We start from the raw sequence: 56,252 nt of genomic DNA, 5'->3' as shown, positions 1-56,252 counted from the left end.
CAAAAATCCATCTCCATTCACAGTACCGTACGGTACGGTTCGCCGCTTATGCCGCAAAGCCTAAGCGCGGTCAAGGCTCTTCGCGAAGGAAATAGAGCGCCACTTTGTTGCAAGGCAGGGCACCGTGACGCCGCCCGCCCAAGCGCCAAGCATATTGAAGACAACCAGGACAAACCCCAAAAATGGATAGCCGGCACCCGTCCATCCCGGTTCCGTTTCAAGACCGCCTCAGCTACTGTGCGGCTGCCCACGCGCCCTCTCACTCCCCGGAGTTTTCGTGCCTTACCTGAATACAGCCGCCACGCTCCTCTCCGCCGCCCTGATGCTGATGCCCTTGTCGGCCGCCGCTCAATCCGATGAAGAGGTCTTTAACCGGATCGAAGCGCTGCATGGCAACGCCGGAGATCTCGCCGAGCCGCTGTTGAGCCTGGTGGAAGCCATGGGCAACGGAGATGCGGCAACGATCGCCGGTCTCGCCGAATACCCGTTGCGGGTCGCTGCCAATGGCGAAAGCTATGACATTCAGAGCGCCAACGATTTCATCGAAAATTTTGACGCTCTCGTCACGCCGGAAACACGCGAGGTCGTCGCGAACCAGAAATATGACCAGCTCTTCGTCAACAGCGACGGCGTCATGCTGGCGGACGGCGCGGTCTGGATGAGCGGCATCTGCGACAACGACGATTGCAGCTCGTCCCACTGGGCTGTAACCAGCATCAACAACTGAGAGGGGCCAGGTGGAAACAATGCGTCCTGAATTCATCGCGGTCGCGGCCGCTATTGTGCTTGCGACCGCGACGACAGGCTTTGCTGGCGACAATGCGCCCTATGCAGGCATTTGGGATTGCGAGGTCTCAACCTTTACCTTCACGAAGGACACCTACGATTCAGGCGAAGGACCGATGCCGCAGAAGGTGGAAAAGGAAGAGGGAAACTACATCCTGTCTTTTTCCGACGGATACCAGATCGGCCTGTCGAGCGTGACCGATACGACGATGCAGTGGTTCTCGATGCAGACCGGCGATCAGTTCGAGTGCAAGCGCGTCAAATAGGCTCTATTGCTCGCCGTGCTCGTCAGCGCATCTATCGCGCATGGTCTCCTTCTGGGTAATCAGCCGCGCGCTGTGCTGGCCGCTGAGGTAGCTCCACAGCCAACTCCAGGCAACGGCGAAGCGGCTTCGCGTGCCGATGAGGTAAATATGGGCGATCCCCCATACCCACCAGGCGAGCGCCCCTTTCATTTTGAAGCGTCCGAAATCGATGATCGCCGAGCGCTTGCCGATCGTCGCCAGGCTGCCCTGGTGGCGATAGCGAAAACCGGCGGGCTCCGACTGGCCGTTCAACCTGGCTCGGATGACCTTTGCCACGAAAGCGCCCTGCTGCTTTGCCGCCGGCGCGATACCCGGTACCGGGGTGCCGTCCTCCCGGAGGACCGAAGCCGTATCGCCGATGACGAAGACATCCGCATGGCCGGGTGCGCTGAGGTTCTTCTCGACGATGGCGCGGCCGGCGCGATCCGCCGCGATGCCGAGCCATCGGGCGGCGGGCGAGGCCTGAACGCCCGCGGCCCACACCATCGTGCGACACGCAACGAAAGTGTCGTCGATCGTAACACCCGCTTGCGTGCAGGACGTAACCCTCTGGCCGGTCCGAACTTCGACGCCGCGTCCTTCCAGCGCCCGATGGGCATAGGCCGATAGATCTTCGGAAAATCCCGACAGAACACGCGGCCCGGCCTCCACGAGGATGACCCGCGCTGTCCGAGTGTCGATGCGGCGAAACTCCTTCGGCAGGGTCGACTTCGCGAGTTCGCTGATGATCCCCGCCAGTTCAACGCCGGTCGGCCCCGCGCCGATGATGGTAAACGTCAGAAGCGCTTGACGCACCGCCGGGTCGGTCTCGATTTCCGCCCGTTCAAAGGCGAGCAGCACGCGCCTGCGAATGGTCGTTGCATCCTCCAGCGTTTTCAGCCCCGGAGCGACCGCTTCCCACTCGTCTTTGCCGAAATAGGCATGGGTGGCGCCGGTCGCCACCACCAGGGTGTCGTAGCGGATGGTCTTGCCATATGTCAGCCGGATGGCTTTCGCCACCACATCGACGCCCTCGACCTCGGCCAGCAGCGTCGTCACCTCCGGCCGATCGCGATACAGCCGGCGGATCGGCCATGCGATCTCAGAGGTGGCAAGCAGCGTCGTCGCCACCTGATAGAGAAGCGGCTGGAAGAGATGATGGTTCCGCTTGTCGACGAGCGTGATGTCGAGGGCCGCGCCCTTCAGGTCATTGACCAATTGAAGGCCGCCGAAGCCACCTCCGACGACAACCAGATGATGGCGGCTCGATGCTGGCATGCACAATCTCCGTTTTGCACGGCAGTGTCCACGCTCCGTTGGCCTGACACAACTGCTCTGTCGGAATGGCTGCCCTGTTGAAAGACCTCAGCCGATCCGGCAGCGGGCGGAGAGGAAGTCGAGAAACACCCGCACCCGGGCCGGGATATGGCCGCCCTGGCCGAGAAACACCGCATGCACCTCTTCGCTGTCCGTCGCGGTGAAGGCCTCGAGCACAGGCGTCAATGCTCCGCGGGCGAAATCCTCCCGCACCTGGAAGTCGGCAAGACGTGCCAGCCCTGCCCCGGCAAGCGCAAGCTCACGCAAGGCTTCGCCGTCGCTCGCCCGGATGTTGCCCGCCGGCCTGATCGTCATGTAGACGCCGCCCGCAACAAAAGGCCATCCGCCGGCTGTGCGGACGTAACTAGGCCCGAGAAGATTGTGTTTCTGCAGGTCGTCGGGATGGTGCGGGGCACCCCTGCGCTCGATATAGCCGGGTGCCGCGGCGATGTGCATTTTCACCGTTCCGAGCTTGCGCGCCATCAACGCCGAACTTTTCAGGGGGCCCGCCCGAACGGCCACATCTGCGCGGTCTTCCAGGAGATCGACGACACTATCAGTCAACGACAGGTCCAGTGACACATCTGGATAAAGCGCCATGAAGTCCGCAAGCACCGGCAACAGGATATGCCGCCCGAAGGGAATGTTGCAGCTGACACGAACCAGCCCGCTCGGATTGTTGGCCAGGGCCGCGGCGCCTTCGGCCTCGTCGAGATTGGCCAAGACCCGCACGCCATGCTCATAGTAACGGCAGCCTTCCGGCGTCAGTTGCAGCTTGCGGGTCGAACGGTTGACAAGCCGCGCGTTCAGTCGCGCCTCCAGCCGCGAGACCAGTTTGCTGACCGCCGACGGCGTCATGGTGAAGTGGCGAGCGGCGGCAGAAAAGCCGCCGAGATCGACGACTCGCACGAACACTTCCATCTCACCCGATCGATTGACGTCCAGCCGCGCCATTGTGACTTCACCTCACAAGTCCTGTGCTTATCCGCTGTCTAGTTCCGAAACCGCGCCGCGTCCATATCTCCTCCATCAGGACACAGGAGATCGTCATGCGTGACCAGCACAAAACCGCACTCATCGTCGGCGCCCAGGGCGTCATCGGAGGCAACCTCGCCCGCCATATCGAAACGCTCGACGACTGGTCGATCATCGGTCTCTCGCGACGTGGCGGCACTGCTACGCCGAAAATCCGGCACATCGCGGTTGATCTGCTCGACCCTGCCGATTGCACGAGGAAACTTGGCGATCTCACTGAAGTGACTCACATTTTCTACGCCGCTTATCAGGACCGCCCCACCTGGGCCGAATTGGTCGAGCCCAATTTGGCCATGCTGGTGAATGTCGTCACTGCCATTGAGCGTGTGGCACCGAACCTTGAGCATGTCAGCCTGATGCAAGGCTACAAGGTCTACGGGGCGCATCTCGGGCCGTTCAAGACACCGGCCCGCGAAAACGAAGACAACCATATGCCGCCCGAATTCAATATGGACCAGCAGGCGTTCCTGCAGCACAGGCAACAGGGCAAATCATGGACCTGGTCGGCCCTGCGTCCTTCCGTCGTCATCGGCGTCGCCACCGGCAATCCGATGAACCTTGCCATGGTGATTGGCCTTTATGCTGCGATGTCGAAGGAACTCGGCCTGCCCCTGCGCTTTCCCGGCAAACCGGGCGCCTACGACGCGCTGCTCGAAATGACCGATGCCGGCCTTCTGGCCAGGGCCACCGTCTGGGCCGCCACCAATTCGCAATGCGCTAATCAGGCCTTCAATATCACCAACGGGGATCTCTTTCGGTGGAACGAGATGTGGCCGAAGATCGCCCGCTTCTTCGAGGTGGAAACCGCCGCTCCTCTCCCGATGTCGCTCAACGTCGTGATGGCGGACAAGGCCCGGCTCTGGAAGGAGATGAAGGAAAAGTACAACCTCGCCGACCATTCTTATGAAGCCGTTTCCTCCTGGAGTTTCGGCGACGCGGTGTTCGGCTGGGATTACGACTTCTTCGCCGACGGTACCAAGGCGCGCAGACTGGGATTCCATGACTATTTGCGGACCGACGAGATGTTCCTGTCGGTCTTCAGCGAGATGCGGGAACAGCGCATCATTCCTTGAGGCCGAAGCGGCACTCGCCCTACCGCGCATAATCCACCGGCACCGCCATTCCGCTCTTCAGCACCTCCATCGAGATCGAGGCGGACACGTCGAACAGTTCCACCTTGCGGACGATCTGCTTGTAGATCACGTCATAGTGCTCGACCCGCGGCAGCACGACCTTCAAAATGTAGTCGTAATTGCCGGTCAGCCGGTGCGCCTCGACGATCTCGGGAATATCCGCGATCACCTTGCGGAAGATGTCTATCCAGTCGTCGGAATGGTGGGCGGTCTTGATGAGGGCGAAGACGGTTGTCGGAACACCCATTAGGTCGCGACTGAGCACCGCGATCCGGCGGGCGACATAGCCGGCCTCCTCCAGCCGCTGAATGCGCCGCGAGCAGGCGGAAAGCGACAGGCTTACCCTTTCGGCGAGGTCGCCGACGGACAGGCGCGCATCCTCCTGCAGCAATGACAGGATCTTCCGGTCTCTTTCGTCCAGCACGCCGCGCTCTCCCGACTCATCCGACGCACGCAACATTAATTTGCGCGATATCGGAAAACTACGCGAAAAATACGCGCAAATGGTCGCGATGTCACGCAATAAAGCGAACACTTTCCGCACGCTCTCGGCGACAATTCCTTCATCGGAAAACAAGGCAGGACAGGAACAGCCTCATGCACAAGATCGGCCTCATCGGTGGAATGAGCTTTGAAAGCTCGGCAGTCTATTACCGCATGATCAACGAAGCCGTGCGCGAACGCCTCGGCGGGCTGCATTCTGCCGAAGTCATGCTGCATTCGGTCGATTTCCAGAGCATCGTCGACCTGCAGAAGGCCGGCCGCTGGGATGATGCCGCCAAGCGCCTCTGCGAGGTCGCACAGCGCCTCGAGGCCGCTGGCGCCTCCTGCGTGCTGATCTGCACCAACACGATGCACCTGATTGCCGATGCGGTTCAGTCGTCGATCTCGGTTCCGTTGATCAACATCATCGACGAAACCGCTGCATCGATGAAAGCCGCAGGCATCAAGCGCCCGCTGCTGCTTGCCACGCGCTACACGATGGAGCACGGCTTCTATACCGGCCGCATGGCAACCCACGACCTCGACGTCATGGTTCCGAATGCCGAGGACCGCACCCTCGTTCACGACATCATCTTCAACGAACTCTGCGCCGGCGCCGTGCTCGACGCCTCGCGTCAGGCGCTGATGACGGTCATCGAGCGCGCCAAGAGTGAGGGAGCCGACGCGATCATCCTCGGCTGTACCGAGATCTGCCTGATCCTCGACCCGCACAGCCTGCCCCTGCCCGGCTTTGATTCCACCGCGATCCATGCCGAAGCAGCCGTCGCGTTTGCGCTGAAGGGTCTGTCGCAACTCGGCCAACAGGCGGCCTGACCTCCCGCGCGCAATTTATTTGACTCAGTCAACTAAATAATGGCAGTCTCCAGCAGGGAGATTGCCATGAATACACTCGCAACCGTGCATGAACCGCAGCCGGCCGACCGTATCGAGACCTTGCGGGCCTTCAACCGCTTCTACACCAATCAGCTCGGCCTGCTCGGGCGCGCCTTCCTCGACAGCCGGTTTACGCTGACCGAAGCGCGCATCATCTACGAACTGGCAGCCCGCCCCGGTCTGCCGGCAAAAAAGTTGATCGAGGAGCTGCATCTCGACCCCGCTTATCTCAGCCGCATCCTGAAAAAATTTCGCGGTGACGGGCTCCTGACCACGCGCCCGGACCCGCAGGACCAGCGCAGCCAGTTGCTTGAGCTGACTGCCGAGGGTGTGTCGCAGGCGCGCGCCCTTGCCGTCCGCTCCCGCGAGGAGATCGCGGCCATGCTCTCGCCGCTCAATGCCGCACAGCAGGAGATGATCGCCACGGCCATGGGGCGGATCGAGACGCTGCTTTCGGCCCCCTCCGCCAGCAACTTCACGCTTCGGGCGCACCAGCCCGGCGACATCAGTTGGGTTCTCGGCCGCCAGACGAAACTCTATGCCGAGGAATATGGCTGGAACGGCGAATATGAAGGGCTAATCCTGCAGATCGCCGGCGATTTCATCAATCATTTCAAAGCCGGCCGCGAGTTCTGCTGGATCGCGGAAGCAGGTGGCGAGATCGCCGGCTCCGTGTTCCTGGTCGACGCAGGCGGCGGCACGGCCAAGCTGCGGCTGCTCTATGTCGAGCCGTTTGCCCGCGGCCTTGGCATTGGCCTGGCGCTGGTTCGCCAGTGCATCGCCTTTGCCCGCGAGGCCGGCTACAAAACACTGACGTTGTGGACCAACGACATTCTCGTCAGCGCCCGCAGGATCTACCAGGCGGAAGGCTTCGTCCTTGTCTCCGAGGAACGCCATCACAGCTTCGGAAAGGATCTGAACGGCCAGACGTGGCAGCTCAGTCTCTGACCGCCGCGGTGATCCTACGCCATGCCGCGGAGCAGGCTGAGGTCCTCTTGCCACTTGCATTCGGTCAGGCCGGCAGGCTCGAAGGGATCGAGCACCGTGCCGGCCACGATCGACGCGAGCAGCCCGGGCATCGGCGGGATTTTGGCGACGGTGGAAACCAGCCGGTCGCGCACCCAGGCAATGGCGGTCGAGTCCGACTGGTAGAAGGGTGTGAAAGCGAGCGACAGCAACTGGAACAACCGCACGTGATTGCGGCGCGCCCGGGCATAGGCCGCAAGCGCCGATGGTATATCGGCACAGCGCGCCAGCGCATGGCTGAGCGCTGCGGCATCGAGCAGCGCCATATTTGCCCCCTGCCCCAATTGCGGGCTGGTCGAATGGGCGCTGTCGCCAATGAAAACCAGCCGGTCCGAAAAGGGCGGCAACGCGGTCCGGTGCGCGTAGCGCGCCAGCGTCAGTTGATCCCAATCCTCGATCTGGTCGAGAAACGGCACGCAGTCCCGCCAATAGTTGCTGATGATCGCCTTCCACCGGTCGAGCCCGGCTGCCTTGACGGCTTCGACATCGGCAACCTTCAGGCTCCAGAAGAAAGCCACCCGCTCCGGCTCACCCCTCCGTATCCGCCCGGTCGGCAGCACGCCGATCATCACCTTGGCCTTGTCGTAACGCTGCGACTGCGCGCTTTTGTCGTAGGCCGCGCCGTGGTCGTCGAGCGTTGCCCAGAATGCGCCATAGGTCAGGTCGCGAATGGAAGGCGCGGCAGCGGCCTTGGCAGCCAGCATGGACCGGGCGCCGCTGGCGTCGATCACCAGATCGTAGTCGCCAACCACACCTTCGGCATCACTCAGCACGGCGCGATCACCGCGCATTCCGGTTGAGGCAAGATCGATGCCGGTGCGTATTCGGATGCCGTCGGCAACGGCTGCATCAAGCAACGTGTTGAAAAGCGCAGCCCGCTGCACCGCAAGGCCGTACCGCCCGCCCGGGGCTGCGTCATAGCGCACGTCGAGTACGGTCCGCCCGCTGGCATCGGCGCCGTGCAGCCGGTCGATCCGGCTGCCGATCGCATGGATGGTATCGAACAGCCCAAGCGCGTTGAGAACCGTCAGCCCCGTCGGTTGCATCAACAGCCCGGACCCGACAGGCGCCGGCGTCTCGAACCGTTCGAGAATTTCAACCCGGTGACCGGCGCGCGACAGGAAAAGGGCCGCCGCAAGACCTGCCGTTCCCGCTCCCGCCACGCCGATATCGAGCTGTTTCATCAATGCCTATCCAGATGTCGTCCCTGTCGGCATCTGTAACAGTCCGGGCCGCGAACCGTCCAGCCGCATCCGCGCGGTCAGATCGTCACGCAGCCGCCGCGTCATATTCCGCCCGCGCCGCCCGGATCGCATCGTGGTGCTCCTTCGACCAGTCGACCAGCCCTTTGACAAGCACGAGGAAGGACTGCCCCAGCGGCGTCAGCCGGTATTCGACGCTCGGCGGCTGGGTCGGAAAGACCTCGCGGCCGATATAGCCGTCGCGTTGCAAGTCGCGCAGCGTCTGGGTCAGCATGCGCTGGGAAATATCGGGGATCAGCCGGCGCAGCGCCGAAAACCGCATCGGGCCGTCGGCCAGCGCCAGGATCATCAGCGTGTTCCATTTGCCGCCAATATTATCGATGACGTCGCGCACCGGGCAATCCTCGCGGGAAAAAGCCATGCCCATGACGACGATCACCCGTTCGCCCACCGTCTTGCCTGCCATTTTGTTCATGGGCCGGTTCCCTTCACGTAACCACCAAATAAAAAACTGCCTCCTTTACATCCGTCCAGCGATAACGAATTAAGAGAAGGTCTCATTTGGGAACCATATCTCAAACCGGACGCTTCAGCAACGCGCTGCAGCGCCGTTTGACAACAAAGGAAGCACCATGTCCGAAACCCTTCTCGTCACCGGCGCCACCGGCCAGCTCGGCCGCCTCGTGCTTGATGAACTCCTCGCCTCCGGCAAGGTCTCGCCGGCCAATATCATTGCCACCAGCCGCGATGCCGCCAAGCTCGCCGACTACGCGGCCAAGGGCGTCCAGACCCGTTCGGCAAGTTTCGACGATGCCGCCTCACTGGAAGCAGCCTTCAAGGGCGCCGACCGCATCCTCATCATCTCCACCGACGCGCTGGACGAACCCGGCAAGCGCCTGCGCCAGCACCAGACAGCGGTGGCAGCCGCGCAGAAGGCCGGTGCCAAGCACATTCTCTACACCTCGATGCCGAACCCCGAAACCTCGGTCATTCCCTTCGCCCCCGACCATCTCGGCACGGAAAACGCGATCAAGGCGACCGGCATCCCCTACACGATCCTGCGCAATGGCTGGTACATGGAAAACCTGTTCATGGCGCTGCCGCACGCGCTCGCCGAGGGCAAGTGGTACAGTGCATCCGGCGAGGGCCAGCTCGCCCATATCGCACGCAAGGACATCGCCAAGGCAACGGCCGCGGCGCTTGCCTCCGGCGCGAGCGAAAGCGCGACCTACACGCTGACCGGCGAGACCAAGTACACCGTCAACGAAATCGCTGCCACCGTGTCGAAGGTCACCGGCAAGCCGCTTGACGTCGTGCATGTCACCGACGAGCAGCTCGCAGGCGGGCTCAAGGCTTCAGGCCTCCCCGATTTCCTCATCCCGGTCGTCGTCTCCTTCGATGCCAACACACGCGAGGGCCACATCGAGTTGGTCACCGATGATGCCCGCACGCTTTCCGGCGACAAGCTGGCGACGCTCGAAAGCTTCCTTGAAGCCAGCAAACCAGCCCTTCTCGGTTAAAGAAAGATGGGGGGGCTGGGTTCACGCCCAGCTCCTCGGCACTGACGATCGTGTCGCGCGGTTTAGGCAGACCGGCTTGTCGGTGAGATAGTGTCGAAGCCAAGTCCTGCCTCGCTCCTACGCTTTAATCAGTCCCCCGAAATAATCGAGTGCGTAGGCGGTCTTGCCGTCGACCACAATAATCTCACGCCCATGAAAGTGGGCGGCGTCCCCGACGCTGTTGTCGATATATTTGCCATGGTCGCCGGACCACTCGAAGCCTCCGAGGAAGCGCCCTTGCGCGTACATCGATGACAACGCCGCTTTGATCGTCGCCCCCGCGTGTTGGGCGTCTAACAGTTCCGGAAGCCGGATATATCCATAGTAGTTCATCGCCCATACAGGCTCGCCTCGAAGCCAGACGGTTTCCTGGCCGATGAAATCGGTTCCTCCGAAATAGCTGTCGAGGTAGCTCCAGTCGCCTTCAGACCACATCAAGTCACGCGATCCGGCCCTGCTCGATTTCGCAGGAGCTCCACCCCCACCATACGTTGAAGCCTTCGCCTTTACGATGATGTCGTTTAGCTGCTCGATCTGCATCTCTATTCCCTCAATTGGAACATACAGAGAACAAAATGCAACGGCTCTGGTCAAGCCCTTACATGTCGCCAACGCGACCAACGCAATGCGATTACCGCGGGAGCGTCTCAAACATCCTGGCCGCAGGCGCGGCAGAAGCGGCGGACGGTTTCCGCCATGCCGTATTGCAGCGCATCCGCGGTCAGGCCGTGGCCGATCGAAACTTCGGCGAGGTTGGAGATGCGCGCCGCCAGCGGCGGCAGGTTGGCGACCGTCAGATCGTGCCCGGCATTGACGTCGAGACCAAGCCCGATTGCAAGGTCGGCGGTGCGACCCAGTTCCTCCAGCAGCACGGCAGCCCGCTCGGGTTCGTCGTAGCAGCCGCCATAGGGGCCGGTGTAAAGCTCGATCCGGTCGGCGCCGGTCTCCTTGGCGATCGTCAGCGCCTCGATGTCCGGGTCGCCGTCGGCAAACAACGACACCCGAAAACCCTTCTTCTTCAGGCGTCCGACGACATTGCCGAGCAGGTTGTGGCTCTTGCGGAAGTCCCAGCCGTGGTCCGAGGTCGCCTGTGCCGGATCGTCGGGGACCAGCGTCACCTGCTCGGGTTGATGCTCTTCGACCAGTTCGAGAAACTGCTCGTTCGGAAAACCTTCCATGTTGAACTCGGCCGCCGGATAAAGATCGTCGATCAAGGCGCGGATCGGGGCGAGGTCGGAGAAACGGATATGCCGCTGGTCCGGTCGCGGGTGCACCGTCAGGCCGCTGGCGCCGGCCTCGAGCGCTATCTGGCCCAGCCCCGTCACCGATGGCCAGGGAAGATCGCGCCGGTTGCGAAGCATGGCGATCGCATTCAGGTTTACCGAGAGTTTCGCAGGCATTTCAGCGCTTTCGATGGGAGATGGCGTTGTGGCGGGTCTTTTCTAGCGGTTCCTTGTGCGGCCCGCAACAAAGCGGCGATCCGGAAAATGTACCCGTCACAATAAACCGGGCACCGTCCGGCCGGACATTTTATATGAAACGCAAGTTTAATGATTCGAGCACCTGACAAACCCGGAAAAGTCCGGTTTAATGCAGACTCAAGTACAAGCGATACGCTCGCGGATGGCGAGCGGCGGTGCTTAAATCCCACGGAAAGACCCAAACCGAACCAATGAACCTTCGTTTTTGCCGCGACTTCACCGAATCGACTGTCATTCCGGACAATGGAGCACGGACGCGGGCGCGTGTTTCAAAGAGAACGCGCTGATGGACGCGCGCGAAAGGCCAAACGACCGTGCCATCCTCGATGCGCTGGACAGCGTTCTGTCGAGTGCTGCGTTTTCGCGCTCCGAGCGGCTGCGCGCCTTCCTGAAATATGTCGTCGAGCGGGAAATCGAAGGCAACGGCCACCAGTTGAAGGGCTATGCGATCGGCATCGATGTCTTCGACCGGCCGCAGGCCTTCAATGCCGATAGCGACCCACTGGTGCGCGTCCATGCGGGCAAGCTGAGGAAATTGCTCGCGGCCTATTATGCCGGCGAAGGCGCCGGCGACGCGTGGCGTATCGATATTCCCAAGGGCACCTATGTGCCTGAATATCTGCGCCAGAGTGCAACCCCGCTTGTGCAGACGCAACCGGAAGGCCCGTCGGTTCCGCCGCGCCCGGCCGCGTCCCGCCGGCTTCCCTGGCTGCCGGCACCGCTCTCCTCGCCGCTCGCCGTGCTTTCCGCCCTGCCGCTCTTGATCTTCGTGCCCCTCTCCTCGCCCGCCATGAGCGTCAACATCCCGGAACAGTCCCGTCTGCACGGTGCGGTCCTGGAGCGCAAATTCGCCGACGATCTTCCAAAGATAACGGTGCAGACGCAATGGCCGCGCACCAGCAAGGCGGGGCGCTTTGCCGATGCGTTTCGCACCGCCGCGTCGCACTACCGGACGATCGCCGCCGTGCCCGGCACGGTGCTCTGGCCGCCGCCGCAATCGCCGGCAACCGACCCGCTGGCGTTCACGATCTCCATCACCCAGCAGAAGTCGCCAGCCGGTCTGCGGGTTCTGGTCACTCATGACGCGACCTCCGAAACGCTTCACGAAGGCTTTCTCGACCAGGCGCATGTGGCCGGCGAGGCGGACATTCTCTACGAAAGCCTTGCCCTGGCGGCAAAGACCTTGGCTGCTGACGGCTACATATTCCGCTATGCGAGCAGTGCCGCAATCGACAGCCCGCTGATGAAATGCATGGCGCTGACCGACACCTACCGGCATCTGCAGACGCGCGCGTCCTTTCGCGAGGCCAAGGCCTGCCAGGAGAAGCTGTCGGCCGAACATCGCCGGAAGCTGAGTTTCGTCATCAGCGCAGGTGCCCTGCCCTCGACGCTCATTCGCTGAGGCACATTGCCCAAGAATGGGCTGTGATCTGAATAACGCGGCAGCCTGAAGTCATCGGCAAGCAGCGTGTCTGCCGCTGGAAACGCGCGAATTCTCTCAGGAATCCGTATTTTATCCCTAATCTTGCTAGCTATCGCTCTTCCCGCACTGCGTGTACTCTGCTCGGGCATACGGGGATAAAGGCCTGGTCGCTCATCAGGCAAGCACAATGTCGCGAGTATCCATCCAAGGGACGGGTGGTGTGCATGACATGGAGGGCACAGAGAAGGCAACTGCCGCGTCGTTTCGATGCGTAACCGGCAGATTGCCGCTTCCAGGATTTTCTCCCGCGCATGATCAGCGAGGGGCGATTTCATACGATGCCAGGACAGTCGAAGACCATCCATCCCGTAACCGGCAGCCGAACGGTTTCCGGCTTCCTGCCGCACCTGCCCCTGCCGGGAACCATTCCCGACAGCCACGTCGCCATCGCCGACATGGCGGACGCCTTCGGCGTCACCCACCGCACCTTGCATTTCTACGAGGAGAAAGGACTGCTCGCCGCCGACAGAATGGGGCCGATGCGGGTCTACGGCCTCGAGGACATCCGGCGAATGACCATCATCAACGCCTGTCGCGAGATCGACATGCCGATCGCCGAAATTCAGGACCTCATGCGGGCGCTGACAGCATGCCAAAGCCAGGGTGACGCCGCGCAGATATTCGAAAACGCGCTGCATGCCCGCAAGCGGGAACTGGCAGCCCAGCAATCGATCCTGCGGCGCCAGATGCAGCGGGTCAGCGAGCTTCTGGAATCGGCGGCGGATGGCGATGGTGGCGAACAGGCCGCCGTGACACCGATCCATCTGTCGCCGATCGAAGCGAAGTGCCTCGCCTTCATGGCCGAAGGCTATCCGGCAAACCGGATCGCCAACCTGATGGACATGGACCTGACCGCCCTGCTGACGCTTGAATCCGACATCATCCGCAAATTCAACGTCAACCACCGCTTCCAGGCGGTCGCCAAGGCGGTGCTGATGGGGCTGGTTTCCGCCGAGTGAACCGTCAGCGCACGATCGTCAAGGTTTCGGCAGCCCGCGTGATCGCCGTATAGAGCCAGCGCTCGCGTGTGTCGCGGAAGGCCCAGCTTTCGTCGAACAGCACGACGTCGTTCCATTGCGACCCTTGAGCCTTGTGCACTGTCAGTGCATAGCCATAGTCGAATTCGTCGTAGCGCTTGCGCGTCGACCACGGAATTTCGCCCTCGACATCCTCGAACGCGGTTTTCAGGAGCTTGATCTTGGCCGCACCGCGATCCATGTCGTCGTCTTCAGGGCGGATCATCAGGTTGATGCCGGGCTTCACCGTCTCCTTGGACGAGGTCATCACCTGCCAGAGAGAGCCGTTGAGCAGCCCCTTGGCCGGGTCGTTGCGCAGGCAGACGAGCTTGTCGCCGGACTGCGGATAGTCGGTCGTGAACCCCTTCAACTCCCGCAGGCGCATATTGTAGCGCCGCCGCGTCTTGTTGGTCCCGACCAGCACCTGGTCGGCGTCGAGCACCAGGCTCTGCGTCACCTCGTTCTTCGAAATCACCCTGGCCGTCGTGCCGTAGTCGCCATGCATGATCTCCTTGCCCTCGCGCACATGCATGGCAAGCTGGATGATCGGATTGTCGCGCGCTTGGCGGTGAATGTCCGTCAGCAGGTAATCCGGCTCCTCGTTGGTGAAATAGCCGCCGCCGGAGACGGGCGGAAGCTGGCCAGGATCTCCAAGCACCAGGATCGGCGTGCCGAAACTCATCAGATCCTTGCCGAGCGCCTCGTCGACCATCGAACACTCGTCGACGATGATCAGCGCCGCCTTGGCGACCGGCGACTGCCGGTTGATGGCAAACATCGGCGCGATTGAGGTCTTGCCGGTCTCCTCGTCGGAGACCTCCTCCTCGCCGCGTGGCCGGTAGATCAGCGAATGGATCGTCCTGGCGTTGGTCGCGCCCTTGGAGCGCAGCACCTGAGCGGCCTTGCCGGTAAAGGCGGCAAACAGCACATCGCCGTCGACATGCTCGGCGAAATGGCGCGCAAGCGTGGTCTTGCCCGTTCCGGCGTAGCCGAACAGCCGGAAGAGCGGCGAGCGCCCTTCCTTCAGCCAGCGCGAAACGGCCTTGAGGGCCTCATCCTGTTGAGGTGCGAATTCCATCGTTGATCTATTGCCCGATTCGCGCGGGCCTGTCGCCCGGCTTACACCTGAAGCCTCGGCCGGCACGCCGCCCGCGCAGCCAAAAGATTCGGGCGTGATAGCGCAACACCGCAAGAAACTGCCACATGCCGCGCATATCGCAAGCACACCGCCCATGATAATAGTCCCATCGAAGCCGCCTCCCAAGCGCTGCCTGTTCTGAATACCGAAAGTGCCGATGTGAGACCCGATCCTGCTGAAGACCCGTCCGCACCCGCAACGTCGGGTATCGGCCGCTGCAATGCCGCGGTGCAATGGTGTCTGCTGCTGCTTCTCTCCGCGATCCTTGCCGGCTGCCTCGAACTCACCGGCATTCCCGCAGCCCTGCTGATGGGCCCCATGGTGGCCGGCGCGATTGTCGGCATGAACGGCGGCACCATCCGTCTGCCGCGGCCGGCGCTTCTTTGCGGCCAGGCCCTGATCGGCACGATGATCGCCGAGACGATAAGCCCCGGCATTCTGGTGACCTTCTTCGCCAACTGGCCGCTATTCCTCGCCATCGTCGCCGCCGTCATCGCGATGAGCACGCTGAGCGGCTTCGTGATGAGCCGGCTGAAGATCCTGCCGGGAACGACGGCGATCTGGGGCTCCTCGGCGGGTGCGGCGACATCGATGCTGGTCATGGCCGATGCCTACGGCGCCGACATCCGCCTCGTCGCCTTCATGCAATATCTGCGCGTCGTCTTCGTCGCCGCCGCTGCCTCGCTGGTCGCGCGCTACTGGGCGCAGGTCGACGCGGCGGGACAGGAGATCATCCGGTTCGGGCCGATCCATCTGGTACCTTTCCTTGAGACCGCCGCGGTTGCCATTGTCGGCGGTTTTCTCGGCAAATGGCTGCGCGTGCCGGCCGGCGTCTTCCTCCTGCCTTTCCTGCTTGGTTCGGTGCTCAGCGTCTCGGGCGTGCTGACGATCGAAATTCCCGAATGGCTGCTCGCGATCAGCTATGCCATGCTGGGCTGGAACATCGGCCTCGGCTTTACCCGGCCGATCCTCGCCCATGCCCGCCGCGCGGCTCTGCCGACGATCATCTCCATCCTCGTGCTGATGAGCTTTTCGGGCCTGCTCGCCTTCGTCCTTGTCAAGGCGGTCGGCATCGACCCGCTGACTGCCTATCTCGCCACCAGCCCCGGCGGCATGGATTCGATCGCCATCATCGCCGCTTCCAGCAAGGTCGACGTGCCCTTCGTCATGGCGCTGCAGACGGCGCGACTGCTGCTCGTCATGGCCGTCGGTCCGTCGCTCGCACGGTTTGTCGCTTCAAGGGCCACGCCGCGGCGATAAGTTTTTCCGCAATGCCGGGAATAAGATGCGGCCCGGATGTGTCTTACGTTCGAACCGGCTCAAAAGGCGGTTCGTTCGGAACGATTTCAAAAGAGGACACATCCAATGAGATTTCTGCCGCTCGCTACTGCCTTTTCAATCGTGGCGGCCGCTTCCGCCTTTGCCGCTCCCCCGGTCCAGACGGTCGATACCGACAAGGGCAAGGTCATCGCCGGGGAAAACGGCATGACGCTCTACACCTACAAGAAGGATGAAAAGGGCGAATCCTATTGCTATGATAAATGCGCCACCAACTGGCCGCCCTATCTCGCCGATGCATCGGCCAACGCCGAAGGCGAGTACACGCTCGTTGAACGCAAGGATGGCAAGAAGCAATGGGCGCTCAAGGGCATGCCGCTCTACTTCTGGATCAAGGACGCGAAAAAGGGCGACGCCACCGGTGACGGCGTAGGAAAGGTCTGGGATGCCGCACGCCCCTGATGAGGGTTCTCGCGCGAAGGGGGCAAGCCCCCCTTCCGCGGAGACGTTTGAAAATCAGGTCCTGTCGCTGGTGCCGTCGCTGCGCCGCTATTCCCGCAGCCTCGCCAAGTCCGACAGCGACGGCGAAGACCTCTTGCAGGATTGCGTCGAGAAGGTTCTCGTCCGCCGCAGCCAGTGGCGCGGCATCAACCTGCGTGCCTGGGCTTTCACGATCATGACCAATCTCTATCGCGACCGCCACCGCCGCTCCAGCCAGCATCCATCCGTCGAATTCGACGAAACGCTGGGCTTGACGGCGGAGGATGTTTCCGGCGACCCGCTGGAAAAGACCCGGCTGCAGCAGGCACTGAACGCACTGACGCCGGAATTCCGCTCGGTGCTCATGCTCGTGGTCGTCGAGGGTTATGCCTATCAGGATGTCGCCGATCTGCTGTCCATCCCGATCGGCACCGTCATGTCGCGGCTGTCGCGAGCACGCCGGCAGATGGCCAAGCACCTTGCCGAGGACAATATTGTTACGCTGCGGAGACCGAAATGACAGACGAACACACCCCGGTCACCGAATCCGACCTGCATGCCTTCGTCGATGGACTTCTCGACGATGACCGAAGGCGTCACGTCGAACTCTTCCTGAAAGACCATCCGGAAGAAGCCGCCGAGGTTCGGCAATGGCAGGCGCAGGCCAAGGACCTGAAAGCCGCCTTCTCCGGCTATGCCCGTTTCGGCGAGAACGACCGCGCTCTCCTGAATTCCAGGACGCAATCCGGGGCGCCGGCATCCGTCTGGCGCAAGGCTGGTCTGCTTGCTGCATCGCTGCTGCTGTTCCTGTCCGGTGCAGCTGCGGGCGTCTATGCCGACAGGCTCTACGCCGGCAACCCGCCCGCCGAGACCGCCTCGGCGCTGGAAAGCCTGCCGCGCCAGTCGAAGACGGCCTTTCTCGTCTATGCCAGCGAAAAGCGTCATCCGGTCGAGGTTGGTGCGGACGACGAGGCGCATCTGATCACCTGGCTCGGCAAACGTCTCGACTACAAACTCGTCGCGCCCGATCTGCGCTCAGAGGGTTTCTCGCTCGTCGGCGGCAGGCTCCTGCCCGTCAATGGCAGGGCCGGCGCGATGCTGATGTACCAGGATGCGGGCGGGCAGCGGCTGACAGTTCTCCTCGGCAAGAACGCCAAAAGCGCTGAAACCAGCTTCCGGTTCGAAACCTCGGGGTCGATTGAGACCTTCTACTGGATCGACGGCGAGATCGGCTATGCGGTCACAGGCGAAGTCACCCGCGCCAAACTGCAGACGATCGCCGAGGAATGCTACCGGCAGTTCGAAAGCTGATCTTTTTCGAAGTTCTGCGTTTCAGCGGAAGAGTTTTAGGATTTGTGCAGCCCGGGCATTCTCCTGAGGCAAACTTGCCACGCGGGCGACTTCCGCCTCGAGGACCTTCTGATCGCTGATATCGCTGATCACGCCGTACCATCGTTCCAATTGGCCTCTTGAATTGAAAAAGGGCTTTGCCCGGCTCGACACCCACCGCCATTCGCCATCATTCCATTTGATGCGGAACTCGGTTGAAAACGGCTGTTGAGACGGCAGCCACGCAAGCCATTCCTGTCTTACCCTTACCCTGTCCTGTTCGTGCATTCGCGCATACCAGTCGGCAATTCTGTCGGCCATCGCACTTGCTTCACCGACCCCGAGCGCCGGACTCATATAATCCACCTCGCCCGAGGGCTTGGCCGCCCATGCGACATTCGGACTAAGCTCAACGGCACGACGGAAGTGTTCCTCATCTGCCTTCAGCGCAACTTGTGCCGCCTTGCGCTGGGTAATGTCGATGGCGGTGATCGACAATCCGATGACATCACCCACGTCATCGCAAACACACTGGCATGAGATGTGGTAGGAACGGCCCGTTGTCCCGTTGCTGTATTCGCGGGACTTGATCGACCGTTTTTCGATGATCCGCTGTATGAGGCGAGTGATCGCCAGCTCGTGACGCGCGGCCAATTGCTCGGTCAGGGAACGGCCGACGAGATCGGCTGCGGGCCGACCAAGAATTTGCGCCAGCCGATCGTTGACGCTGACATATCGCAGATCGAGATCGGCGAATCCAAGCGCGATCGGCGCGTCTTTATAGAGCGCTTCCAGTTGATGGAACCGTTGCAGCGGAGAAACGCACGTCGATTTCCTCGGCATGGCTCCAGCGCGGGGCACAAGCGACCTTGCGATTTCCGACGCAGGCGCCGGTTTGCCGAATAGCCAGCCTTGGGCGATGTCGCATCCAAGGCGTCGCAGGATCGTCGCCTGTTGCTCGGTTTCTACCCCCTCCGCAACAACCGTCATTCCTAAACTTTGGCCAAGGCCGATGACGGAGGCGACGATCTTGCGGCTGCCTGGGTCGGTTTCCATCGTCTGGACGAAGCTGGCATCGATCTTGATCGTCTCGAACGGAAACGCATGCAGCCTGGTAAGACTGGCAAAACCAGTTCCGAAATCGTCGAGTGCGACACCAATGCCGACGGATTTGAATCGCTCGACGGTTGCGAGCGCAACGCCGTCGTCGCCGATCAAGGCACTTTCGGTCATCTCGATATGGACGCGCTGCAGCGGAAAGCCGGTCGGTTCGATGACCGCCATGACGAAATCAAAGAGATCGGGATCGCGAAATTGAAGCGGTGAGAGATTGAAGGCAAGGATCGGTTCACCGGGAAATTGAAGGGCCTGGGTGCATCCCTTGCGAAGAATTTGCCGTGTCAGCGGGCCGATCAGACCGTACCGCTCGGCAGCCGGAATAAAATCGACAGGTCCAATGGCCGGCATAGCGGGATCCACCCATCGCGCCAGAACCTCGAAGCCCACAACCGAGCCATTCGCCAGATCCACGAGAGGTTGGAATGCGGGTTCGAACCGGCTGTGACGAAGAGCATCCTTGAGTTTGGCTAGGGGAACAACTTGTGTCAGGGCAGGTTCTCTCGGAGTGGACTTTGACGCGGCAGCAAAACAGATCACGCTACATTAGCTGACAATGTCTTCATTTTCATTTAAGTCCAGCAGCTGTTGGCCAGCGATCAGCGCAAAACCGGCCCCGAGGTAGGGACCGGAACTGTTCCAGTGCTTCCTGGCCTGACGCCCCGCGATACTCTCGCCAATGCAACAATGCCTTCGCCTCGCGCGCGCCGGCATGAGCCGGGACAATTCACCTCAGAGGGCCGGATCGTTTTCCAGAAGGATCGGCTGTCCGTGCGGCGTTGCTTCCGCCGCCCTTTGCCAGCTTCGGGTGAGATGATCGAGCTGCGCTTCGGAGGTGATCGACAGCTCCGTCACCAGACGCGACAGAGCTGCGACCCAGCAATCGAAATAGTCGCTGCCGTCGGCGCAGCGGCCTGGTTGATAAAGCTCCCGCGACAGAGCCTCGGCCCACTCGCTCCAGGAAAACACGCCCTTCTCGTGCAGGCGCACCGTCATGGCGAAGGCTTCGGCCTGCCATGGCTCGGCAAAGACCGGGTCGCCCTCCAGGGACTTCGGCAGTTCCGGCGACCCCGTCAGGAGGTTTGAAGGTTCATGCGCGTTCAAGATAGCTCTCCCAGGCGTCGATCGAAACTGTCAGCGACGGATCGGCGCCGTCTCCCCAGATTTCCTGCGCCTCAAAAACGACTGTGTAGACCCATTGCGGGTTCTCGCCCTTGCCGTGCGCATTGTCGTCGGGAAAAACGAACGAGCCCTGCACCGCCTCGACGATGCCGGTCTTGGCGCGCGCATAACGCGGCAGGCGCGTATGGGTTTCCGGATTGAAATTGCGGGTCCGCACCCGCTGCCCCACGGCAAACACCGGAGCCTCGGCCACCGGCCGGTCGCAGGGACCGCCCTTTGCCAGCACGCCGGCCACCATGTCCGCCGTCAGGATTCGCTTCGGCTGCGCACCCTTTTCCAGCATCCGGCCCTCGGCCAGCTCCGCGGACGAGACGAACCGGTGCCGCGTAAGCAGCTTTTCCAGCGCGCGTATCCAGATTTCATAGTAGCTGGCGGCGAGATAGGTTGCGGGTGGCAGGCTTTCGCGGGCATGCCGGCTTTCATCGATCGTCCAGGCGCCGAAAGCGCCGCAGGAGAGCGTCAGCCCAAGCGCGCGCTTTTCCCATTCCGCATGGAAATAGGGCTCGTCCTTTTCGGGCGCGACCGGGCCCATCCCATGCTGGCCGCCAAGATCCTGCGCGCCATTCATCGTCCTGCTCCCACCGGTTTGGCCAGCCCCGTGCCGATCATCGAATCGCGCGGCACCAGGTCGGTAAGCGCATCCTGATCGAGCCCTTCCGTTCCCTCCGGCCGTTCCGGAATGACGATATAGCGCAGTTCCGCCGTCGAATCCCAGACGCGGATTTTCTTGGTGTGCGGCAGGGTTAGCCCGAATTCCTCAAGTACGCCGCGTGGATCGATCACCGCGCGTGAACGGTAGGGCGGCGCCTTGTACCAGACCGGCGGCAGCCCCAGCACCGCCCAGGGGTAACAGGAGCACAGCGTGCAGACGACGAGATTGTGCGTCTCGGGCGTATTGAACACCGCCCGCATGTGCTCCCCCTGCCGCCCGCTATAACCGAGGCTGGCGATCGCCGCCGTCGCGTCGCGGCTGAGCCAATCGGCAAAATCGGGTTCGCTCCAGGCCTTGGCAACGACACGGGCACCGTTGCGCGGGCCGATCTTCGTTTCGTAAGTCTCGACGATCGCGTCGATCGCCGCAGGGTCGATCAGCCCCTTCTGCGTCAGCACCGTCTCCAGCGCCTTCACCCGCGCCTGCATATCGGGAAAATGGTTGTCGTGATGGTCGTGGTCGTCGTGATCGTGCATGGCGTCCTCGCATGTCATTGGCTGGTTTCTGTGCTTGGTGCAACGGGCGGCAGTCTCTTGCCCATGTCTCCAAGCAGTAGATTTTCGAAAGCGATAGGCTCCAGCTTGCCCGGCGGCTGGAACGGATTGGAAAAGGCGAAAATGAAAAAGAGCACGACACCGGAATAAGCGCCGAAAATCGACAGGAGAAACATGTGGGTACGGGTCGGGCGATAGACATAGAACGGTATCGAGAGCAGGCACAGCCCGATCAGCGCCGGCGCCCAGAACATTCCTCCAAACCCACCCGCCGCAGTTTCTTCCCGGATCTGGCGGAACTGCGCAATGGAGGCCGCCCGATCACGCATCCTGTTGCTCAGATAGCGTTGCCGGTCCGTCTGCGGCTCAAGCTCGAGCAGGCGATCAAAAGCGTCGTTCCACTGTATCCAAGCTTTGGGAGACAGGCCCTGACGGGCCCCCAGCATGTCCCACTCCTCGCCCACCACGGTCGCCACGTAATTGGCCAGGTCATGCTGGACCGGCGCCACCTCCGTCCCGCCATATCGCCCGATATCGTTGTAGACATCGGATATCGCCACCGCCTCCTCCATCAGGTTGTTGCGAATCCCCTTGTAGTCGTCGAGTTCCTGGGCATAGACCAGAGCAAGGATCAGGCCGTGCAAGGCGGCGATACGCACGGCAACCGTTGCCGCCGCATCATGGGTTCGATCGCCTTCCAGGGCAGGATTGAGCAATGTGCGCGCCACGAAATAGCAGCAAAAGACGATCGCCAGCGCCCCGGAAACGAAAGCGAAGCCCACGACGATCGAGGTAACAAGGCCCCCCGGCATGCTCACCCCCATCTGCCCTGAATTCGGCGGCGTTGGTCGATTCGACCTGAAATCATCCGGCTCTAGCGCAGCATCGGCCAAAGGCTGGCGACGAGCAAGACCGCCATCGTGATATTGAACCATTTCAGCCGGCCCGGATCGGACAGCCATTGCCTGAGCGCCGAGCCGAAGCCGGCCCAGGTCGAGACGCTCGGCACGTTGACGAATGCAAAGACGATGCCGACCCAGACGACGCTGGCGAGATAGCTTTGCTGGCTCGTGTAGGTCGCCATTGCGGTAACGGCCATCACCCAGGCCTTCGCATTGATCCACTGGAAGGCGGCGGCCTCCAGGAAGGTCATCGGCACGGCATTGCCTTTCCCTTCGGAAAGGCTCCGCGACGTCCCGATTTTCCAGGCGATCCAGACGAGATAGGCGCCGCCCGCGAATTTCAGCACGGCATAGAGCAGAGGCACTGAATGCAGAAGCGCGCCAAGGCCGAGACCGACGGCGATCAACAGCGACAGGAAGCCTGCGCCAATGCCGAGCATGTGCGGAACGGTGCGGACAAAGCCGAAATTCACGCCCGATGCGAACAGCATCATGTTGTTCGGCCCCGGCGTGATCGATGTCGTGAAAGCAAAAAGAAACAACGCCAGTAGCGTGTCGGCCTGCATGGAAACCTCCCGAATTTTAGGTCAAACTAGCTAACCTATCGGCGGGGGCCACCCAAAACTTGTCACCGTGACAAGACGCGGCGACTGTTGGCTTCGACGTTTTTGCGGCACGGCCTTTGCGCTGCCACGATATGCCTTAAATGAGACATCGACCGTTCCTACGACTGGGCCGATCTGCGGCCGAAAGAGGATTCCGATGCACGACGCCATTCCGACCACCACCCTTCCCAACGGCGGGACCGTTCCCGTGATCGGTCAGGGCACCTGGCACATGGGCGAGCGCAAGGCGAGCGCCGCCGAGGAAGCCAAGACCCTGCGGCACGGGCTCGACCTCGGCATGACGCTGATCGACACGGCGGAAATGTATGCGGACGGCGGCGCCGAGCGGGTCGTCGCCGAGGCAATCAGGGGCCGGCGCGCCGACGCCTTCGTCGTCAGCAAGGTTCTGCCCACCAATGCCAGCCGCGACGGCACCACCAAGGCCTGCGAGGCGAGCCTGAAACGGCTCGGCACCGATCATATCGACCTCTATCTGCTGCACTGGCGCGGCCGCTACCTGCTTTCGCAAACGGTCGACGCCTTCGAGACGCTGCGGCAGGCTGGCAAGATCGGCGCCTGGGGCGTCTCCAATTTCGATTCCGACGATATGGAGGAACTGTTCGCCGTGCCGGAGGGCGGCAACGTCGCGACCAATCAGGTGCTCTACAATCTCAACCGCCGCGGCATCGAATATGATCTCCTGAAGGACAGTCAGGCCCGCGGCATCCCGATCATGGCCTATTCGCCGCTCGATGAAGGCCGGCTGTTGCGCCATCCGGAATTGATCCATATCGCCAAGGCGCATCAGGCAACCGTCGCCCAGATCGCCCTTGCCTTCCTGATCCGCAACCCCGGCGTCATCGTCATCCCGAAGACCGGGATGCCGGAACGGGTCCGGGAAAACCGGGCGTCCGTCGAGGTGCATCTGACCGCGGACGATCTGGCAATCCTCGACAGGGTCTTCCCGCCGCCGGCAAGAAAGATGCCTTTGGAGATGATCTAGGCGCAAGGCCGGCGATCTTGAGCGCCGGCCTTGCGCATTGTCTTACATTCCCTGCGGGCCGCGGTTCATCGCCGCGATGCCGGTGCGGCAGACCTCGATGACGCCGAGCGGCTTCATGATGGCGATGAACTGGTCGATCTTCGATGACTTGCCGGTGATCTCCAGGATGAAGTGCTCCAGCGTGGCATCGATCACCTTGGCGTGGAAGGCATCCGCCAGGCGAAGCGTTTCCGCCCGGCTCTCGCCGTGCCCGCTGACCTTGACCAGCGCCACTTCGCGCTCGATCGGCCGGTCATGGCCAAGCTCGGCGGCCCGCACCGTCAGGTCGACGACCCGATGGACCGGCACGATGCGCTCCAGCTGTGCCTTGATCTGTTCCAGCACATGCGGCGTGCCGCGCGTCACGATGGTGATGCGCGACAGGTGCGTCTGGTGTTCGGTTTCCGAGACGGTCAGGCTCTCGATATTGTAGCCACGGCCGGAAAACAGGCCGATGACGCGGGCAAGAACGCCCGGCTCGTTATCGACGAGAACCGAAAGCGTGTGGTTTTCCGCCTTCTCGGTTTCCTTGGCGATGAAATAGGCGGAGCCGGTCGGCTGAAGATGTGCGTTCATGATCTTGTCCTTTTCCTATTCATCAAACCAGCGCGCGGCCCTTGGCGTCGATCGCGTTGGCGACCGCCTCGTCCGTGGCTTCGTCGGGCAACAGCATCTCGTTGTGCGCCTTGCCCGAGGGGATCATCGGGAAGCAGTTGGCGAGATTGGCGACGCGGCAATCGAAGATCACCGGCGCCGGGCTGTCGATCATCTGCTGGATGGCCGCATCGAGTTCGCCCGGTTTTTCGCAGCGGATGCCGACCCCGCCATAGGCTTCGGCCAGCTTGACGAAGTCGGGCATGGCTTCGGTATAGGAATTCGACAGGCGGTTGCCGTGCAGCAGCTGCTGCCACTGGCGCACCATGCCCATGTACTGGTTGTTCAGGATGAAGATCTTGACCGGCAGGTTGTACTGCACGGCACAGGACATTTCCTGAATGCACATCTGAATCGAGGCGTCGCCGGCGATGTCGATGACGAGGCTTTCCGGATGCGCGACCTGGACGCCGACCGCCGCCGGGAAGCCGTAGCCCATGGTGCCGAGGCCGCCCGAGGTCATCCAGCGGTTCGGCTGCTCGAATCCGTAGAACTGTGCGGCCCACATCTGGTGCTGGCCGACTTCGGTGGTGATATAGGTGTCCCGGTGCTTGGTCAGTTCATAGAGCCGCTGGATGGCGTATTGCGGCATGATGACCTCGTCGCTCGACTTGTAGGCGAGCGAATTGCGGGCCCGCCAGCGGGCTATGCCGGCCCACCAGTCATCGAGGCGGCCCTTGTCCCCGTCCTTGGCGGTCGAAGCCCGCCACAGGCGAACCATGTCCTCCAGAACGGAGCCGACATCGCCGAGGATCGGCACGTCGACGCGCACGTTCTTGTTGATCGAGGACGGATCGATGTCGATGTGAATCTTCTTCGAATTCGGCGAGAAGGCATTGAGACGGCCGGTGATGCGGTCGTCGAAGCGGGCGCCGATGCAGACCATGACGTCGCAGTCATGCATCGCCATGTTGGCCTCGTAGGTGCCGTGCATGCCCAGCATGCCGAGCCAGTTCTTGCCAGAGGCCGGATAGGCACCGAGGCCCATCAGGGTCGAGGTGATCGGGAAGCCCGTCAACTCTACCAGTTCGCGCAGCAGATGCGAGGCCTCCAGGCCGGAATTGACGACGCCGCCGCCGGAATAGATGACCGGACGACGGGCGCCCTTCATCAGTTCGATGGCCTGCTCGATGCGGCGCATGTCGCCCTGCACCTTCGGCTGGTAGCTATGCTGGACCTTTGCGGCCGATGGCGGTGTATAGGTGCCGGTGGCGAACTGGACGTCTTTCGGGATATCGACGACGACCGGTCCAGGACGGCCGGACTGGGCGATGCGGAAGGCTTCATGGATGATGCCGGCCAGCTGGTTGACGTCCTTGACCAGCCAGTTGTGCTTGGTGCAGGGCCGCGTGATACCGACCGTGTCGCATTCCTGGAAGGCGTCCGAGCCGATCAGCGATGTCGGCACCTGGCCGGTCAGGCAGACGAGCGGGATACTGTCCATCAGCGCATCCTGAAGCGGCGTGACGGCATTGGTCGCACCCGGCCCGGAGGTCACCAGCATGACGCCGACCTTGCCGGTCGAGCGGGCATAGCCTTCAGCCATATGGCCGGCGCCCTGCTCGTGGCGCACGAGGATGTGCTGGATATCGTCCTGCTGGAAGATTTCGTCATAGATCGGCAGGACGGCACCGCCCGGATAGCCGAAAATATGCTCCACGCCGTTGTCCTTCAGTGCCTGAAGAACAATTTCCGCCCCTGTCATCTGATTTTCTGTGCCGCTCATTGGCCTGTTTCCGTCCATGTTTCGCGATTTTGGCTGTGAGTATCGTGTTTGAAGGCATAAAAAAAGGCCCCGTGAGGGCCTCGTGTTTGCGCATGGGTGGCTATTGCCGGATGGTTACACCATCCTGCCCATGCGCCGCCCCACCACAAGAATTGCAACGATCTTTTTCATGGGGCGCAGTGATAACCAGAAATGGCGACCCCGTCAACGCCTTTCCCGAAAACAACCGACACGGGTCCAAAACGGCACAAATTAACCCAAGCCCAAGAAACGACTTATTAAATCCCTTCCGATAATATAGCGAACTCTTGGCCAGAGGTTTCGCAGTGCTGAACAGTGACCTTCATTCGTCGATCAGTGCAGGAGAACAGGATCGGCGCGATGCTCTGACACGGGGCAATCGCTTCCTCGGTCGCGTTGTCGCGTGCAGCGGGTCGCGGGCAATGATTGCTGCCGTGGCCGAAAAGGGTGAGACCTCGCTGACCGAACTGTGGTCCGTCGGCAAGCTGATCTCGATCAGCGTCGGCAACAACCGCGTCGTCGCGCTGGTCTATTCGATGCAGACCGTCACCAATGAGTGGGGCGAGGAACTCGACAACGTCTTCCGCATCGAAGTCGAACTGATGGGCGAAGTGCATGTCGGCGCTTCCGGGCGCGAGGAATTTTCCGCCGGCATCAGTCAATACCCCCATCTCGGCGCCATCGCCCACCGCATCCGCTCCGCCGACCTTGCCCGCATCTACGACACGGGCAAGAACGATGTCTGCGTCATCGGCAAGCTCACCCAGGATGAAAGCCTCGATGCCGCCATCCATGTGCCCTCGATGCTGTCCAAGCATTTCGCCATCGTCGGCACCACCGGCGTCGGCAAGTCGACGGCCGTCAGCCTGCTGCTGCGCAAGGCGATCGCGGCCGATCCGAAGCTGCGCGTCCTGATCCTCGATCCGCACAATGAATTCGCTGCCGCCTTTCCCGATATTGCCGTCGTCGTCGACACGGACAATCTCGATCTGCCCTTCTGGCTGATGAAGCTTGAAGAATTCGCAGAAGTGATCTTCCGCGGCCGGCCACCCGTTCCAGAAGAGCTCGATATCCTGCGCGACGTCATTCCGGAGGCAAAGAGGGCGTTCAAGGGGGCGGCGGAGAGCGGCCTTGCCCGCCGGACCAGCGAAAAAAGCTCGATCACCGCCGATACCCCGGTCCCCTACCGTATGGCCGACCTGCTGGCGTTGATCGATGAGCGCATCGGACGGCTGGAAGGCCGCGGCGACAAGCCGTACCTGCGCTCGCTGAAGGTCAAGGTGATCGGCGCGATCAACGATCCGCGCTATAACTTCATGTTCTCGTCGAACACCATCACCGACACGATCCTCGAGACCATCGCCAAGATCTTCCGTATTCCCGGCGATGGCAAGCCGGTGACGACATTCCAACTCGCCGGCATTCCCTCGGAAGTCGTCAATTCCGTCGCTTCGGTGCTCTGCCGGATGGCGTTCGAAATCGGCCTCTGGAGCAATGGCGGCGTGCATATGCTGGTCATCTGCGAGGAGGCTCACCGGTATGTCCCGGCCGATGCCAGCCTGGGCTTCGTTCCGACCCGTCAGGCAATCGCCCGCATCGCCAAGGAAGGCCGCAAATACGGCGTCTCGCTCGGCGTCGTCACGCAGCGCCCCGGCGAACTCGATCCGACCATCCTGTCGCAGTGCTCGACGGTCTTTGCCATGCGCCTTTCCAACGACCGGGACCAGGACATCATCCGCTCGGCCATCCCGAACTCGTCGATCTCCTCGACCAGCTTCATCTCCTCGATCGGCAATGGCGAAGCAATCGCCTTCGGCGAGGCGGTCGCCGTGCCGATGCGCATGCGCTTTACCCGTGTTGACGAAAAGAACCTGCCGAAAGCCAATGGCGTCGGCGTCAAGGCAACGGACGAAACCCCCGACACAGTCGACCTGCGCTCGGTGGTGGCTCGGATGCGTGCCCTGAATGGTCCGGACATCTCAAGCTTCCAGCAGGCCTATTCGGCGAGCCTCGGCCTCGATGAAGACCTTGCAGCCCCTGCCTATCCCGACGCCGACAGCAGCAGGCCTCCAGGACTGATTGCAGAAGCTCGGAACGAGCCGTCCACGCCGGCCATCGAACCGTACAACCCGGCCATGCTGCCGCGCGCGGAGCCGGTCAATCCGCAGCTCGAGCGCTTCAACCAGATCCGCAATCAATTGCTCTCGGAAGACCTTCCAGCTCAACCGAAACCGGAGCCTTACCAGGCGCCACCGCCGCGCGCCGCCCCAAGCTTTGCCCAGCCCGGAACGGACCTGCCCCGCCCATCGCTGCGCGAAAGCTTACTGAAAAAACCGCTGAGCAGCATCATCCGCAAGTAGGTCTGCTGCGGTTTGGTATGCGCCGACAGATCAGATCCCGGTACCGGAGAGCCGTAAACGGCAACTGCGCCTAGAGCCCCTGGGCGTTGCTTAGTACCAGCGTCCTCGGCCGTACCAGCCGCCGCCTAGGAGAAGAATGATAACAAGGATGATGAGAAGTGTGGTGATATCCATGTACGCCTCCCGGGAGTACCTAGTCATCTCGGTCGCTGCTGCGCGGTGCGTTGCTTACGGTGGTACTCCAACCCCATATTAACGTCCAGCATCAGGGTTAGTTGCATCGTCAGCGTCCGAATCCCAGCGCAGCCAGCTCTCGTCCAGTTGATTTCGAAACCAGGTCATCTGCCGCTTGGCATATTGACGCGTGGCGGCGGAGGCAGTTTCGATCACCTCGGCCTTCGTCATCGTCCCGGCCAGCATGGCGGCAATCTGCGGCACGCCGATCGCCTTCATCGCCGGCATCTCTGCCTTCAGATCAAGGGACAGCAGCGCCTCGACCTCCTCGACGGCACCGCCATCCAGCATCTGGGCAAAGCGCCGGTCGATCCTTCGGCGCAGCACGTCACGTTCCGGCAGGACGACGATCTTCAGCGCTTTTGCCGGATCGATGGCGACCGGCCCCTGCCGTGCCTGGAAGACCCGGATGGACTGCCCGGTGGCTTCGAAGATTTCAAGCGCCCGCGCAATGCGCTGGCCGTCGCCCGGCCGCAGGGTCTCGGCGGTTTCCGGATCCTTTTGCGAAAGGATGGCGTGCAGCGCCTCGGCACCCTCTTCCTGCAGGCGCTTGCGGACATCGTCGCGTATGGCGGCCGGAACCGCTGGCATGTCGGACAAGCCGCCGGTCAGCGCCTTGAAATAAAGCCCGGTGCCGCCGACGAAAACCGGAATGCGCCCCTCGCCGCGCACGGCCTGCAGGACCTTGACTGCATCGCGAAACCATTCGCCGGTGGAATAGAGCTGCGACACAGGAACATGGCCATAGAGATGGTGCGCAATGCCCTGCATGTCCTGTTCGAACGGCCGCGCCGTCAGCACATGCAGCGTATCGTAAACCTGCATGCTGTCGGCATTGATGACCACACCATTATACCGCTTCGCCATTTCCACGGCGAAAGCGGACTTGCCGCTGGCGGTCGGCCCGGTTATCAGGATCGCGTCCTGTCCAATCTCAAGGTTTTTCATCATGGCCTTCGTTGCCACGCTTGTTGCCAATCCGTCAAACCCCGTTCTGACACCGGCGCTCGCCGAAGAAGCCGCGGCCGCCGTCGATGCGTCCGGCCTCTACTGGCTCGCCGACGGTATCGCCTGCGACATCGCGCTGAAGGATGGCATCAATCCCGATTGGCAGGAAGCGCTGCTGCGCGGCGTCGTCGGCGATGCGCCGGTCGATGTCATCGTCCAGCAGTCCGAGACGCGCCGCAAGAAGCTTCTGATCGCCGATATGGATTCGACGATGATCGGCCAGGAATGCATCGACGAGCTTGCCGCCGAAGTCGGCCTCAAGGACAAGGTCGCCGCCATTACGGCGCGCGCCATGAACGGCGAGATCGCCTTCGAGCCGGCGCTGATCGAGCGCGTGGCTCTGCTCAAGGGGCTGCCGGTCACCGTCGTCGCCGACGTCATCGCCAGGCGCATCACACTGACATCCGGCGGCAAGGAGCTCATCGCCACCATGAAGGCCAGGGGCTATTACACAGCGCTGGTTTCCGGCGGCTTCACCGTCTTCACCGGCCCGATCGCCGAAACACTCGGCTTCGATGAAAACCGCGCCAACATCCTCCTCCAGGAGGGAGGCTACCTGACCGGCACCGTTGCCAAGCCCATCCTCGGCAAGCAGGCCAAGGTCGACGCGCTCGTCGACATCTCGGCCCGGCTCGGCATTTCGACGGCCGAGGCGCTTGCCGTCGGTGACGGCGCCAACGACCTCGGCATGCTGCATCTCGCCGGATCCGGCGTTGCCCTGCATGCCAAACCCGTCGTCTCGTCGCAGGTAAAAATCCGCATCGACCACGCCGATCTCACCGCCCTCCTCTATATCCAGGGCTACAGGAAAACGGACTTCGTTCTTTGATCGTCCTGGAAACGGCAAGACTGCGCATCCGCAACTGGCGGGAGACAGACCGGCCGCTCTTTGCCGAAATCAACGCCGATCCGAAGGTGATGGAGTTCTTTCCGCGCCGGCGCTCGCGCCAGGAATCCGACGCCCTGATGGACGAGGTCCGGCAGCGGATCAGCGAAACCGGCCTCGGCTTTTTCGCACTGGCGCTACGGGATACGGATGAGCCGATCGGCTTTCTGGGGCTCGCCCGCACTGATCTGGAGCCGTTCCTGCCGGACGGCACGGTCGAAATCGGCTGGCGGCTGGCTGTTCGCTTCTGGCGCCAGGGCTATGTCACGGAGGCGTCACGAGCGATGCTCCGGCACGGCTTCGAAAAGCACGGCCTTGCCGAAATCGTCTCCTTCGCGGTGGCAAGCAACACGCGCTCGACGGCGGTGATGCAGCGCATCGGCATGCGGCGAGACCCGGCGCGTGACTTCGAACATCCGCGGGTGCCGGACACGGCCCCGCAGCTCAAGCACCATGTGCTCTATGCCATCAGCCGAAAGGAATGGCCGGCACGATAAAGGCGGACTTTGCGGCCCGCCTTCTGATTTCGTCCGCAATCGCGCCTGTAGAACGCCTCCGCGTCATACCGGAGGCGCGGCGCCGCAGCCGCGAGCGCCTATTCCATCCGCACGGTGACGAACCGCAACTCGCCAGCCTTGTTGGCAATCATCAACAGCGCGTTGCGTCGGCCGTCGGCTTTCAGTTCCTCGACCCGTGCCGATACGTCCTCCGGCGTCTTCATCGCCTCCTGGCCGATTTCGACGATCACGTCGCCCGGCGCGATCCGCCGTTCGGCCGCGGCCGACTGTGGCTGGACCTCGGCAATAACGACGCCTTCGACATCCTCGGAAATGCCATAGGTCTTGCGGCTTTCCGCGTCGAGTACGGCGAGCTTCATGCCGAGCACGATATCGGATGCCGGCAGGTCTGCCGCCGGCGGCTCGGCCTGGTCGGTTCCTTCCTGGGTTTGCGGGTTCTGATCCGCCTCGGCGCCCGCGAGGTTTTCACCATCTTCGAGCCGGCCGAGCGTCACCTTGACTGAGATCTCCTTGCCGTCGCGAATGACGACGACGTCGACAGCCTTGCCGACCGGGCTTTCGGCGACCGCGCGCGGCAGGTCGCGCATTTCGACGACATCGCGCCCGTCGAACTTGACGATGACGTCACCCGTCTTGATCTGGCCGCCGTCGGCCGGCCCGCCCTTGATGATGCCGGCAATGAGCGCCCCCTTCGGGGTTTCCATCTTCAGGCTTTCGGCAATTTCGTCCGTCACCGGCTGAATGCGCACGCCGAGCCAGCCGCGATGGGTCTCTCCGAATTCCCTGAGCTGGTTGATGATGTTCTGCGCCAGTTCCGTCGGCACGGAAAACCCGATGCCGATCGAGCCGCCGCTCGGCGAAATGATCGCCGTGTTGATGCCGATCACCTCGCCCTTCATGTTGAACAGCGGACCGCCGGAATTGCCCTTGTTGATGGCCGCATCCGTCTGGATGAAGTTGTCATACGGCCCGGCATTGATGTTGCGGCCGCGCGCCGAAATAATCCCGACCGTCACCGTTCCGCCCAACCCGAAGGGATTGCCGATCGCCATCACCCAGTCGCCGATGCGCATCTGGCGGGAATCGCCGAACGGAACGGCGGTCAGCGGCTTTTTCGGCTCCACTTTCAGGAGCGCAAGGTCGGTCTTCGTGTCGGTGCCGATCAGCTTGGCCTTGAGCTTGCTGCCATTGGCGAAGTTGACCTCGATGTCGTCGGCGCCCTCGATCACATGGTTGTTGGTGACGATGAAGCCGGTGGGGTCGATGACGAAGCCGGAGCCGAGCGAATTGACGGTGCGCTGGCGATTGCTTCCCTCGCCACCCTGGCCCTTGAAGAACTCGTCGAAGAAATCCTGGAAGGGCGAGCCTTCCGGGACCTGCGGCATCGGCGCCTGGTCGTCGTTCTTCACATTCTGCGAGGTCGAAATGTTGACGACGGCATCGAGCAGCCCGGCGGCCAGGTCGGCGACCGAATCCGGCCCCTGCTGGGTCGCAACCGGCGCCTTTGTCTGCGCCTTGGCGACAGACACAAGCGGCACGGAATTCATCGCGAGCGCGGCACTTGCCGCCAACGTCGCGGTGCGGAGGAAGGAAGCGCGGATGGACAAACCCATGGGGTCCTCTCGATTAGGGGTGACACGTCGGAGAAAGACGGGCCGGCAGCAGGTCGTTCGTCGTGCCGGCGCGCGTGACAGCTGCGGGATCGCATCTCCGCCAGCCTTCCGCCGCCAATGTGGCCTAGATTCTGTCTGAAGATAAGGCGGATTTGGGACGCGTCCAGTCATCTTTTCGTTAGCACTGAAAAGCCTGAGTGGCCGCGGACAGGTTCAGCTGGTGATGTCGTGGCCATGCGCCTTCAATGCCGCCACGGCCTTGTCCAGGTCCGAACCCATGATGAAGACGTAATCGGTGCTGAAGGTCGAATTGGCGAAGATGCCGACGCCCGCCTCCGTCAGAGGGTTGAGCACGGAGGCAAGCACGCCCGGGACTTCGAAGCTGAAATGCTGCTCTATGCGCAGGCAGCGCCAGCCGCCGGATGACTGCACGCCTGGGGGAATGCGCGCGGCCCGGCACACCAGCGTCATCTCCTCGCGCGAACTTGATACGGTCCAGAACCCCGGTCCCATCAACCATTCCGGCAGTGGCGTCCCGATATTGAGCCTGGTGATCGCATATTCGGCGTCCACCAGACGGATCAGCAGTTTATGTGTCATTTTCTATCCTCGAACCATCCAGACAAGTGCCACGCCGATGGCGACGGAAACAAGTCCGAACAGCCGCAACTGTTGCTCCGGAATATGAGGCAATCGTTTCGCCATTTCCACCAAAACCAAAGGGGCCAGTGCGTACACCAGCCCCTCGATGATCAGGAAAAATGCAATTCCCGTCAGAAAATCACTCATTGAGCCGATCAGTTTCCGGTCGCAGGCTGAGCGGCAGGCGGAACGGCTGCTCCGTCCGAGCTATTGAAATAGCGGAAGAATTCCGAGTCCGGCGACAGCACAAGCGTCGTATCCGGGCTGCCGATCGCCTGATCATAGGCCGTCATCGAGCGGTAGAACTCGAAGAACTGCGGATCGCGGGCAAAGGCATCGGCAAAGACGGCGGTCCGCTCGGCTTCACCCTGACCGCGAAGGATTTCCGAATCGCGCTGCGCTTCGGCAACGAACTCGACAACCTGGCGGTCGGCAACCGCTCTGCGCGTTTGACCCTTCTCGTTGCCGCGAGCTCGGATCAACTCGGCTTCGGCCAGACGCTCGGCCTTCATCCGCTCGAAAGTCTGCTGCGAGACCTCCTGCGTCAGGTCGGTGCGGCGGATGCGGACATCCTCGATGTTGAGACCGAGCGATTCGGCATCGGTCTTCAGATCGGCGCGCACTTCGCGCATCATCGATGCCCGCTCGTCGGAAAGCGCGGATTCAAAGCCGCGAAGACCGTAAACCCGGCGCAGCGACGCGTCGAGGCGGGTGCGCAGCCGCGATTCCGCCGATTCCCGATCGCCGGAAACCGTTTCGCGGAAACGCCGGGCATCGGCGATCTTGTAGACGACGAAGGCATCGACCTCATAGAACTTGCCGCCGGAGACCTGAACGCGGATGTTGTCGAGATCGAAGCGCAGGGCCTGCCTCTCGACATACTGTACGCGGTCGGCATCCATGAAGGCAAAGGGAAGCTTGAAATAGAGCCCCGGCTCGCTCTTGACGTCCTTGATCTCGCCGAAACGAACGACGATCGCCTGCTGACGCTGGTTGACGATGAAGACGGAGGAATAGGCCGTCATCAGCACAAGCGCGAGAGCGATCAGAATATAGGGGAGACGGTTGTTCATTACTGGGCCCCTCCCGACTGCGCGGGCTTGCCGATTTCATTGAGCGGGAGATAGGGCAGGACGCCCTGCCCGTTCTTCTCGTCGAGGATGACCTTCCTGGACTTGCCGAGGACATTCTGCATGGTTTCGAGATAGAGGCGCTTGCGCGTCACGTCGGGCGCCTTGGCATAGGCGTCGTAGACCGAGATGAAGCGCTGCGCCTCACCCTGCGCTTCCTTGACGACGCGGCCCTTGTAGGCGGCTGCCTCTTCGCGGAGCTGGGCGGCCTGACCGCGGGCCTTGCCGAGCACCTGGTTGGCATACTGGTTGGCCTCTTCGACAAACCGGTCTTCGTCCTGCTCGGCGCGCTGCACTTCGTCGAAGGCATCGGCCACTTCGCGCGGCGGTGCTGCATCTTCAATGGCAACCGTGTTGACGGAAATGCCGGCGCCATAGCTGTCCATCGTCGCCTGGATCGTCGTCTTCACGTCGGCCGCGATCGCCTGACGGTTATCGCGGAAGATGTCCTGCGCCGGGCGGCGACCGACGACTTCGCGCATGGCACTTTCGGCAACCTGCTGCAGCGTCTCTGCCGGGTTCTCGACATTGAAGAGGTAGGCCTTCGGATCGGTCACGGAAAACAGCACGGAAAATTGCACGTTGACGATGTTCTGGTCGCCGGAAAGCATCAGACCGGCCGAGGACTGGCTCGCCAGGCTCGACTTGCTGCCGATATTCTGCTGCTGCTCGGTGATCTTGACCAGCTCGACCTTTTCAAGCGGCCAGAAATGATAGTGCAGGCCCGGCATGGAAATTTCTTCCTTGGGCTTGCCGAACCGCATTTCCACGCCGCGCTCGTCGGGCTGGACGGTGTAGATCGAATTGATCAGCACGAAACCGACGATGAGCAGGCCGATGATGGCGGCAACGCCACCGTTGAAGCCGCCCGGAACAACATTTTTCAGCTGATCCTGTCCCCGGCGGAAGATTTCCTCCAGGTCCGGCGGGCCGCCATTGCCGCGGCCACCGCCGCGCGGGCGGTTCGGCCCCTGTCCCCAAGGACCCTTATTTCCGCCGCCGCCGCCCCAAGGACCGCCGCCGCCGCCGTTCTGATTGCTCCAGGGCATTCATACCTCTTCCACGAAAAAAATTCCAGGATCGACACCCTGCGGACACGCCGCTGGCCGTGATGTGAACCCGTTATAGGTATCTCCAGAACGGCTTTCAACGCGGCGCATCCAACTTCACCGTAAATCCGGTAAAATAGTTATCTTTACTTAGCTTTTGCGCCGCCAGGTCGAGAATCGCATGGCATGGCTGTCCTTTTCGCCCTGCGGCAGCGGCTCATCGACGATCCTCTCGAAAATGCCGGGATCGACCGGCGGAAAGCGCGTGTCGCCATCCACCTCGGCAGACACTTGCGTGATGTGCAGGATGTCGGCCGCACGCATCGCCTGCCGGTAGATTTCGCCGCCTCCGATAACGCAGACCTCGTCGACCCCAAGCGCTCTTGCCTGCTGCCGCGCCAAGGTGATCGCTTCGTCCAGCGAACCGACTGCCGTCGCACCTTCGGCACGGAAATCCGGATCGCGGCTGATGACGATGTTGGGCCGCCCCGGCAAAGGCCTGCCGATCGACGCCCAGGTCTTGCGCCCCATGATCACCGGCTTCCCGAGCGTCAGCGCCTTGAAGCGCTTGAGATCGGTGGGCAAATGCCAGGGCAGACCGCCGTCCCTCCCGATGACCCCGTTCGCCGAAACGGCAACGACGATTGTAACTTTGGTCTCAGTCATGAAATCCGTCCGGCTTGCTGTCGATCTCGCGGGCACGGGCAAGTGCCGGTCGCGACGTCAATGCCTGCACATAGCGATCGACGCTGGCGCTCGCCGGCAAAAGCCTGCGCATCCAGGCGAGCGCGCCGCCCAGCATGAGGTCGGCGCCGCTGATCCGCTCGCCCAGCAGGTAGGGGTGCTTGTCGAGCGTCGCCACTACATGCGCGCACATATCCTGATAGCCCTGGGCAAGCGCGGGATTGGTCTGGGTCAGGCCGCTGATGAAGGCGGTTCCCACCGGTTCGATCACGCCGGCGTAGTAGGCGAGCCAGGACAGATAGGCGCCCCGCTCCGGGTGGCCCTGCGGCCGCCCCATCTCGCAATCCGGATAAAGCTCCGTCAGGTACTGCGTGATCGCCGTCGATTCGGTGACCAGCGACCCGTTATGCAGAAGGGCGGGTACCTGCTTGTGCGGATGCGGATTGTTGTCGTCCGGCCCGCCCGAACCGTCCTGGCGGCGGATCGAGACGTAGCGGACATCGTATTCCGCCCCGAGTTCTTCCAGCAGCCACAGGATGCGGCCCGAGCGCGACAACGGCGCATGGATCAATGTCAGCATGTGGTCCTCCCCGACCGTAAGGTTCCGGCTACGTTGTCAGCGCGCCGTGGTTGCCCGCATCACACTGCAACCGGCGCTTTGATATGCGCATCGGCCTCATAGCCGGTCAGCTCGAAGTCTTCGAATTTAAAGGAAAATAGATCCTTCACATCCGGGTTCAAGTGCATCGTCGGCAAGGGTTTGGGCGTTCGGGTCAGCTGCTCGCGGACCTGGTCGAAATGGTTGTGGTAGATATGCGCATCGCCGAACGTATGCACGAAATCGCCGGGCTGCAGGTCGCAAGCCTGCGCCACCATCAGCGTCAGCAGCGCATAGGAGGCAATGTTGAAGGGCACGCCGAGGAAGAGATCCCCCGAGCGCTGATAGAGCTGGCAGGACAGCTTGCCGTCCGAAACATAGAACTGGAACAGACAGTGGCACGGCGGCAGCGCCATTTCGTCCACCAGCGCGGGATTCCAGGCCGAAACGATATGACGGCGCGAGTTCGGGTTGTTTTTCAGCCCTTCGACGAGCCCGGCGATCTGGTCGAGATGCCGGCCGTCATGGGTCGGCCAGGACCGCCACTGGTAGCCGTAGACGGGACCGAGGTCGCCGTTCTCGTCCGCCCATTCGTTCCAGATGTTGACCCCGTTTTCCTTGAGATAGGCGATGTTGGTGTCGCCCTTCAGGAACCAGAGCAGTTCGTGGATGATCGATTTCAGGTGCAGCTTCTTGGTCGTCAGGACCGGAAACCCTTCGGACAGGTCGAAACGCATCTGGTAGCCGAAGACCGAGCGCGTACCGGTTCCCGTCCGATCGCCGCGGTCGGAACCGGTCTCCATCACGTGACGCAGGAAGTCGAGATATTGTTTCATGAGTCCGCCGCCGATTCGTTTCGCGGGTAAAATAGGCGCAAGTCGGCGGCGAACCAATCGGTAAATCCGCTTTCCCCAAAGTGCGATCGCGCCAAGAGCTCGCCCGAGCAGAATGTCTCCCCCCCTCCTCCTATATGGAAGGCTTGCAGCAAGCGTTTTTTCGCCCCGGCCGCGCGCCTTGACGGTGAACTGCCCGGGCAGGCAGCAGACATACACTGTATTTTCCCGCAAGCCCCTTTTCTTGGGACCTGTTACGACCTATATGTGACATGCCGTCTTCGGGCGGCTATGGCGATAAACAGGCGGTGAAATAAACCTATTGGACCCGGGGGCGGTACCCGGCGCCTCCACCAAAAACCGGTCGGACATGACTTGCGGACCGGCTTTTGATGGGGGCGAAATAGGATCGACAAGGGTGTAAAGATCGACTTTTCGCTCGGCATTGTACCACCGTTATCGGGCTAAAATTGTAGTTGCAAACGACAACTATGCGGAAGCTCGTCTCGCTGCTTAATCGCGGTGTGACACTTCAAATCAAGTCCTAAGGGGTCGCACTCTTAGGCGGGGTCCGAAGGCACCTGGCAACAGAAGCCTTCACCTTCTCCCCTGCCTTGAAATGGTCTATAGATGATGCAACTGACTCGGATGCGAGGACTTTCCTGCTAAGCGAGCAGGCGGCATAGAGTGTGACAGAGTTGAGTTACAAGAAAGACGGGGATCTTATGGGCCAAGACCATATCCGCTACGACATTCTTGCGCAGGACGCGCTTCGCAGCGTCATTCGCAAGGTCTTGACCGAAGTCGCAGCCACAGGTCACCTTCCCGGCGATCACCACTTCTTCATCACCTTCCTCACCGGCGCGCCGGGCGTGCGCATTTCCCAGCATCTCAAGGCCAAATATGCCGAGCAGATGACGATCGTCGTCCAGCATCAGTTCTGGGACCTTAAGGTCACTGAAACCCAGTTCGAGATCGGCCTGTCCTTCTCCGACACGCCTGAAAAGCTGGTCATCCCGTTCAACGCCATCCGCGGCTTCTACGATCCCTCCGTCAATTTCGAGCTCGAATTCGATGTTGCCGCCACCGAGGAGGACGAAGGCGCCGAGATCACCGCCTATCCGATCGCTCAGAGCGAAAAGACGGCCGATGCCGAGACCGATGCTACTGCAAAGACCGGCGATGACGGCAAGAAGGAGGGCGGCTCGGTGATCTCGCTCGATTCCTTCCGCAAGAAAAACTGAAGCCCTCTCCAGGACAGGTTCCCCATGACCGGCGACGTCGTCAATCTCCGTCAGTTCCGCAAGCAGAAGGCGCGGACGGAAAAGGACAAGCGCGCCGAGCAGAATCGCATTTCCTTCGGCCGGACCAAGGCTGAGAAGCGGCTCACCCAGGCGCTGAACGACAAGGCCGGCAAGGCCCACGAACAGGGCCGGCGCGAAAAGACGCCGGACGAGACCGACGGCCAGTCTTAGCAGCCCCTGGCTGCAGTCCAATATTTTCACGCAGGATCAATGGGTTAACCAGCCCGCCGGAATCAAAATCCAAACGACCTGAATCATTTTCTGAGGCACGATCGTTGATCCGCAAGCATTCCGCGACATTGCATGGCCACCGCACCAGCTTTTCGCTGGAAGAGCCGTTCTGGCTGGAATTGAAGACAATCGCCGACGCCCGGAAAATCGCGCTTGCGCAGCTGATCGCCGAGATCGACGACGCACGCCTCGCCGAAAGCAACCTCTCCTCGGCGCTCAGGGTCTATGTGCTCAACTGGATCAAGGCCCAAACCGAGGATCGATGACACTCGGCATGCGGCCTGCCGGGCCGGAATTCGAGCCGCTTGCCATTCACCGCCACCGTCGTGCCCTTGGCGAATGGTCCGGCCGCCGTCAACCGCCTTCCGCCGCCGCCGTCCGGCAAGGCGCGCCGCCGCATGGGCTGCTCGTCGCGACAGGCGTTTTTTACTGCGCCGTAACACCAGGCAGCGTATTGAAATCAAGTCCCTGCGGCGGCGTCTGGACCGTTGGCTGTTCGTCGGCAGGCTGCCCGCTCATGCCGCCGTCCTGCGGCGCAGCCAGCGCGCCGCCCCGCAATACGCCGCCGGTCGGATCGAACGGCAGAAGGTTCTTCTGTTCCTCAGCCTTGCGCGCAGCCTCTGCCGCCTTGGCCGCAGCCGCATCCTCGGCCGCATTCTTCTCGGCAAGCGCCCTCGCCTCGGCCTCGGCCTTCTGCCGCGCTGCCGTTTCCACGGCAAGTTGGCGCCGCCGCTCTTCTTCGATGGCCCGCAACCGCGCCGCCTCGCGCTCGGCGGCATTGGCCTTGTAAAGGGCCACTTCCCGCCGCAGCCGCTGTTTTTCCAGCACGTTCGCCTGCAGCGTCTCGACACGACGCCGTTCGCGCTCGAAGGCCCTGAGCGACAGGTAATTCGACAGGTCGGTGGCATCGAGCGTCAGGCCGGGCGACTTGAGCAGGCCGGCATAGGAAAGCTTCACCTGCGGCTCGGCGCCCGTCAGCGCCTCCTCGCCCGGATGGAAATCCACGGTCACGCCCGCCTTCATCCGCTCGTCCGGAAAGCTGATTTCCGCATTGGCGGAAAGACCGGCCGCAGCATCGCCCGCCGTCACGTTCTGCGCCCGCAGGGTGCCCCCGGCAATGTTGAAGGGCACGGTCACCGCGCCAAGCGCCGCCTGGCCGGTCAGAACATGCTTCTCGGCGATGGGCTTGATGACATCTGCCGTGATCTCCCCCTCCAGCCGATCGGCCGCCGCGATGATGTCCGGCAGCGCCGCCGTATTGAGCCCGTGAACCACGGTATCGCGAAGCGTCGCCGTACCGGATCCGCTGGCCGACTCGGCCATGGCTCGCGCGGTCTTGCCGGATGCCTCCATCGCAATCGTCAGGTCGACCTTGGCCTCGGCTACCGCCGTCCCACCCGCTGTCCAGGCGGCTGCGGCAAGGTCCGCATCCTTGAGGTCGAGCCGCGTCTGGAAAAAGCCGGAGCCGTCGCCATTGCCGAGCAGCAGGCGGCCCTCGACCTTGCCGCCGAGCCAGTTGCCGGCAAGCGTGCCGAACTCGATCTGGTCGCCCTTCCAGACGAGCTTGCCGGTAAGGTCCGAGACGGCGCCGTAGATACCTGGCCAGAACCGCTTGGTGGAAAAATCGAGCGCGACGTCGAGCCCGCTCCATGGCGGTTGCACGACAGACGACGTCGACAGATCGCCGCTCGTCGCATCCTCGACCGGTCCGATGATGCCTTCGCCGATCCAGGCAAGATCAAGTGTATCGAGTGCCATTATTCCCGTCACCTTGCCCGGCATCTTGCGGTCGATGGCGATGGTCCCGGAAAAGGCGTTGCTGTCGGCCTTGCCCTCGATTTCCGAGAGCGTCACCGCCTCCGGCGTCGTCGCGATATCGGCCTTCAAGGCGAGCGGCAGCCCCGTTCCCATCTGCGGCAGGCCAATACCCTGCAACAGCAGGAACGGCTCGAAGTCCCGGCTTTCCAGCACGATCTTCGACTGGCCGGACAGGAAATTCTCCCGCGACAGGTCGATATCGCCATTGGCGGTCAGCGACGTCCGCTCGGTGGTAAAGGTCAGCGAACCGTTGGCCTTCTGGCCGTCGGCGCCCTGCAGCTTGACCGAGAAGATCGCATTCGTATCAACGTCGAATGGCAGCGGGTCAAAGCCGATCTGGCCGAGCAGCACCGGCGTCGAAGGGTTCTCCATCGTCGCCTCAAGCAGGATGCCTTGTCCCGTGAGCGCCTGCGCCACATTCGGCGCCTGATAGTTGGCGGCGATCTTCGTGCCGTTCGCGGTGCCGATAATGCCGAAGGTCACCGGCGCCTTGCCGTCCTGGCCTCCGGACGTCACGGTCACATCGAGAGCCGCGTCCGCGTAGTAAGACCCGCTTTTCACCAATCTTTCCAGCACCGGATGGGCGGCGGCATGACGCTCGATCATCGCCAGGAACGGCGTCAGATCCGGCGAGGCAAGCTTCATCTTGGCCGAAACCACCGGCGTGCTGAAATCCCCGCTCATGCGCCCGGAAAGCGCCAGCTGCGTTCCGGCGATATCGCCGATCGAGACGCGTTCGGCCTGCAGCTGGCCGTTTTTCAGGGTCGCCACCAGTTGCACGTCGCTGGCATCCTCGTCGAAAGCGGAGAAATGCTCGGCCGAAAGATCGGCGGCGATAGTGTGCGAAAGCACCGTTTCGTTCGACGCATCGCCTGCCACCAGTCCCGCCAGCGCCTGCAGGGCTTCGAGGTCGATGCGGTTTCCCTTGAGCTGCAGCGACAGGCTCGGCGGGACGCCATCGAGCGCCTGCCGCTCGATCCGGCCGCGCAGGACGGCAGGCCCGGCCGCCAATTCGAGGCGCTCGAACTGCTGCAGCGTGTCGGTCAGGTTGACGGTGGCGGAAAAGCCGGCGGTCTTCAGCTTGCGGATCGCCGGATCGACCGAACCGGCAACCCAGGCCGCAAGGCCCGATGGCTGGTTTGACGCGACGAGCATTGCGCCGCGGAAGGCGCGCTGGCCGCTCAGCTGCAGCCTGCCCTCGGCCTCGAACTGCGTTCGCCCGGGAAGTTGCGCCACTGCCTTGTCGACCATCCAGCCTGCCCCGTCCGGCCTCAGGTCAAGGCGGACGTCGCGCACAGTCGTATCGCCGATCACGATCGCCGGCAGCTTCAAGCTCGCGCGGCCGGGCACCTGCGGGATCGGGATATCCGCCGCGATCGCCATCATCGCAGCCAGCCTCTGGCGAACGGAGATTGCCGGGTCGCGGCCGGTCTTGCCCGCCTCGCCGCCATTGCCGATACGGCTGACATCGATCTGCTGGCCATCGGCCAGAAGCAGGAATTCCTGTTCCTTGCCGGTATCGAGCGTCGCCTCGCCGGTCACCAGATAGGGATCGTCCTTCGGGCCGATTTCGAGCCGGTATTCGGGCACGCGAATGCGCTCGTTGGTCAGCTCGAAGGCGCCCGTGACCCGCAAGGCGCCGGATTGATCGGACACCGGCTGCGCCTCGGCGGGCTTGTTTTCGGTCAGCGTGAACTTGCCCTGGTAGAGCGGCTTGAAGTCGACGATCTTCAGGTCGCCGTCCAGTTCAACCCCAAACGGGCGCTTGTCCGGGGTCAGTCGCGCCCGCAGGCCGAGCGTTCCTGCCTCGTCGTCGGCCTCGCTGCTGGAGAAGGAGAAGCTGCCCGCCTCGCCGTCGAGTGCCGCGCGGCCTTCCATCTTCCACGGACCTGCAAGCGAACGCGCCGAGAGATCGGCTTCAAGCCCGGTGATCCGCCGGGTGCGGCCCGTCTGCTCGTCGATGAAATCGATCTGGCCGCCGGCAATGGCAACGTTTTCGAGGATCACGACCTTTGCCGGAATGGAGGCCTTGCGTCCGCGCGCCCAGTCGAGCGTACCATCCGGCAGCAGCCGCACCTTGGCCTTCGGCTGTTCCAGCCGCATGTCGAAGATCAGCGCTTCCCCGGAAAGAAACGGTGCAAGCTCCGCATCCATCGAGAAACGCGCAACCTGGATCAGCGGCTCGCCGCTCTCGGACTGGCCGACGCGGACATCGTTGAGAGTGACCGAGGGGAACGGGATCAGCCGCGCATCGACGCTGCCGTACACGACCACGGGCTTGCCCATGATCCGGCTCGCCTCGCGCTCGAAATCCTTGCGAAAATCGGTCCAGTCCACGAATAGTGGTGCAATCAGCGCGGCAAACAGTGCCACGACCAGAAGACCACCGACGAAAACCAGAATTCGCGAAAGCACCAGTTGAAAGTCCTAACCCGTTTGTTGCGGAAGATGGCGCCCCTGCCGGCGTCTCCTGTCATCGATCATGGTATTAGCATCGCTTGGGGCTTTTCACATGGCAAAAATCTTGCCGGGGTTGAAGATGTTGCCGGGATCGAGCGCCCGCTTCACCTGTCGCATCAGATCGAGTGCGTCGCCAAGCTCTGCCTCGAGGAACGGCATCTTGCCCTGCCCGATGCCGTGCTCGCCGGTGCAGGTGCCATCCATCGCCAGCGCCCGCTCGTTGAGGCGGGCGACGAAAGCCTCCGCCTTGGCGATGTCGGCGCCGTCCTTGTCGTCAAACAGCAGGCCGACGTGAAAGTTCCCGTCACCCGCATGGCCGACGATCGGGGCGATCAGGCCGTTGGCGAGAATGTCCTCCTGCGTCGCCTCGACGCAATCGGCAAGCCGCGAGATCGGCACGCAGACGTCGGTGGAGAGTATAGCCAGCCCGGGTGCCAGGCTCTTCTGCGCCCAATAGGCATTGTGCCGCGCCTTCCACAGCGCGTTGCGCTCCTCGGTATTGGCCGTCCAGCGGAATTCGGAACTGCCGAATTCGGCGGCGATCTCGGCGAATTGCCTGGATTGCAGCGCCACGCTCTCGGCACTGCCGTGAAACTCGACGAACAGCGTCGGCATTTCCGGGAAGGACAATCCGGAATAGGCGTTGCTCGCCCGCATCTGCACGGCGTCCAGAAGCTCGATCCGCGCCACCGGAATGCCCGACTGGATGGTCAGGATCACCGTGTTGCAGGCGTCGCCGACAGAAGGAAACGAGCAGACGCCGCCGGCGATCACCTCCGGGATGCCCTGCAGCCTGAGCGTGATCGAGGTCAGGATACCGAGCGTCCCCTCGGCGCCTACGAAAAGCCGGGTGAGATCGTAGCCTGCGGACGATTTCCTCGCCCTATGCGCCGTGCGGATTTCCTTGCCGCCCGCCGTCACTGCGGTCACGGCGAGGACATTGTCCTTCATCGTGCCGTAGCGCACCGCATTGGTGCCGGAGGCCCGCGTCGACGCCATGCCGCCGATCGAGGCATTGGCGCCCGGATCGATCGGGAAGAACAGGCCCGTGTCGCGCAGATGGATGTTCAGCGCCTCGCGCGTGATGCCCGGCTGGACGGTACAGTCGAAATCGCTGGCGTTGACTTCGAGCACCTTGTCCATCCGGCTCAAGTCGACGCTGATGCCGCCATGCGGCGCATTGATGTGGCCTTCGAGCGACGACCCCGTACCGAAGGCGATCAGCGGAACGCCATGTTCGCTGGCGATCGAAACGATCACCTCGACCTCGGCCGCGCTCTCCGGAAAGACGACGCCGTCGGGCAATTGCGCGGGAATATAGGTCGTCGCGTGGGCATGCTGCGCCCGGATGGCCTCTCCAGTCTGGAAACGCGCCCCGAACCGTTCGCTCATCAGCCGCACGACCGTTGCTATGCCGGTTTCGTTGCGCTTGCCCGCCTTGATCGCCTTCAACGCCATGTCTCGCTCCCGAACGCCGCTGCACGTCGCGGAAATTCTTAGATTTCAACGCGCTACTGTGCAAATCGGAATCATTTTGTCCAGAACCTCGTCCTGAACTTCACGGGTTTAGCATGGAATTGCGCCGAAGTGAGACAGTCGGGACACAGGGCAGAAATAGCCCTGGGTGATGTTGACAAAGGCACGCGCGCTGGGCCCCAGCCACTCGGGGAAAGCAGCTTATCCGGCCCATTTGAACTCAAATTGACAGCGGCAAATCAGTGCACTGCGATGATTGCCGCTGCTCCTGTCACCTCAGACGTCACTTCACCGCGACGACGACCTTCCCCTTCGCGCGACCCGTTTCGACATAGGCCAGCGCCTCGTCGGTCCTCTCGAACGGGAAGACCCGGTCCATCACCGGGCGTATCTCGCCCGCCTCGATCAGCGACGTGATCTTGCTGAGCTGCCCGCCGTTCGCCGTCATGAAGAGGAAGGAATAGTCAATTCCCCGGCTTTTCGATTTTCTCCTGATGCCGGAACTCAGCAGGCGCATCACCTGCTGAAGCAGCCAGCCCGAGCCGTTCTGCCGCGCAAAGTCCGGGTCGGGCGGACCGGAAATCGAGATCAACTTGCCGCCCGGCTTCAGCACGCCAAGGGATTTCTCCAGCGTGTCCTTGCCGAGGCTGTTCAGCACGACGTCGTAGCCCTGAAGCACTTTCTCGAAATCATCCTTCTTGTAATCGACCACGACGTCTGCGCCGAGACTTTTCACAAGAGCGATATTTGCTGTGCTGGTGGTCGTCGCCACATGTGCGCCGAGATGCTTGGCAAGCTGGATCGCGATCACGCCCACGCCGCCCGATCCGGCATGGATCAGGACCTTCTGCCCCTTCTTCAGTTTTGCCCGCTCGACAAGCGCCTGCCATGCCGTCAGGGCGACAAGCGGAATGGATGCGGCCTCTTCCATGGTCAGATTTTTCGGCTTCATTGCCACATCGGCGGCGTGCACGGCAATATATTCTGCAAATGTCCCGATGCGAGCCTGCCCGGGACGTGCGTAGACCTTGTCACCGGGCTTGAATTGCCGGACATTGGCACCGACCCGGACCACGACGCCCGCGACATCGTTGCCCAGTATCAGCGGAAGGCGGTAGGGCAGGATCAGCTTGAACTCTCCGTCCCTGATCTTGCTGTCCAGGGGGTTCACTCCGGCGGCATGGATCCCCACCATGACGTCGTTGTCCTTCAACTCCGGTACAGGGCTTTCGCCGAGCCGCAGAGCGCCGCCTTTCGCATAGCGATCGATCAGGAATGATTTCATCAGACTAACTTTCGTTTTGTAGTGGTCATCGGCGCCGTCAGGCCGGCAAGCGGAACTGCTTGCGCAAGTTCTTGTCGAATATCTCCGCGGGGGCAAACCGGCGCAGCAGGCTGATTTGCTGCGCTGTCTTGCCAGCGGTATAGCGCCGTCGCGGACGGGCATCGGTCGCAGCCTTGACGACCACGTTGGCCACCACATCCGGCAGATCGGCTTTGGGCATCACATCGCGAAGGAGCGCGTCGAGACCGGCTCGAGCGCGATCATATTCATTCAGTGTGGAATCCGGCTTGATCCCATTCTGGTCGAAGACGGTACGGACAAACGCCGGCTCGATAACTGAGACGCGAATATTGAAGGCACGAACCTCGTGATCCAGTGATTCCGAATAGCCCTCGATTGCGTGTTTGGCCGCTGAATAATGAGCTGCATATGGCGCGGGTATGAGGCCCAGGACCGAGCCAATGTTGATGATGCGCCCTTTGCCGCGCCGCCGCATCGACGGCAACACCGCATTGGTCATGCGGATGACGCCGAAGACATTGACGTCGAACAGGGATTGCACCTGTGCGACCGAGGATTCCTCAGCGCCCCCCAGGAGGCCGAGACCGGCATTATTGACCAGAAGATCGATCCGCCCCGCGCGGCTTAGAACCTCGTCGACGACGCTCTGCACGGACACGTCATCGATCACGTCGCAGATCAGCATCGTCACCCCATCAGCCGTGTCCGGCATCGGCCTTCTGCTGGTGCCGAAGACACGGTAGCCATCGCGCCGCAAGGCTTGTGCCGTCACCAGCCCGATGCCGGAGGAAGCTCCCGTGACCAGGGCTACCCCGCGTTCTGTCTTGCTCATCTCGTCTGCCTTCATTTTGTCGTGGAACATCGATGAACAATCAGTTACTATCAATTTAATAGTAAGTCACTACTAAAAAGATACCGACATGAAGAATCTTTCGGACCAACCATGCCTGATCGCCCGCAGCCTGGCGCTTGTAGGAGACGCATGGAGCATGCTGATCATGCGCGACGCCCATGCGGGGCTGACCCGCTTCGATGATTTTCGCCGGAGCCTCGGTATCGCGCCGACGATGCTGACGGGGCGGCTTACAGGCCTGACCGCGGAGGGACTGCTGGAGAAACGCCGCTATTCCGAGCGTCCGCCACGCGACGAATATGTGCTGACGGAAGCCGGCCGCGACTTTCTGCCGGTGCTGTTTGCGATGGGCGCGTGGGGACGCAAACATCGCGGCGGGGGCAAGGTGACCCGTTTCTTCGACGCCGAGACAGGAACGGAGATCGATCCCGTCACCATCGATCGCGCCACAGGCGCACCGGTCGGAACACGTCCTATTCGCTTCGCCGCACCCGAATGAGCCGCAGCTCAAGCTGCGAATGGTCGGGGTTGCGACTGGCCTCCCTCTTCTCCCCACCGGGGAGAAGTGTCGAGCGCATGCGAGGCTATGAGGAGGCTCATTCAGGCGCTTCGCGACACCTTCCCCCGCCGGGAAGGATCAAGCGCCTCTTGCAATCGCCCTGCCCCGAACGTGGGCGAAAAACCGGCTCCGAATGCGGCCGGAGGGACTTTATTCCGCGGCTTCGGCCAGTTGCAGCGCTTCGGCCTGCTCCAGCTCGCGGTGCAGCCGCCGTTCTTCATCGACATGCGGCTTGGTGAACCGGGCAATGACCAGGTAGGCGACCGGCGTCAGATACAGCGTCACCACCGTGGCAAGCCCGAGGCCGCCGACCAGAACGCCGCCGAGTGCGATGCGCGCCTCGGCGCCGGCGCCGCTTGCCAGCACCAGCGGCACGGCACCGACGATGGTGGCGATCATCGTCATCATCACCGGCCTCAGCCGGATATTTGCCGCATTCTCGATGGCCGAGCGCAGGTCTTCGCCGCGGTCGCGCAGCTGATTGGCGAATTCGACGATGAGGATACCGTTCTTCGCCATGATGCCGACCAGGAGCACCAGGCCGATCTGGCTGTAGATGTTCAACGTATTGCCGGTGAGCAGCATGGCAAAGACGGCGCAGGCAAGGCCGAGCGGCACCGTCGACATGATGATCAGGCCGCTGACCAGGCTTTCGAATTGTGCGGCCAGCACCAGGAAGATGATCACCAGCGCAAAGCCGAAGGTGATGAACATGCCGTTGGCGTTCTCGTCGAGCGTCGCGGCTTCCGCAAGCGGCACGACGCGCGACCCGGGCGGCAGGAGCGGCTCGGCCATCTGCTCGACCATCGACAGGGCGTCGCCGAGCGCGATATCGGGCCCGAGCCCCGCGGAGAGCGAGACGGAGCGCAATTGCGACTCACGCGACAGCTGCGGCGCAACCGCCCTTTCCTCGACGGTCGCAATCGACGACATCGGCACGATCTTGCCGTCGCCGGTCTTCAGGAAGATGTTCTGCAGGTCGGTCGGGTCATTGACCGGGTTGGTCGTCGACAGCAGCTTGACCGGATAGGCTTCGCCGTCGACGTAGACATCAAGAACGCTGTTGCCGTCGAGCATCGCCTGCAGCGCCGACGACAGGCCCTTGATATCGATGCCGAGATCGGAGGCGCGTTCGCGGTCGATCGTCACCGAAAGCTGCGCCTGGTTCTCCTCGTAGTTCAGGCGGACGTTTTCGAAACGGCCGCTGTCGTCCATCTGCCGCACCAGTTTCGCGGCCGCCTCGCCGAGCTTGCGGTAGTCGTTGCCGACCAGCGCCACCTGCAGGCCGTTGCCGGCGCCGCGGATGCCAAGGCTGTTCGGCTGGATCGGGAAGACCCGGATCGACGGGATATTCGCCGTTATCCTGGTGATGTCGGCGGAAATCTGCTGCTGGGTGCGGTCCCGGTCGCTCCAGGGCGCCAGCGTCAGCACCATGAAGCCACCGTTGACCGAGCCGCCCTGGCCGGAAACGGAGAAGACATTGGCGATCTCGCCGCTGTCGACCAGCGGCTGCAGCCCGTCCTCGACGCGGCGCATCTGCGCCTGCGTGTATTCGAGCGAAACGCCCTGCGGCGCCTGCATCCGCAGCATGATGCGGGCGCGGTCCTCCGTCGGCGTCAGTTCCGACTTCAAGAGCGTGAAGGCGCCTGCGCCCGCCGCCGTCACCATAATCGCGACCATGAAGACGATCAGCGGCGAATTGAGGCAGGCCCGCAGCGTCCGCCGATAGAAACCGGCGGCAAAAACGCCGATTTTGCCCATGAACCCGGTATGGCCGTGTTCCTCGCCATGCGGTTTGAGCATGCGCGACGCCAGCATCGGGCAGAGCGTCAAGGATACGAACGCCGAGAGCAGGATGGCGAAGGCGAGCACGAAGCCGAACTCGCGGAACAGCCCACCCGTCTGCCCCGGCAGGAACGACAGCGGCACGAACACCGCCGCAAGCGTCGCCGTCGTGGCGATGACGGCGAAGAACACTTCGAGCGTCCCGAGCACCGCCGCCGCCCGCGGCCCCATGCCCTCGCCGCGCCGCCGCACGATGTTTTCAAGCACGACGATGGCGTCGTCCACCACCAGCCCCGTCGCCAGGACGATCGCCAGCAGCGTCAGGATGTTGATCGAGAAACCGGCGAGATAGATCGCCGCGCAGGTGCCGACCAGCGCGATCGGCATGGTGAGCGTCGGGATGAGGGTCGCCCGCCAGTCGAGCAGGAAGAGATAGATGACGATGGTGACGATGATGACGGAGGCAACCAGCGCGATCTCCACCTCGTGGATGGCGCCCTCGATGAACACCGCGTCGTCGCTGGTGACCTTGAGCTGCGTGCCCTTCGGCAGGATCTCGTCGATGGTTGCCACCGCCTTCCTCACGCCCTCGGAAATATCGAGCGTGTTCGACTGCGCCTGCCGGATGATGCCGAGCCCGATGCCCGGGCGGCCGTTCGACCTCAGCGACGACGTGCCGATATCCGGGCCGAGCGTCACCGTCGCGATATCGCCGAGCCGCACATTGTCGCCGAGGATCAGGTTCTCGAATTCCTCCGGCGTCTGCAGGCCGGCGGTGGCGCGCACCGAAATGTCCTGGTCGGCGCTGGTCAGCGACCCGGCCGGCACGTCGAGCGAGGCGGTCGCCAGCGCATCGCGCAGACTGGCGATTGTCAATCCGCGCGAGGCCAGCTTCGACTGGTTGACGTCGATGCGGAAGATCTTCTCCTGGTCGCCGTTGATCTGCACGTCGGCGACGCCCTCGACGGCGGCGAGCCGGTCGGTGATCTCGTTTTCGGCAAGCAGCGTCAGGTCTTCCATCGACAGCGTGTCGGACGTCAGCGCCAGCCGAAGGATCGGCTGGCTGTCGGCGTCGGCCTTGACGATGCGCGGCTCGTCGGCATCCTCCGGCAGCTGGTTCGCCACCCGCCCGAGCGCATCGCGGATATCGTTGGAGGCCTGGCCGATATCGGTCGTGTCGGAAAATTGCAGCGTGACGCGGCTCTGGGCGTATTGAGACGTCGAGGAAATATCCTTGATGCCCTGGACGCGCGACACGGCACCCTCGATCACCGAGGTCAGCTCGCGGTCGACCGTTTCGGGCGAAGCGCCGTCGAACTGGGTGTTGACCGAGACCACCGGCTGGTCCACCTGCGGCAGTTCGCGGATCTCGATGCCGTTCAGCGCTGCCAGACCGGCAACGATGATCAGCGTGTTGACGACCAGCGCGAAGATCGGCCGGCGAATGAACAGCGCCGTAAAACCCGCCGTGCGCCCGGCCTCGTGATGGTCGCCTGCGCCGCTCATTTCGCGGTCTCCGCTTCGGAGACCTTCTGCTCCCCGCCGCCCTCGCTCGGCTTCTGTTGCAGCGGCTTCTCGTCGCTCGCCACACGCACCGCGCCGCCGTCACGCAGGCGCTGCACGCCCTCCATCACCACGGCATCGCCCTTGGCGAGTTTTGCCTCGACCAGCACCTTGTCGGAATTGCGCTGGATGATCTTGACCGGGACCTTCTGCGACTTGTCCTGTTCGACGCGCCAGACATAGGAGCCGTCGGCGCTCCACTGGATCGCCAGCGGATTGACCGTCGGATAGTCGTCGCCGGGGAAGCGAACCGAGACGGCAAAGGACATGCCGGCCCTCAGCGTATCGTCCGGATTGTCGACCCGTGCCCTGACCCGCAGCGTCCGGCTTGCCTGGTCGACGCGGTTGTCGATGGCGTCGATGGCGCCGGAAAACTCCGAGCCCGGCAGCGCGATGGCCGAGGCCGTCACCGCCTGCCCGACGGCGATCTTGGTGGAAAACCGCTCCGGCACCCAGAAATCGACAAGGATCTGCGAGCGGTCGTCGACGACGGCGACCGGCGTCGAGGTGGTGACATAGTCGCCCGGATTGACGGTGATGATCCCGACGATGCCGCCGGAGGGCGCAACGATGTCGCGGCGCTTCAGGTCGAGCTGCGCCGTCTGCAGCGCAAGTTCGGCGGTCTGCATGGCGAATTCCGCCTCGCGGGCGATGGCGACCGACACGGTATTGCCGAGCCTGCGGTTGCGCTGAACCTTTTCGCGGGCGCTGTCGAGCGCGACCTTGGCCTGGGCGGCGGCGATCCTCTGCTCGTCGCTGTCGAGGCGGGCGATCACCTGGCCCTTCTCGATCTCGTCGCCGGATTTGACGAGGATCTCGGTGAGGTTGCCGGTCGCCTGCGGCGTGACGGCGACGGAGACGATCGCCTCGCCATTGCCGATCGCGTTCAGCCTGTCGTTGACGACGGCGCTGTCGACCGGCTGCGTGACAACGAGCGGCGCACCGCCGCCCTGCCCGCGCCGGCCCGCACCCTGACCTTGTGCCCGGCCCTGCCCGTCACCCGTCTCTGCCGCCGGCTTTGCGGCAAAGGCCACCAGTTGCGCGGGTACACCCGCCTTGGCAAGCATCGCGCCGGCGCCCGGCACGAAGCGGACCCACGCACCGAGACCCACCGCAAGGATGACAAGACTGATCGACACCTGCTTCCAAAGCCGCATCAAGGAACTCCATTGAAATCACGGCTCCCGGCCATGGCGGCGCGCGGGGTCCATCAACAAGGCCAACTATCCCCTTTTGCCGCAGGCCGGGCAATGCCAGAATACCATCATTACGCAATTGTAATGAAAGCAATTTTCGGTCCTAAGCGACCGCTTTCCAGTCAAACGAACCCGGAGGCCCCATGAGCACCATCGCCAAAAATCAGAACCCGGAATCCGATCCGCGCGTCAAAGCCGTGTTCGATGACATCCGCGCCACCCGCAAGTCGGACTTCATCAACAACATGTGGCATTACCTCGCCTTCGATCCCGGCCTGCTGGAAGCCACCTGGGCCGAGGTCAAGGCGGCGATGGCAACGCCGTCGGCACTCGATCCGCTGGTGAAGGAGATGCTCTATATCGCCGTCTCCGTCACCAATGGCTGCGGCTACTGCGCCCATTCGCATTCGGCCGCCGCCAGGGCCAAGGGCATGACCGCCGAGCAGCATGCCGATCTCCTGCGCGTCATTTCGCTTGCCGCCAGGACCAACCAGCTGGCAACCGCGCTGCAGGTTCCCGTCGATCCCGTCTTCGATGCCGATCATCGGCCCTGATCGCGGCACAAAAGCGGTTGTTTCCCCAATGAAGCTGGACTTCCGGAATAAAAGAAGAACGGAATTCTGGCCTTTCGGCGCCGAATCACTACATTGAGCCGCATGAGCAATGGATTTGACGACATTCCCTTCTTCGATGAGGAGCCAGCGCCGCGCCCGTTGCGCGGTCGTGAGCCGGCGCCGCCGGCCCCCTCAGGCGGCATCGCCGCCCGCGCCATGGCTGCGCGTGACCAGCATCGGGCGCCCGATTATCTCTCCGGCCTGAACCCGGAACAGCGCGAAGCCGTCGAAACCCTCGACGGTCCTGTTCTGGTGCTCGCCGGCGCCGGCACCGGCAAGACCCGGGTGCTCACCACCCGCATCGCCCATATCCTGTCGACCGGCCGCGCCTATCCCAGCCAGATCCTCGCCGTCACCTTCACCAACAAGGCGGCCCGCGAAATGAAGGAGCGCATCGGCGTGCTGGTCGGCGCCGCCGTCGAGGGCATGCCCTGGATGGGCACCTTCCACTCGATCGGCGTCAAGCTGTTGCGCCGCCATGCCGAACTCGTCGGGCTCAAGTCCTCGTTCACCATTCTCGACACCGACGATGTCGTGCGGCTGATCAAGCAGATCATCCAGGCCGAGGGCATCGATGACAAGCGCTGGCCGGCCAAGCAGTTCGCCCAGATGATCGACGGCTGGAAGAACAAGGGCTTCGGCCCGGCCGACATCCCCGAAGGCGATGCCCGCTCGTTCGCCAACGGCATGGGCCGCGAGCTCTACGCTGCCTATCAGGCCCGGCTGATGACGCTGAACGCCTGCGATTTCGGCGATCTTTTGCTCCACCCGATCCGCATGTTCCGCGCCCATCCGGATGTGCTGAAGGAATATCACGACAAGTTCCGCTATATCCTCGTCGACGAGTATCAGGACACCAACACCGCCCAGTACATGTGGCTGCGGCTGCTTGCCCAGCGGCCCCACAGCAGAAAAAACCCCTCCCCAACCCCTCCCCACAAGGGGGAGGGGCAAACCTCTTCCCGCGCCACCGCCGGCGACCACCGCGGGTCTGTGAACACCGGTTCTGGTGATTTTGCGCAAGAGGAACGGCAGGAAAGCCCCTCCCCCCTGTGGGGAGGGGTTGGGGAGGGGAAACCCCCGCAAATCAACATTTGCTGCGTCGGCGACGACGACCAGTCGATCTATGGTTGGCGCGGCGCGGAGGTCGACAACATCCTGCGCTTCGAGAAGGATTTTCCGGGCGCCAAGGTGATCAAGCTGGAGCGCAACTACCGCTCGACGGAGCACATCCTCGGCGCCGCCGCCCATCTGATCGCCCACAACGAGGGCCGCCTCGGCAAGACGCTGTTCACCGACCGCACAGACCCCGACGACGACAAGGTGCAGGTGCACGCCGCCTGGGATTCCGAAGAGGAAGCCCGCGCCGTCGGCGAGGAAATCGAGCAGCTGCAGCGCCAGCAGCACAGTCTGAACGACATGGCGATCCTGGTGCGCGCCTCCTTCCAGATGCGCGAGTTCGAAGACCGGTTCGTCACGCTCGGCCTGAATTACCGCGTCATCGGCGGCCCGCGCTTCTACGAGCGGCTCGAGATCCGCGATGCGCTCGCCTATTTCCGCCTCGTCTGCCAGCCCGCCGACGACCTCGCCTTCGAGCGCATCGTCAACACCCCGAAGCGCGGCCTCGGCGATACGACGGTGCGCAGTCTTCACGACTATGCCCGCGGCCGCAACATCCCGATGCTTGCGGCGGCAGCCGATCTCATCGAGACCGACGAGATGAAGGCCAAGCCGCGCAAATCGCTGTTCGACGTCGTCACCATGTTCAAGCGCTGGCAGGGTCTGCTGGAAACCACGCCGCACACCGAGCTGGCCGAAACCATCCTCGAAGAGTCCGGCTATACGGACATGTGGAAGAACGACAAGTCGGCCGAGGCGCCCGGACGCCTCGAAAACCTCAAGGAGCTCATCCGCTCGATGGAAGCGTTCGAATCGATGCGCGGCTTCCTTGAGCATATCGCGCTGGTGATGGACGCCGAGCAGAACGAGGATCTCGACGCCGTCTCGATCATGACGCTGCATTCGGCCAAGGGCCTGGAATTCGAAACCGTCTTCCTGCCCGGCTGGGAAGAGGGCCTTTTCCCGCACCAGCGCGCCCTCGACGAAGGCGGCCGCTCTGGCCTCGAGGAGGAACGCCGCCTCGCCTATGTCGGGCTCACCCGCGCCAAACGCCGCTGCCACATCTGGTTCGTAGCCAACCGACGCATCCACGGCCTGTGGCAATCGACGCTCCCCTCGCGCTTTCTCGACGAATTGCCCGTCACCCATGTCGACGTCGCCGAGACCGACCAATCCTACGGCGGCTACAACCGCGGCGGCTACGGCCAGTCGCGCTTCGACAAGCAGGAACCTTTCGCCAACGCCTATTCCACCCCTGGCTGGAAACGCGCCCAGGCCCACAAGACCGACGCCACACGCGACAACTGGGGCAGCCGCTCCGGCGTCGGCATAGAGCGCATCGGCTACGGCGAGAGCGGCCCGCGCGCCCGCACCATCGACGGCGAACTCGTCGCCAAGTCGAAGATCGACGAACCCTCGAAATTCAACGTCGGCGACCGCGTGTTCCACATCAAGTTCGGCAATGGCAACATCGCCAGCATCGAGGGCAACAAACTGACCATCGACTTCGACCGCGCCGGGCAGAAACGGGTGCTGGACGGGTTTGTCGATCGGGTGTGAGGTCACCTGGAGGGGATCCTCGGGTCAAGCCCGAGGATGACGGAGGGGAGGAATTCGGCGGAGAAAACCGGATACCTCCGCGGTCGGATGTTCGCTATTGGCGCGATCTCCTCACGGTCGTCGTCCTCGGGTTTAACCCGAGGAATGACCCGAGGATCCATCCCCAAGCCTACCAAAGCTCCACCATCCGGCGATGCGCGTGCCCGGATCCTCGGGTCAAGCCCACTGCTGTCCGGTTTAAATTTCCACGATTGGCAGAGGCAATTGTCGTGGGTCGGATCTCGGTGATGGGGGAGTTTGCCTGAGCGCGTTGATCGGTCTGCGGTGCATGATGTTGAGGCGGACGAGGCGGGTGAAGGCGAGCGNTTGGGAAATCGCGGTCTGGCAGGCTTGGGCCATGCGCAGCAGAATGTAGGCGATCAGTGCAACGTAGACCTGGATGCGCACGGCGTTCTCCGAGGTGCCGAGGAAATGA

54 protein-coding genes, 1 other RNA gene and 1 pseudogene (1 of these 56 running past the window's edge) are annotated in these 56,252 nt (G+C 62.6%); 23 read left to right on the top strand and 33 right to left on the bottom strand.

Annotated features, from left to right (window positions below; genetic code table 11):
* Positions 1-3, bottom strand: the beginning of a protein-coding gene (locus A3AY_RS0103840; protein ID WP_018324361.1) for a TetR/AcrR family transcriptional regulator C-terminal domain-containing protein. It extends 666 nt beyond the left edge of the window; the window shows 3 of its 669 coding nt (coding positions 1-3); the start codon lies at positions 1-3; its stop codon lies beyond the left edge, outside the window.
* A 319-nt stretch (positions 4-322) separates the two neighbouring features.
* Here A3AY_RS0103840 and A3AY_RS0103835 point away from each other — a divergent pair, with 319 nt between their 5' ends.
* Together A3AY_RS0103835 and A3AY_RS0103830 are read left to right on the top strand one after the other, a co-directional pair.
* Positions 323-727: a hypothetical protein gene (locus tag A3AY_RS0103835; protein ID WP_234913058.1), complete on the top strand. Its 405-nt coding sequence runs from the start codon at positions 323-325 to the stop codon at positions 725-727.
* Positions 728-746: 19 nt separating this feature from the next.
* Positions 747-1,052: a hypothetical protein gene (locus A3AY_RS0103830; RefSeq protein WP_018324359.1), complete on the top strand. Its 306-nt coding sequence runs from the start codon at positions 747-749 to the stop codon at positions 1,050-1,052.
* Positions 1,053-1,055: 3 nt separating this feature from the next.
* Here the strand turns inward: A3AY_RS0103830 and A3AY_RS0103825 are convergent, their stop codons facing one another.
* Complete coding sequence (locus A3AY_RS0103825) at positions 1,056-2,348, bottom strand: NAD(P)/FAD-dependent oxidoreductase (RefSeq protein WP_018324358.1); 1,293 nt, start codon at positions 2,346-2,348, stop codon at positions 1,056-1,058.
* An 87-nt stretch (positions 2,349-2,435) separates the two neighbouring features.
* Positions 2,436-3,341 (bottom strand): LysR family transcriptional regulator, encoded by a 906-nt coding sequence (locus tag A3AY_RS0103820; RefSeq protein ID WP_018324357.1) that lies wholly within the window; start codon positions 3,339-3,341, stop codon positions 2,436-2,438.
* A 95-nt stretch (positions 3,342-3,436) separates the two neighbouring features.
* On the opposite strand from A3AY_RS0103820, the gene A3AY_RS0103815 reads away from it, so the two are divergent.
* Positions 3,437-4,495 (top strand): SDR family oxidoreductase, encoded by a 1,059-nt coding sequence (locus tag A3AY_RS0103815; protein ID WP_018324356.1) that lies wholly within the window; start codon positions 3,437-3,439, stop codon positions 4,493-4,495.
* Between the two features lie 19 nt (positions 4,496-4,514).
* Here the strand turns inward: A3AY_RS0103815 and A3AY_RS0103810 are convergent, their stop codons facing one another.
* Positions 4,515-4,979 (bottom strand): Lrp/AsnC family transcriptional regulator, encoded by a 465-nt coding sequence (locus A3AY_RS0103810; protein WP_018324355.1) that lies wholly within the window; start codon positions 4,977-4,979, stop codon positions 4,515-4,517.
* Between the two features lie 173 nt (positions 4,980-5,152).
* Between A3AY_RS0103810 and A3AY_RS0103805 the strand changes: the two genes are divergently transcribed.
* Together A3AY_RS0103805 and A3AY_RS0103800 are read left to right on the top strand one after the other, a co-directional pair.
* The gene (locus A3AY_RS0103805) at positions 5,153-5,872 is read left to right on the top strand and encodes an aspartate/glutamate racemase family protein (protein WP_018324354.1); all 720 of its coding nucleotides are present in this window, start codon (positions 5,153-5,155) and stop codon (positions 5,870-5,872) included.
* A 66-nt stretch (positions 5,873-5,938) separates the two neighbouring features.
* A complete protein-coding gene (locus A3AY_RS0103800) occupies positions 5,939-6,880 on the top strand; it encodes a bifunctional helix-turn-helix transcriptional regulator/GNAT family N-acetyltransferase (RefSeq protein ID WP_018324353.1) in 942 nt (313 codons plus the stop codon).
* A gap of 14 nt (positions 6,881-6,894) precedes the next feature.
* Here A3AY_RS0103800 and A3AY_RS0103795 read toward each other — a convergent pair whose 3' ends face one another.
* Both A3AY_RS0103795 and A3AY_RS0103790 read right to left on the bottom strand, forming a co-directional pair.
* Positions 6,895-8,142 (bottom strand): FAD-dependent oxidoreductase, encoded by a 1,248-nt coding sequence (locus tag A3AY_RS0103795; RefSeq protein WP_018324352.1) that lies wholly within the window; start codon positions 8,140-8,142, stop codon positions 6,895-6,897.
* An 85-nt stretch (positions 8,143-8,227) separates the two neighbouring features.
* Complete coding sequence (locus tag A3AY_RS0103790; RefSeq protein WP_018324351.1) at positions 8,228-8,635, bottom strand: winged helix-turn-helix transcriptional regulator; 408 nt, start codon at positions 8,633-8,635, stop codon at positions 8,228-8,230.
* A 157-nt stretch (positions 8,636-8,792) separates the two neighbouring features.
* Here A3AY_RS0103790 and A3AY_RS0103785 point away from each other — a divergent pair, with 157 nt between their 5' ends.
* Positions 8,793-9,680, top strand: coding sequence for an SDR family oxidoreductase (locus A3AY_RS0103785; protein WP_018324350.1), 888 nt, complete (start codon positions 8,793-8,795; stop codon positions 9,678-9,680).
* A gap of 117 nt (positions 9,681-9,797) precedes the next feature.
* Here A3AY_RS0103785 and A3AY_RS0103780 read toward each other — a convergent pair whose 3' ends face one another.
* Together A3AY_RS0103780 and A3AY_RS0103775 are read right to left on the bottom strand one after the other, a co-directional pair.
* A complete protein-coding gene (locus A3AY_RS0103780) occupies positions 9,798-10,259 on the bottom strand; it encodes a DUF5680 domain-containing protein (protein ID WP_018324349.1) in 462 nt (153 codons plus the stop codon).
* Positions 10,260-10,366: 107 nt separating this feature from the next.
* Positions 10,367-11,119, bottom strand: a complete 753-nt coding sequence (locus A3AY_RS0103775; protein WP_018324348.1) for a pyridoxine 5'-phosphate synthase — start codon at positions 11,117-11,119, stop codon at positions 10,367-10,369.
* A gap of 367 nt (positions 11,120-11,486) precedes the next feature.
* On the opposite strand from A3AY_RS0103775, the gene A3AY_RS0103770 reads away from it, so the two are divergent.
* Positions 11,487-12,602, top strand: a complete 1,116-nt coding sequence (locus A3AY_RS0103770; protein WP_018324347.1) for a hypothetical protein — start codon at positions 11,487-11,489, stop codon at positions 12,600-12,602.
* A gap of 359 nt (positions 12,603-12,961) precedes the next feature.
* Positions 12,962-13,642 (top strand): MerR family transcriptional regulator, encoded by a 681-nt coding sequence (locus tag A3AY_RS0103765; RefSeq protein ID WP_026203075.1) that lies wholly within the window; start codon positions 12,962-12,964, stop codon positions 13,640-13,642.
* Positions 13,643-13,646: 4 nt separating this feature from the next.
* Here A3AY_RS0103765 and A3AY_RS0103760 read toward each other — a convergent pair whose 3' ends face one another.
* Positions 13,647-14,777 carry an ATP-dependent DNA helicase gene (locus A3AY_RS0103760; RefSeq protein WP_018324345.1) on the bottom strand — a complete coding sequence of 377 codons (1,131 nt, stop codon included), beginning with the start codon at positions 14,775-14,777 and terminating at the stop codon, positions 13,647-13,649.
* A gap of 219 nt (positions 14,778-14,996) precedes the next feature.
* Between A3AY_RS0103760 and A3AY_RS0103755 the strand changes: the two genes are divergently transcribed.
* From A3AY_RS0103755 to A3AY_RS0103740, 4 genes are all read left to right on the top strand, one after another.
* The gene (locus A3AY_RS0103755; protein WP_018324344.1) at positions 14,997-16,097 is read left to right on the top strand and encodes an AbrB family transcriptional regulator; all 1,101 of its coding nucleotides are present in this window, start codon (positions 14,997-14,999) and stop codon (positions 16,095-16,097) included.
* A 105-nt stretch (positions 16,098-16,202) separates the two neighbouring features.
* Complete coding sequence (locus tag A3AY_RS0103750; RefSeq protein ID WP_018324343.1) at positions 16,203-16,577, top strand: COG4315 family predicted lipoprotein; 375 nt, start codon at positions 16,203-16,205, stop codon at positions 16,575-16,577.
* Entirely contained in the window at positions 16,561-17,115 is a 555-nt protein-coding gene (locus A3AY_RS0103745) for an RNA polymerase sigma factor (protein ID WP_018324342.1), read from the top strand. Before A3AY_RS0103750 ends, A3AY_RS0103745 begins: the two co-directional genes overlap by 17 nt.
* Complete coding sequence (locus A3AY_RS0103740; protein WP_018324341.1) at positions 17,112-17,906, top strand: anti-sigma factor family protein; 795 nt, start codon at positions 17,112-17,114, stop codon at positions 17,904-17,906. Before A3AY_RS0103745 ends, A3AY_RS0103740 begins: the two co-directional genes overlap by 4 nt.
* 21 nt (positions 17,907-17,927) lie before the next feature.
* On the opposite strand, the gene A3AY_RS34440 is transcribed toward A3AY_RS0103740, so the two are convergent.
* From A3AY_RS34440 to A3AY_RS0103705, 6 genes are all read right to left on the bottom strand, one after another.
* Complete coding sequence (locus A3AY_RS34440) at positions 17,928-19,580, bottom strand: sensor domain-containing phosphodiesterase (RefSeq protein ID WP_085995002.1); 1,653 nt, start codon at positions 19,578-19,580, stop codon at positions 17,928-17,930.
* A 192-nt stretch (positions 19,581-19,772) separates the two neighbouring features.
* Entirely contained in the window at positions 19,773-20,144 is a 372-nt protein-coding gene (locus tag A3AY_RS0103725; RefSeq protein WP_018324338.1) for a nitrile hydratase accessory protein, read from the bottom strand.
* Positions 20,131-20,790 carry a nitrile hydratase subunit beta gene (gene nthB, locus A3AY_RS0103720; RefSeq protein WP_018324337.1) on the bottom strand — a complete coding sequence of 220 codons (660 nt, stop codon included), beginning with the start codon at positions 20,788-20,790 and terminating at the stop codon, positions 20,131-20,133. The genes A3AY_RS0103725 and nthB overlap by 14 nt, the downstream gene beginning before the upstream one ends.
* Entirely contained in the window at positions 20,787-21,410 is a 624-nt protein-coding gene (gene nthA / locus A3AY_RS0103715; protein ID WP_018324336.1) for a nitrile hydratase subunit alpha, read from the bottom strand. The genes nthB and nthA overlap by 4 nt, the downstream gene beginning before the upstream one ends.
* 14 nt (positions 21,411-21,424) lie before the next feature.
* Positions 21,425-22,240 carry a bestrophin-like domain gene (locus tag A3AY_RS0103710; RefSeq protein WP_018324335.1) on the bottom strand — a complete coding sequence of 272 codons (816 nt, stop codon included), beginning with the start codon at positions 22,238-22,240 and terminating at the stop codon, positions 21,425-21,427.
* 62 nt (positions 22,241-22,302) lie between these two features.
* The gene (locus tag A3AY_RS0103705; protein ID WP_018324334.1) at positions 22,303-22,896 is read right to left on the bottom strand and encodes a LysE family translocator; all 594 of its coding nucleotides are present in this window, start codon (positions 22,894-22,896) and stop codon (positions 22,303-22,305) included.
* A 196-nt stretch (positions 22,897-23,092) separates the two neighbouring features.
* Here A3AY_RS0103705 and A3AY_RS0103700 point away from each other — a divergent pair, with 196 nt between their 5' ends.
* On the top strand, positions 23,093-23,938 hold the full coding sequence (locus A3AY_RS0103700; RefSeq protein WP_018324333.1) for an aldo/keto reductase: 846 nt from the start codon (positions 23,093-23,095) through the stop codon (positions 23,936-23,938).
* 42 nt (positions 23,939-23,980) lie between these two features.
* Here A3AY_RS0103700 and ilvN read toward each other — a convergent pair whose 3' ends face one another.
* The gene (gene ilvN / locus A3AY_RS0103695; protein ID WP_018324332.1) at positions 23,981-24,553 is read right to left on the bottom strand and encodes an acetolactate synthase small subunit; all 573 of its coding nucleotides are present in this window, start codon (positions 24,551-24,553) and stop codon (positions 23,981-23,983) included.
* Between the two features lie 22 nt (positions 24,554-24,575).
* A complete protein-coding gene (locus tag A3AY_RS0103690; RefSeq protein WP_018324331.1) occupies positions 24,576-26,357 on the bottom strand; it encodes an acetolactate synthase 3 large subunit in 1,782 nt (593 codons plus the stop codon).
* Between the two features lie 326 nt (positions 26,358-26,683).
* Between A3AY_RS0103690 and A3AY_RS0103685 the strand changes: the two genes are divergently transcribed.
* Positions 26,684-28,738 carry an ATP-binding protein gene (locus A3AY_RS0103685; RefSeq protein WP_018324330.1) on the top strand — a complete coding sequence of 685 codons (2,055 nt, stop codon included), beginning with the start codon at positions 26,684-26,686 and terminating at the stop codon, positions 28,736-28,738.
* A 252-nt stretch (positions 28,739-28,990) separates the two neighbouring features.
* Here A3AY_RS0103685 and miaA read toward each other — a convergent pair whose 3' ends face one another.
* Positions 28,991-29,923 (bottom strand): tRNA (adenosine(37)-N6)-dimethylallyltransferase MiaA, encoded by a 933-nt coding sequence (miaA, locus tag A3AY_RS0103680; RefSeq protein WP_040668160.1) that lies wholly within the window; start codon positions 29,921-29,923, stop codon positions 28,991-28,993.
* Between miaA and serB the strand changes: the two genes are divergently transcribed.
* Entirely contained in the window at positions 29,922-30,809 is an 888-nt protein-coding gene (gene serB, locus A3AY_RS0103675; RefSeq protein ID WP_018324328.1) for a phosphoserine phosphatase SerB, read from the top strand. The genes miaA and serB overlap by 2 nt on opposite strands.
* Entirely contained in the window at positions 30,806-31,363 is a 558-nt protein-coding gene (locus tag A3AY_RS0103670) for a GNAT family N-acetyltransferase (protein ID WP_018324327.1), read from the top strand. Before serB ends, A3AY_RS0103670 begins: the two co-directional genes overlap by 4 nt.
* Before the next feature lie 98 nt (positions 31,364-31,461).
* Here the strand turns inward: A3AY_RS0103670 and A3AY_RS0103665 are convergent, their stop codons facing one another.
* From A3AY_RS0103665 to A3AY_RS0103630, 8 genes are all read right to left on the bottom strand, one after another.
* Positions 31,462-32,997: a DegQ family serine endoprotease gene (locus tag A3AY_RS0103665; RefSeq protein ID WP_018324326.1), complete on the bottom strand. Its 1,536-nt coding sequence runs from the start codon at positions 32,995-32,997 to the stop codon at positions 31,462-31,464.
* Positions 32,998-33,210: 213 nt separating this feature from the next.
* On the bottom strand, positions 33,211-33,597 hold the full coding sequence (locus A3AY_RS0103660) for an ACT domain-containing protein (RefSeq protein ID WP_018324325.1): 387 nt from the start codon (positions 33,595-33,597) through the stop codon (positions 33,211-33,213).
* Positions 33,598-33,600: 3 nt separating this feature from the next.
* Positions 33,601-33,786, bottom strand: a complete 186-nt coding sequence (locus tag A3AY_RS0103655; RefSeq protein WP_018324324.1) for a DUF2065 domain-containing protein — start codon at positions 33,784-33,786, stop codon at positions 33,601-33,603.
* An 8-nt stretch (positions 33,787-33,794) separates the two neighbouring features.
* Positions 33,795-34,712, bottom strand: coding sequence for a protease modulator HflC (hflC, locus tag A3AY_RS0103650; protein ID WP_018324323.1), 918 nt, complete (start codon positions 34,710-34,712; stop codon positions 33,795-33,797).
* On the bottom strand, positions 34,712-35,818 hold the full coding sequence (gene hflK, locus A3AY_RS0103645) for an FtsH protease activity modulator HflK (protein WP_018324322.1): 1,107 nt from the start codon (positions 35,816-35,818) through the stop codon (positions 34,712-34,714). Before hflK ends, hflC begins: the two co-directional genes overlap by 1 nt.
* A 150-nt stretch (positions 35,819-35,968) precedes the next feature.
* Complete coding sequence (locus A3AY_RS0103640) at positions 35,969-36,484, bottom strand: dihydrofolate reductase (protein ID WP_018324321.1); 516 nt, start codon at positions 36,482-36,484, stop codon at positions 35,969-35,971.
* A complete protein-coding gene (locus A3AY_RS0103635; protein ID WP_018324320.1) occupies positions 36,477-37,082 on the bottom strand; it encodes a glutathione S-transferase family protein in 606 nt (201 codons plus the stop codon). Before A3AY_RS0103635 ends, A3AY_RS0103640 begins: the two co-directional genes overlap by 8 nt.
* Positions 37,083-37,141: 59 nt before the next feature.
* Positions 37,142-37,936, bottom strand: coding sequence for a thymidylate synthase (locus A3AY_RS0103630; RefSeq protein WP_018324319.1), 795 nt, complete (start codon positions 37,934-37,936; stop codon positions 37,142-37,144).
* A gap of 232 nt (positions 37,937-38,168) precedes the next feature.
* Between A3AY_RS0103630 and ssrA the strand changes: the two genes are divergently transcribed.
* The 4 genes from ssrA (at position 38,169) to A3AY_RS0103615 (ending at position 39,734) form a co-directional block, all read left to right on the top strand.
* Positions 38,169-38,535, top strand: a transfer-messenger RNA (tmRNA) gene (gene ssrA, locus A3AY_RS37345).
* 123 nt (positions 38,536-38,658) lie between these two features.
* The gene (locus A3AY_RS0103625; protein WP_018324318.1) at positions 38,659-39,177 is read left to right on the top strand and encodes an SspB family protein; all 519 of its coding nucleotides are present in this window, start codon (positions 38,659-38,661) and stop codon (positions 39,175-39,177) included.
* Between the two features lie 24 nt (positions 39,178-39,201).
* Positions 39,202-39,408 carry a DUF4169 family protein gene (locus tag A3AY_RS0103620; protein WP_018324317.1) on the top strand — a complete coding sequence of 69 codons (207 nt, stop codon included), beginning with the start codon at positions 39,202-39,204 and terminating at the stop codon, positions 39,406-39,408.
* 104 nt (positions 39,409-39,512) lie between these two features.
* Positions 39,513-39,734 (top strand): ribbon-helix-helix domain-containing protein, encoded by a 222-nt coding sequence (locus A3AY_RS0103615; protein WP_018324316.1) that lies wholly within the window; start codon positions 39,513-39,515, stop codon positions 39,732-39,734.
* A gap of 160 nt (positions 39,735-39,894) precedes the next feature.
* On the opposite strand, the gene A3AY_RS0103605 is transcribed toward A3AY_RS0103615, so the two are convergent.
* From A3AY_RS0103605 to A3AY_RS0103590, 4 genes are all read right to left on the bottom strand, one after another.
* Positions 39,895-43,701, bottom strand: coding sequence for an AsmA family protein (locus tag A3AY_RS0103605; RefSeq protein ID WP_018324314.1), 3,807 nt, complete (start codon positions 43,699-43,701; stop codon positions 39,895-39,897).
* Between the two features lie 93 nt (positions 43,702-43,794).
* Positions 43,795-45,204, bottom strand: a complete 1,410-nt coding sequence (locus A3AY_RS0103600; RefSeq protein ID WP_018324313.1) for an FAD-binding oxidoreductase — start codon at positions 45,202-45,204, stop codon at positions 43,795-43,797.
* A 301-nt stretch (positions 45,205-45,505) separates the two neighbouring features.
* Entirely contained in the window at positions 45,506-46,507 is a 1,002-nt protein-coding gene (locus tag A3AY_RS0103595) for an NADP-dependent oxidoreductase (protein WP_018324312.1), read from the bottom strand.
* 37 nt (positions 46,508-46,544) lie between these two features.
* Positions 46,545-47,360: an oxidoreductase gene (locus A3AY_RS0103590; RefSeq protein ID WP_026203072.1), complete on the bottom strand. Its 816-nt coding sequence runs from the start codon at positions 47,358-47,360 to the stop codon at positions 46,545-46,547.
* Positions 47,361-47,448: 88 nt separating this feature from the next.
* Between A3AY_RS0103590 and A3AY_RS0103585 the strand changes: the two genes are divergently transcribed.
* The gene (locus A3AY_RS0103585; protein WP_026203071.1) at positions 47,449-47,880 is read left to right on the top strand and encodes a winged helix-turn-helix transcriptional regulator; all 432 of its coding nucleotides are present in this window, start codon (positions 47,449-47,451) and stop codon (positions 47,878-47,880) included.
* Between the two features lie 210 nt (positions 47,881-48,090).
* Here the strand turns inward: A3AY_RS0103585 and A3AY_RS0103580 are convergent, their stop codons facing one another.
* Positions 48,091-51,231 (bottom strand): efflux RND transporter permease subunit, encoded by a 3,141-nt coding sequence (locus A3AY_RS0103580; RefSeq protein ID WP_018324309.1) that lies wholly within the window; start codon positions 51,229-51,231, stop codon positions 48,091-48,093.
* The gene (locus A3AY_RS0103575; protein WP_018324308.1) at positions 51,228-52,445 is read right to left on the bottom strand and encodes an efflux RND transporter periplasmic adaptor subunit; all 1,218 of its coding nucleotides are present in this window, start codon (positions 52,443-52,445) and stop codon (positions 51,228-51,230) included. Before A3AY_RS0103575 ends, A3AY_RS0103580 begins: the two co-directional genes overlap by 4 nt.
* Before the next feature lie 182 nt (positions 52,446-52,627).
* Here A3AY_RS0103575 and A3AY_RS0103570 point away from each other — a divergent pair, with 182 nt between their 5' ends.
* Positions 52,628-53,038: a carboxymuconolactone decarboxylase family protein gene (locus A3AY_RS0103570; protein ID WP_018324307.1), complete on the top strand. Its 411-nt coding sequence runs from the start codon at positions 52,628-52,630 to the stop codon at positions 53,036-53,038.
* Between the two features lie 102 nt (positions 53,039-53,140).
* The gene (locus A3AY_RS0103565) at positions 53,141-55,777 is read left to right on the top strand and encodes an ATP-dependent helicase (RefSeq protein WP_026203070.1); all 2,637 of its coding nucleotides are present in this window, start codon (positions 53,141-53,143) and stop codon (positions 55,775-55,777) included.
* A 237-nt stretch (positions 55,778-56,014) separates the two neighbouring features.
* Here the strand turns inward: A3AY_RS0103565 and A3AY_RS40265 are convergent.
* A pseudogene (locus A3AY_RS40265) lies at positions 56,015-56,252 on the bottom strand (IS4 family transposase); the annotation flags it as partial.

This window comes from Rhizobium giardinii bv. giardinii H152 (assembly GCF_000379605.1).
Taxonomy (GTDB): Bacteria; Pseudomonadota; Alphaproteobacteria; order Rhizobiales; family Rhizobiaceae; genus Pararhizobium; species Pararhizobium giardinii.
This window is presented reverse-complemented; position numbering and strand designations above follow the sequence as displayed.

Coding starts and splice junctions, on each gene's coding strand:
- serB (WP_018324328.1), top strand. CDS start 29,922: ATGGCCTTCGTTGCCACGCTTGTTGCCAATCCGTCAAACCCCGTTCTG.
- A3AY_RS0103775 (WP_018324348.1), bottom strand. CDS start 11,119: ATGCCTGCGAAACTCTCGGTAAACCTGAATGCGATCGCCATGCTTCGC.
- A3AY_RS0103820 (WP_018324357.1), bottom strand. CDS start 3,341: ATGGCGCGGCTGGACGTCAATCGATCGGGTGAGATGGAAGTGTTCGTG.
- A3AY_RS0103700 (WP_018324333.1), top strand. CDS start 23,093: ATGCACGACGCCATTCCGACCACCACCCTTCCCAACGGCGGGACCGTT.
- hflC (WP_018324323.1), bottom strand. CDS start 34,712: ATGAACAACCGTCTCCCCTATATTCTGATCGCTCTCGCGCTTGTGCTG.
- A3AY_RS0103765 (WP_026203075.1), top strand. CDS start 12,962: ATGCCAGGACAGTCGAAGACCATCCATCCCGTAACCGGCAGCCGAACG.
- A3AY_RS0103570 (WP_018324307.1), top strand. CDS start 52,628: ATGAGCACCATCGCCAAAAATCAGAACCCGGAATCCGATCCGCGCGTC.
- A3AY_RS0103785 (WP_018324350.1), top strand. CDS start 8,793: ATGTCCGAAACCCTTCTCGTCACCGGCGCCACCGGCCAGCTCGGCCGC.
- hflK (WP_018324322.1), bottom strand. CDS start 35,818: ATGCCCTGGAGCAATCAGAACGGCGGCGGCGGCGGTCCTTGGGGCGGC.
- A3AY_RS0103710 (WP_018324335.1), bottom strand. CDS start 22,240: ATGCCGGGGGGCCTTGTTACCTCGATCGTCGTGGGCTTCGCTTTCGTT.
- A3AY_RS0103830 (WP_018324359.1), top strand. CDS start 747: ATGCGTCCTGAATTCATCGCGGTCGCGGCCGCTATTGTGCTTGCGACC.
- A3AY_RS0103795 (WP_018324352.1), bottom strand. CDS start 8,142: ATGAAACAGCTCGATATCGGCGTGGCGGGAGCGGGAACGGCAGGTCTT.
- A3AY_RS0103575 (WP_018324308.1), bottom strand. CDS start 52,445: ATGCGGCTTTGGAAGCAGGTGTCGATCAGTCTTGTCATCCTTGCGGTG.
- A3AY_RS0103705 (WP_018324334.1), bottom strand. CDS start 22,896: ATGCAGGCCGACACGCTACTGGCGTTGTTTCTTTTTGCTTTCACGACA.
- A3AY_RS0103565 (WP_026203070.1), top strand. CDS start 53,141: ATGAGCAATGGATTTGACGACATTCCCTTCTTCGATGAGGAGCCAGCG.
- A3AY_RS0103630 (WP_018324319.1), bottom strand. CDS start 37,936: ATGAAACAATATCTCGACTTCCTGCGTCACGTGATGGAGACCGGTTCC.
- A3AY_RS0103660 (WP_018324325.1), bottom strand. CDS start 33,597: ATGACACATAAACTGCTGATCCGTCTGGTGGACGCCGAATATGCGATC.
- miaA (WP_040668160.1), bottom strand. CDS start 29,923: ATGATGAAAAACCTTGAGATTGGACAGGACGCGATCCTGATAACCGGG.
- A3AY_RS0103800 (WP_018324353.1), top strand. CDS start 5,939: ATGAATACACTCGCAACCGTGCATGAACCGCAGCCGGCCGACCGTATC.
- nthA (WP_018324336.1), bottom strand. CDS start 21,410: ATGCACGATCACGACGACCACGACCATCACGACAACCATTTTCCCGAT.
- A3AY_RS0103625 (WP_018324318.1), top strand. CDS start 38,659: ATGGGCCAAGACCATATCCGCTACGACATTCTTGCGCAGGACGCGCTT.
- A3AY_RS0103745 (WP_018324342.1), top strand. CDS start 16,561: ATGCCGCACGCCCCTGATGAGGGTTCTCGCGCGAAGGGGGCAAGCCCC.
- A3AY_RS0103640 (WP_018324321.1), bottom strand. CDS start 36,484: ATGACTGAGACCAAAGTTACAATCGTCGTTGCCGTTTCGGCGAACGGG.
- A3AY_RS0103655 (WP_018324324.1), bottom strand. CDS start 33,786: ATGAGTGATTTTCTGACGGGAATTGCATTTTTCCTGATCATCGAGGGG.
- A3AY_RS0103780 (WP_018324349.1), bottom strand. CDS start 10,259: ATGCAGATCGAGCAGCTAAACGACATCATCGTAAAGGCGAAGGCTTCA.
- A3AY_RS0103805 (WP_018324354.1), top strand. CDS start 5,153: ATGCACAAGATCGGCCTCATCGGTGGAATGAGCTTTGAAAGCTCGGCA.
- A3AY_RS0103740 (WP_018324341.1), top strand. CDS start 17,112: ATGACAGACGAACACACCCCGGTCACCGAATCCGACCTGCATGCCTTC.
- A3AY_RS0103825 (WP_018324358.1), bottom strand. CDS start 2,348: ATGCCAGCATCGAGCCGCCATCATCTGGTTGTCGTCGGAGGTGGCTTC.
- A3AY_RS0103585 (WP_026203071.1), top strand. CDS start 47,449: ATGAAGAATCTTTCGGACCAACCATGCCTGATCGCCCGCAGCCTGGCG.
- A3AY_RS0103580 (WP_018324309.1), bottom strand. CDS start 51,231: ATGAGCGGCGCAGGCGACCATCACGAGGCCGGGCGCACGGCGGGTTTT.
- A3AY_RS0103690 (WP_018324331.1), bottom strand. CDS start 26,357: ATGAGCGGCACAGAAAATCAGATGACAGGGGCGGAAATTGTTCTTCAG.
- nthB (WP_018324337.1), bottom strand. CDS start 20,790: ATGAATGGCGCGCAGGATCTTGGCGGCCAGCATGGGATGGGCCCGGTC.
- A3AY_RS0103590 (WP_026203072.1), bottom strand. CDS start 47,360: ATGAGCAAGACAGAACGCGGGGTAGCCCTGGTCACGGGAGCTTCCTCC.
- A3AY_RS0103665 (WP_018324326.1), bottom strand. CDS start 32,997: ATGGGTTTGTCCATCCGCGCTTCCTTCCTCCGCACCGCGACGTTGGCG.
- A3AY_RS0103620 (WP_018324317.1), top strand. CDS start 39,202: ATGACCGGCGACGTCGTCAATCTCCGTCAGTTCCGCAAGCAGAAGGCG.
- A3AY_RS0103635 (WP_018324320.1), bottom strand. CDS start 37,082: ATGCTGACATTGATCCATGCGCCGTTGTCGCGCTCGGGCCGCATCCTG.
- A3AY_RS0103770 (WP_018324347.1), top strand. CDS start 11,487: ATGGACGCGCGCGAAAGGCCAAACGACCGTGCCATCCTCGATGCGCTG.
- A3AY_RS0103600 (WP_018324313.1), bottom strand. CDS start 45,204: ATGGCGTTGAAGGCGATCAAGGCGGGCAAGCGCAACGAAACCGGCATA.
- A3AY_RS0103815 (WP_018324356.1), top strand. CDS start 3,437: ATGCGTGACCAGCACAAAACCGCACTCATCGTCGGCGCCCAGGGCGTC.
- A3AY_RS0103835 (WP_234913058.1), top strand. CDS start 323: ATGCTGATGCCCTTGTCGGCCGCCGCTCAATCCGATGAAGAGGTCTTT.
- ilvN (WP_018324332.1), bottom strand. CDS start 24,553: ATGAACGCACATCTTCAGCCGACCGGCTCCGCCTATTTCATCGCCAAG.
- A3AY_RS0103790 (WP_018324351.1), bottom strand. CDS start 8,635: ATGAACAAAATGGCAGGCAAGACGGTGGGCGAACGGGTGATCGTCGTC.
- A3AY_RS0103760 (WP_018324345.1), bottom strand. CDS start 14,777: ATGGAATTCGCACCTCAACAGGATGAGGCCCTCAAGGCCGTTTCGCGC.
- A3AY_RS0103750 (WP_018324343.1), top strand. CDS start 16,203: ATGAGATTTCTGCCGCTCGCTACTGCCTTTTCAATCGTGGCGGCCGCT.
- A3AY_RS0103595 (WP_018324312.1), bottom strand. CDS start 46,507: ATGAAATCATTCCTGATCGATCGCTATGCGAAAGGCGGCGCTCTGCGG.